Source organism: Collinsella sp. AF20-14LB, assembly GCF_003459505.1.
Taxonomy (GTDB): Bacteria; Actinomycetota; Coriobacteriia; order Coriobacteriales; family Coriobacteriaceae; genus Collinsella.
In genome coordinates this window covers 1-55,549 of record NZ_QRWD01000017.1, presented here as the reverse complement: position 1 = coordinate 55,549, position 55,549 = coordinate 1, and the positions used below count along the sequence as shown (strand labels likewise).

General features: G+C 60.0%; 50 protein-coding genes and 1 riboswitch. Of the genes, 9 read left to right on the top strand and 41 right to left on the bottom strand.

The window, feature by feature from the left end:
• Nucleotides 1-129: 129 nt before the first annotated feature.
• Nucleotides 130-1,452: a serine dehydratase subunit alpha family protein gene (locus DWX63_RS08885; RefSeq protein ID WP_117843484.1), complete on the bottom strand. Its 1,323-nt coding sequence runs from the start codon at nucleotides 1,450-1,452 to the stop codon at nucleotides 130-132.
• Between the two features lie 267 nt (nucleotides 1,453-1,719).
• Between DWX63_RS08885 and rpiB the strand changes: the two genes are divergently transcribed.
• Nucleotides 1,720-2,187: a ribose 5-phosphate isomerase B gene (rpiB, locus tag DWX63_RS08880; RefSeq protein WP_117843483.1), complete on the top strand. Its 468-nt coding sequence runs from the start codon at nucleotides 1,720-1,722 to the stop codon at nucleotides 2,185-2,187.
• 214 nt (nucleotides 2,188-2,401) lie between these two features.
• On the opposite strand, the gene ndk is transcribed toward rpiB, so the two are convergent.
• From ndk to DWX63_RS08865, 4 genes are all read right to left on the bottom strand, one after another.
• A complete protein-coding gene (gene ndk, locus DWX63_RS08875; RefSeq protein ID WP_055251725.1) occupies nucleotides 2,402-2,806 on the bottom strand; it encodes a nucleoside-diphosphate kinase in 405 nt (134 codons plus the stop codon).
• 384 nt (nucleotides 2,807-3,190) lie between these two features.
• A complete protein-coding gene (argH, locus tag DWX63_RS08870; protein WP_117843482.1) occupies nucleotides 3,191-4,621 on the bottom strand; it encodes an argininosuccinate lyase in 1,431 nt (476 codons plus the stop codon).
• Nucleotides 4,622-4,739: 118 nt separating this feature from the next.
• Nucleotides 4,740-4,910: a hypothetical protein gene (locus tag DWX63_RS11300; protein ID WP_156058436.1), complete on the bottom strand. Its 171-nt coding sequence runs from the start codon at nucleotides 4,908-4,910 to the stop codon at nucleotides 4,740-4,742.
• Between the two features lie 233 nt (nucleotides 4,911-5,143).
• Nucleotides 5,144-6,370, bottom strand: a complete 1,227-nt coding sequence (locus DWX63_RS08865) for an argininosuccinate synthase (RefSeq protein WP_035138001.1) — start codon at nucleotides 6,368-6,370, stop codon at nucleotides 5,144-5,146.
• Between the two features lie 554 nt (nucleotides 6,371-6,924).
• Between DWX63_RS08865 and DWX63_RS08860 the strand changes: the two genes are divergently transcribed.
• Entirely contained in the window at nucleotides 6,925-7,752 is an 828-nt protein-coding gene (locus DWX63_RS08860; RefSeq protein ID WP_117637539.1) for a Cof-type HAD-IIB family hydrolase, read from the top strand.
• A 277-nt stretch (nucleotides 7,753-8,029) separates the two neighbouring features.
• Here the strand turns inward: DWX63_RS08860 and polA are convergent, their stop codons facing one another.
• Nucleotides 8,030-10,780, bottom strand: coding sequence for a DNA polymerase I (gene polA / locus DWX63_RS08855; protein WP_117843481.1), 2,751 nt, complete (start codon nucleotides 10,778-10,780; stop codon nucleotides 8,030-8,032).
• A 166-nt stretch (nucleotides 10,781-10,946) separates the two neighbouring features.
• Here polA and DWX63_RS08850 point away from each other — a divergent pair, with 166 nt between their 5' ends.
• Together DWX63_RS08850 and DWX63_RS08845 are read left to right on the top strand one after the other, a co-directional pair.
• Nucleotides 10,947-12,344 (top strand): aminopeptidase, encoded by a 1,398-nt coding sequence (locus DWX63_RS08850; protein ID WP_117843480.1) that lies wholly within the window; start codon nucleotides 10,947-10,949, stop codon nucleotides 12,342-12,344.
• Nucleotides 12,345-12,447: 103 nt separating this feature from the next.
• A complete protein-coding gene (locus tag DWX63_RS08845; RefSeq protein ID WP_117843479.1) occupies nucleotides 12,448-13,257 on the top strand; it encodes a YaaA family protein in 810 nt (269 codons plus the stop codon).
• A 40-nt stretch (nucleotides 13,258-13,297) separates the two neighbouring features.
• Here the strand turns inward: DWX63_RS08845 and DWX63_RS08840 are convergent, their stop codons facing one another.
• Complete coding sequence (locus tag DWX63_RS08840) at nucleotides 13,298-13,813, bottom strand: hypothetical protein (RefSeq protein ID WP_117843478.1); 516 nt, start codon at nucleotides 13,811-13,813, stop codon at nucleotides 13,298-13,300.
• Between the two features lie 62 nt (nucleotides 13,814-13,875).
• Nucleotides 13,876-13,992, top strand: a riboswitch (TPP riboswitch).
• Between DWX63_RS08840 and thiC the strand changes: the two genes are divergently transcribed.
• Both thiC and thiD read left to right on the top strand, forming a co-directional pair.
• Entirely contained in the window at nucleotides 13,984-15,318 is a 1,335-nt protein-coding gene (gene thiC / locus DWX63_RS08835; RefSeq protein ID WP_099431544.1) for a phosphomethylpyrimidine synthase ThiC, read from the top strand. It overlaps the preceding riboswitch by 9 nt.
• A 178-nt stretch (nucleotides 15,319-15,496) precedes the next feature.
• Entirely contained in the window at nucleotides 15,497-16,327 is an 831-nt protein-coding gene (thiD, locus tag DWX63_RS08830) for a bifunctional hydroxymethylpyrimidine kinase/phosphomethylpyrimidine kinase (protein WP_117843477.1), read from the top strand.
• Nucleotides 16,328-16,472: 145 nt separating this feature from the next.
• On the opposite strand, the gene DWX63_RS08825 is transcribed toward thiD, so the two are convergent.
• The 5 genes from DWX63_RS08825 to DWX63_RS08805 all read right to left on the bottom strand — a co-directional run bounded on the left by DWX63_RS08825 (nucleotide 16,473) and on the right by DWX63_RS08805 (nucleotide 20,257).
• A complete protein-coding gene (locus DWX63_RS08825; RefSeq protein WP_233514523.1) occupies nucleotides 16,473-17,078 on the bottom strand; it encodes a pentapeptide repeat-containing protein in 606 nt (201 codons plus the stop codon).
• 85 nt (nucleotides 17,079-17,163) lie between these two features.
• Nucleotides 17,164-17,823, bottom strand: coding sequence for an SGNH/GDSL hydrolase family protein (locus DWX63_RS08820; RefSeq protein WP_117843475.1), 660 nt, complete (start codon nucleotides 17,821-17,823; stop codon nucleotides 17,164-17,166).
• 75 nt (nucleotides 17,824-17,898) lie between these two features.
• On the bottom strand, nucleotides 17,899-19,032 hold the full coding sequence (locus tag DWX63_RS08815; protein ID WP_117843474.1) for a TIGR02452 family protein: 1,134 nt from the start codon (nucleotides 19,030-19,032) through the stop codon (nucleotides 17,899-17,901).
• Between the two features lie 141 nt (nucleotides 19,033-19,173).
• Nucleotides 19,174-19,869 carry a Bax inhibitor-1 family protein gene (locus tag DWX63_RS08810; RefSeq protein WP_158559666.1) on the bottom strand — a complete coding sequence of 232 codons (696 nt, stop codon included), beginning with the start codon at nucleotides 19,867-19,869 and terminating at the stop codon, nucleotides 19,174-19,176.
• A gap of 85 nt (nucleotides 19,870-19,954) precedes the next feature.
• Nucleotides 19,955-20,257 carry a hypothetical protein gene (locus tag DWX63_RS08805; protein WP_117843472.1) on the bottom strand — a complete coding sequence of 101 codons (303 nt, stop codon included), beginning with the start codon at nucleotides 20,255-20,257 and terminating at the stop codon, nucleotides 19,955-19,957.
• Nucleotides 20,258-20,543: 286 nt separating this feature from the next.
• Here DWX63_RS08805 and DWX63_RS08800 point away from each other — a divergent pair, with 286 nt between their 5' ends.
• From DWX63_RS08800 to DWX63_RS08790, 3 genes are all read left to right on the top strand, one after another.
• The gene (locus tag DWX63_RS08800) at nucleotides 20,544-21,593 is read left to right on the top strand and encodes an inorganic phosphate transporter (protein ID WP_117640318.1); all 1,050 of its coding nucleotides are present in this window, start codon (nucleotides 20,544-20,546) and stop codon (nucleotides 21,591-21,593) included.
• A gap of 67 nt (nucleotides 21,594-21,660) precedes the next feature.
• Nucleotides 21,661-22,284 (top strand): DUF47 domain-containing protein, encoded by a 624-nt coding sequence (locus DWX63_RS08795; protein WP_117640319.1) that lies wholly within the window; start codon nucleotides 21,661-21,663, stop codon nucleotides 22,282-22,284.
• 283 nt (nucleotides 22,285-22,567) lie between these two features.
• Nucleotides 22,568-23,098, top strand: a complete 531-nt coding sequence (locus DWX63_RS08790) for a nitroreductase family protein (RefSeq protein WP_117646480.1) — start codon at nucleotides 22,568-22,570, stop codon at nucleotides 23,096-23,098.
• A 167-nt stretch (nucleotides 23,099-23,265) separates the two neighbouring features.
• Here the strand turns inward: DWX63_RS08790 and DWX63_RS08785 are convergent, their stop codons facing one another.
• The 29 genes from DWX63_RS08785 to argF form a co-directional block, all read right to left on the bottom strand.
• The gene (locus tag DWX63_RS08785) at nucleotides 23,266-23,940 is read right to left on the bottom strand and encodes a DivIVA domain-containing protein (RefSeq protein WP_006234242.1); all 675 of its coding nucleotides are present in this window, start codon (nucleotides 23,938-23,940) and stop codon (nucleotides 23,266-23,268) included.
• A 61-nt stretch (nucleotides 23,941-24,001) separates the two neighbouring features.
• Nucleotides 24,002-24,247 carry a YggT family protein gene (locus DWX63_RS08780; RefSeq protein ID WP_227790178.1) on the bottom strand — a complete coding sequence of 82 codons (246 nt, stop codon included), beginning with the start codon at nucleotides 24,245-24,247 and terminating at the stop codon, nucleotides 24,002-24,004.
• 57 nt (nucleotides 24,248-24,304) lie between these two features.
• On the bottom strand, nucleotides 24,305-25,027 hold the full coding sequence (locus DWX63_RS08775) for a cell division protein SepF (protein WP_055251691.1): 723 nt from the start codon (nucleotides 25,025-25,027) through the stop codon (nucleotides 24,305-24,307).
• Between the two features lie 60 nt (nucleotides 25,028-25,087).
• Entirely contained in the window at nucleotides 25,088-25,825 is a 738-nt protein-coding gene (locus DWX63_RS08770) for a YggS family pyridoxal phosphate-dependent enzyme (RefSeq protein ID WP_055251689.1), read from the bottom strand.
• 119 nt (nucleotides 25,826-25,944) lie between these two features.
• A complete protein-coding gene (locus tag DWX63_RS08765; RefSeq protein ID WP_117843471.1) occupies nucleotides 25,945-26,802 on the bottom strand; it encodes a PhoU domain-containing protein in 858 nt (285 codons plus the stop codon).
• A gap of 92 nt (nucleotides 26,803-26,894) precedes the next feature.
• The gene (gene pstB / locus DWX63_RS08760) at nucleotides 26,895-27,698 is read right to left on the bottom strand and encodes a phosphate ABC transporter ATP-binding protein PstB (protein ID WP_089571588.1); all 804 of its coding nucleotides are present in this window, start codon (nucleotides 27,696-27,698) and stop codon (nucleotides 26,895-26,897) included.
• Between the two features lie 12 nt (nucleotides 27,699-27,710).
• Nucleotides 27,711-28,616 (bottom strand): phosphate ABC transporter permease PstA, encoded by a 906-nt coding sequence (gene pstA, locus DWX63_RS08755; protein WP_055251684.1) that lies wholly within the window; start codon nucleotides 28,614-28,616, stop codon nucleotides 27,711-27,713.
• A 3-nt stretch (nucleotides 28,617-28,619) separates the two neighbouring features.
• Nucleotides 28,620-29,546, bottom strand: coding sequence for a phosphate ABC transporter permease subunit PstC (gene pstC / locus DWX63_RS08750; protein WP_117564650.1), 927 nt, complete (start codon nucleotides 29,544-29,546; stop codon nucleotides 28,620-28,622).
• Nucleotide 29,547: 1 nt separating this feature from the next.
• Complete coding sequence (locus DWX63_RS08745) at nucleotides 29,548-30,384, bottom strand: phosphate ABC transporter substrate-binding protein (RefSeq protein WP_117843470.1); 837 nt, start codon at nucleotides 30,382-30,384, stop codon at nucleotides 29,548-29,550.
• Complete coding sequence (locus tag DWX63_RS08740) at nucleotides 30,381-31,181, bottom strand: polyphenol oxidase family protein (RefSeq protein WP_117843469.1); 801 nt, start codon at nucleotides 31,179-31,181, stop codon at nucleotides 30,381-30,383. Before DWX63_RS08740 ends, DWX63_RS08745 begins: the two co-directional genes overlap by 4 nt.
• Before the next feature lie 210 nt (nucleotides 31,182-31,391).
• Entirely contained in the window at nucleotides 31,392-32,546 is a 1,155-nt protein-coding gene (ftsZ, locus tag DWX63_RS08735; RefSeq protein WP_055251674.1) for a cell division protein FtsZ, read from the bottom strand.
• A 199-nt stretch (nucleotides 32,547-32,745) separates the two neighbouring features.
• Nucleotides 32,746-33,894, bottom strand: coding sequence for a cell division protein FtsQ/DivIB (locus DWX63_RS08730; protein WP_233514522.1), 1,149 nt, complete (start codon nucleotides 33,892-33,894; stop codon nucleotides 32,746-32,748).
• Nucleotides 33,895-33,967: 73 nt separating this feature from the next.
• Nucleotides 33,968-34,879, bottom strand: coding sequence for a UDP-N-acetylmuramate dehydrogenase (gene murB, locus DWX63_RS08725; RefSeq protein ID WP_117843468.1), 912 nt, complete (start codon nucleotides 34,877-34,879; stop codon nucleotides 33,968-33,970).
• Nucleotides 34,880-34,884: 5 nt separating this feature from the next.
• Nucleotides 34,885-36,303, bottom strand: coding sequence for a UDP-N-acetylmuramate--L-alanine ligase (gene murC, locus DWX63_RS08720; protein WP_117843467.1), 1,419 nt, complete (start codon nucleotides 36,301-36,303; stop codon nucleotides 34,885-34,887).
• 97 nt (nucleotides 36,304-36,400) lie between these two features.
• A complete protein-coding gene (gene murG / locus DWX63_RS08715; RefSeq protein WP_117843466.1) occupies nucleotides 36,401-37,516 on the bottom strand; it encodes an undecaprenyldiphospho-muramoylpentapeptide beta-N-acetylglucosaminyltransferase in 1,116 nt (371 codons plus the stop codon).
• Entirely contained in the window at nucleotides 37,506-38,999 is a 1,494-nt protein-coding gene (gene ftsW / locus DWX63_RS08710; RefSeq protein ID WP_117843465.1) for a putative lipid II flippase FtsW, read from the bottom strand. The genes murG and ftsW overlap by 11 nt, the downstream gene beginning before the upstream one ends.
• 36 nt (nucleotides 39,000-39,035) lie before the next feature.
• Complete coding sequence (murD, locus tag DWX63_RS08705; RefSeq protein ID WP_117806418.1) at nucleotides 39,036-40,442, bottom strand: UDP-N-acetylmuramoyl-L-alanine--D-glutamate ligase; 1,407 nt, start codon at nucleotides 40,440-40,442, stop codon at nucleotides 39,036-39,038.
• Between the two features lie 9 nt (nucleotides 40,443-40,451).
• Complete coding sequence (mraY, locus tag DWX63_RS08700) at nucleotides 40,452-41,471, bottom strand: phospho-N-acetylmuramoyl-pentapeptide-transferase (protein WP_089571579.1); 1,020 nt, start codon at nucleotides 41,469-41,471, stop codon at nucleotides 40,452-40,454.
• Nucleotides 41,472-41,474: 3 nt separating this feature from the next.
• Complete coding sequence (murF, locus tag DWX63_RS08695; RefSeq protein WP_117843464.1) at nucleotides 41,475-42,899, bottom strand: UDP-N-acetylmuramoyl-tripeptide--D-alanyl-D-alanine ligase; 1,425 nt, start codon at nucleotides 42,897-42,899, stop codon at nucleotides 41,475-41,477.
• Nucleotides 42,900-43,026: 127 nt separating this feature from the next.
• The gene (locus DWX63_RS08690; protein ID WP_117564666.1) at nucleotides 43,027-44,649 is read right to left on the bottom strand and encodes a penicillin-binding protein 2; all 1,623 of its coding nucleotides are present in this window, start codon (nucleotides 44,647-44,649) and stop codon (nucleotides 43,027-43,029) included.
• A 260-nt stretch (nucleotides 44,650-44,909) separates the two neighbouring features.
• On the bottom strand, nucleotides 44,910-45,380 hold the full coding sequence (locus tag DWX63_RS08685) for a hypothetical protein (RefSeq protein ID WP_022094483.1): 471 nt from the start codon (nucleotides 45,378-45,380) through the stop codon (nucleotides 44,910-44,912).
• Nucleotides 45,381-45,470: 90 nt separating this feature from the next.
• Entirely contained in the window at nucleotides 45,471-46,436 is a 966-nt protein-coding gene (gene rsmH, locus DWX63_RS08680) for a 16S rRNA (cytosine(1402)-N(4))-methyltransferase RsmH (RefSeq protein ID WP_117843463.1), read from the bottom strand.
• Between the two features lie 20 nt (nucleotides 46,437-46,456).
• Nucleotides 46,457-46,891, bottom strand: coding sequence for a division/cell wall cluster transcriptional repressor MraZ (locus DWX63_RS08675; RefSeq protein ID WP_006234269.1), 435 nt, complete (start codon nucleotides 46,889-46,891; stop codon nucleotides 46,457-46,459).
• A 462-nt stretch (nucleotides 46,892-47,353) separates the two neighbouring features.
• Entirely contained in the window at nucleotides 47,354-48,295 is a 942-nt protein-coding gene (gene xerD, locus DWX63_RS08670) for a site-specific tyrosine recombinase XerD (RefSeq protein ID WP_199407928.1), read from the bottom strand.
• A 2-nt stretch (nucleotides 48,296-48,297) separates the two neighbouring features.
• Nucleotides 48,298-49,959 (bottom strand): CTP synthase, encoded by a 1,662-nt coding sequence (locus DWX63_RS08665; RefSeq protein WP_055286060.1) that lies wholly within the window; start codon nucleotides 49,957-49,959, stop codon nucleotides 48,298-48,300.
• A gap of 178 nt (nucleotides 49,960-50,137) precedes the next feature.
• Nucleotides 50,138-50,476, bottom strand: coding sequence for a hypothetical protein (locus DWX63_RS08660; RefSeq protein WP_040358312.1), 339 nt, complete (start codon nucleotides 50,474-50,476; stop codon nucleotides 50,138-50,140).
• A 256-nt stretch (nucleotides 50,477-50,732) separates the two neighbouring features.
• Nucleotides 50,733-52,214, bottom strand: coding sequence for a DUF1846 domain-containing protein (locus tag DWX63_RS08655; protein ID WP_006234276.1), 1,482 nt, complete (start codon nucleotides 52,212-52,214; stop codon nucleotides 50,733-50,735).
• A gap of 556 nt (nucleotides 52,215-52,770) precedes the next feature.
• Complete coding sequence (locus DWX63_RS08650) at nucleotides 52,771-54,258, bottom strand: YfcC family protein (protein WP_370445878.1); 1,488 nt, start codon at nucleotides 54,256-54,258, stop codon at nucleotides 52,771-52,773.
• A 138-nt stretch (nucleotides 54,259-54,396) separates the two neighbouring features.
• The gene (gene argF, locus DWX63_RS08645; protein ID WP_117584234.1) at nucleotides 54,397-55,392 is read right to left on the bottom strand and encodes an ornithine carbamoyltransferase; all 996 of its coding nucleotides are present in this window, start codon (nucleotides 55,390-55,392) and stop codon (nucleotides 54,397-54,399) included.
• Between the last annotated feature and the right edge of the window lie 157 nt (nucleotides 55,393-55,549).

Sequence of the window (55,549 nt, the reverse complement as noted above, 5' to 3'; positions counted from 1 at the left end):
CTCGAGCGCATCAAGCGCGAGAACGACCTGGTGACATACCGCGAGATCCTCGCTGTCCGCAATGCAGGCAGGTGCTTTACAGCCACAAGCGCGATAGTTTCAACAACAAGATGCAGTGCCCCAGAGCCCCTAGCAGTCGACGATGGTCTTGCCGATCATGATGTTGAGGATCTCGACGTCGGTATCCTTCATGCCAACGCGGCCCACATAGCCCATGCTGGCGATCGTCTCTTCCACCGTATCCTGAATCAGGCCCTCGCCGGCACGGAAGCCGCGGCCCTGCATGGCCATATCGTGGCCCAGAATCGCCGCATCAACGGCAGCGGAAATCTTAGCGGCGCAGCTTGCCTTGGCGCCATCGCACACGATGCCGCCCACGTTACCGAGCGTATTGGAGACCGTCGCGCCGATCTGCTCGCGCGTGCCACCGCACAGCCAGGTAATCGCCGCGCCGGCACCGCACGCAGCGCAAATAGCACCGCAAAACGCCGAGAGCGCACCAATATAGCTCTTGATATGCACGGCAATAAGATCAGACAGCATCACGGCGCGCACCAGGCGCTCGTGGTCGCAGCGCAGGTAGTCGGCATATTCCATAACGGGCAACGCACAGGTAATACCCTGGTTGCCCGAGCCGCACACAATGGCGACCGGTAGCGCACAGCCGTTCATACGGGCGTCAGACCCGGCGGCCGCACGCGCACGCGCACGGCAGGCGACATCGTCGGCGCGAGCGCCCAGCAGCGTACGGCCCACCTCGGCGCCCCAAGCGTTCGCCAAGCCCTCGGCGCTAATAGCGCCGTTCAGCTCAATCTGACGCTCAACGGCAGCGCGGGCGCCCTCGATGTCGCCGTCCTCGATAAAGTCAATGATAGACTCAATCGACATGGGCGTATCGGCGTTATCGGCGGCACGCTCGGCCACGACGCGCTCGGCGCAGGCGGCACACTCCCCCGCCGACTTGCCACACACCGGAATGCCATCGAGTGTATGGCACGTAACATTGGTGTGATGGTCGGTGATCTCGACGACCGCAGTATGACCTCCGGCCGTGGCAGTCACCTTAATGTAGAGGTTAGGCACACCCTCGACAAGCGACACATCGCAGTAGTCGGCATCGGAGAGCAGCTCGGTCACGCGAGCACGGTCTGCATCGCCAACACTCTCGAGCACCTCGAGCGCGCTCTTGGCGTCACCGCCCACAGCACCCAGCACGGCCGCGGCCTCAATACCGTGCATACCGCCCGAGTTGGGCACGGTCACGCTCTTTACGTTCTTGATGATGTTGCCCGAGCAGACAACATCCATATGTTCGGGTTCGCAACCAAGCGTCTGGCTCGCCAGCGCCGCCGCATAGGCAACGGCAATGGGCTCGGTGCAGCCGAGCGCACAGACAAGCTCGCGGTTCAAAACATCACAAAACGCGGTATCACGGATGGAATCGGTAGGCATAGGTATCTCCTACATGTATAACGGGTTGCTCTCGCAAGTATCAACTTCTCCATTTGATAACAAGGCACTAAAAACCGCAAGTCGAGTTCCGGCAGACGGCCGCCAGAAGCAAATTGGCGGCATTTTTCGTGATGGGCTGATGTTCGCGTCCGCTAAAGCGTTTGACCAAAAAACGCCCGAGTGTTTAGGCAAAAGACGCGCTATCATGCAGTCGAACGCGGTAAGACCTTTAGCAATTCCGCCGCACGGACCAGAGAGGAACCACTCATGAAGATCGGTATCGGCAACGACCACGCCGCCGTCGAGCTCAAGAACATCATTTCCGAGCACCTGAAGGAGCGCGGCTGCGAGGTCGTGAACTTTGGCACCGACACCTCCGAGAGCTTTGATTACCCCATCGCCGGCTACAAGGTGGGCAAAGCCGTAGCCAACGGCGGCGTCGATCTGGGCATCCTGATCTGCGGCACCGGTGTCGGGATTAGCTTGGCCGCCAACAAGGTCGAGGGCGTTCGTGCCGTCGTGTGCTCCGAGCCCTTCAGCGCCAAGCTCTCGCGCATGCACAACAACACCAACGTGCTCGCCTTTGGCGCCCGCGTCGTGGGCTCCGAGCTCGCCAAGATGATCGTCGACGAGTGGCTCGATGCCGAGTTCGAGGGCGGCCGTCACGAGCGTCGCGTCAATCTCCTCAACGAGATCGACCAGACCCGCGGCCTCAAGGTCGTCGACGAAGCTTAAAGACCTACAACGCCATACGCCAACGCAATCCGGGCGGGGGCTCTATATTAGATTTTTGGGGCATGCCTAGAAATCTACCTTTCGCAGTCCATGTGCGACAAAAGGTAGATTTCTAGCCATGTCCCAAAAATCTACTGGGATAAAAAGGGCGCCGCGGATGGAGTTCCGCGGCGCCTAAGCCACACGCTAACAGCTTTAAGGAGTCAAAGCTGGTTTAGCCAAAGAAGCGCTTGATCTCGATCTCGGCGTTCTCCAGGCAGTCGGAGCCGTGAATCACGTTGGCGTTGACATCGACAGCGAAGTCGCCGCGGATGGTGCCGGGGGCAGCATCAAGCGGGTTGGTAGCGCCCATAAGAGTGCGCATCTTGGAGACAGCAGAAAGACCGGAAACGACCATCTTGACGACCGGACCGCTCGTCATAAAGTCGCAGAGACCGCCAAAGAAAGGCTTGTCGGCCAGATGGGCGTAGTGCTCCTCGACGGTAGCGCGCTCGAGCGTGGTCATCTCCATGCGCTCGATGACAAGGCCGCTACGCTCAATACGAGCAACGATCTCGCCGATCTTGCGATCGCGCACCGCGTCGGGCTTAATCATGATGAAGGTCTTCTCGATAGCCATAAGGTAGCCTTTCAAGTAGGTTCGCGCGTGCCCAAGTCCCATTCCGGCACCCGCCTGGACTGCATCGTAACAGAGTTTTAGCTGCAGTTAAACAAAAAGCTGTTTATTGAAACGCTGCAATTTATTAAAGCGCTCCATATGTGTCACTTCTGTTTCGAAGCCCGATTAGAGTACCATCCGACCGCTCATCAACCACATGGAACAGAGCGGGCGGTCGGTTGCCACCCGCGAACGTACCCCCTTCACAACCTGCCCAAAGGTCCTACAGAAGTTCTCGACAAGCCCCTCCCCCATAGCAGCAAAATAGGGGCGCCCGCATCAGCAGACGCCCGTAAAGCTAAAACGATTTATCAATAAATGGACAATACGTCTTCAGCCAAACCTCTACTTTGCCCCGTGACCCATCTCGACAACCTTGGTTAGCGATCCAAACACGCCTTCATCGGCCACGAGCTGCGCCTCGGCACGCTGCAGCTGCACGGCAACGGCGGCAGGGGCGGTACCGCCCTCGGTCGTGCGCGCGGCGACAATCGACGGGATATCGAGCGCCTCGGTAATATCGCGCTCAAAGAGCGGGCTTGCCTCCTGGAACACCTCAAACGGCAGGTCCTCAAGATTGCAGCCGCGCTTCTCACACATCAGGACCAGGTGCCCCACCACGGCATGTGCCTCGCGGAACGGTAGACCGCGCTTTGCCAGGTAATCGGCAACATCGGTGGCGGCAAGGTGCCCCACGCCGCACTCGCGCGCCATGGCATCCTCGTTGACGGTCCAGGTCGAAATCATTCCGGCCATAACGGACAGGCACTGCATGAGCGTGTGAGCGGTATCGAGCGCGCCCTCCTTGTCCTCCTGCAAGTCCTTGTTATAAGCGAGCGGCAGGCCCTTCATGGTTACCAGCAGCTGCATCAGGTTGCCGTACACGCGACCGCTCTTACCGCGGATAAGCTCGGCAAAGTCGGGATTCTTCTTCTGCGGCATGATGGACGAGCCGGTGGAGTAGGAGTCTGAAAGCGTGATAAAGCCAAATTCGGAGCTCGACCACAGCACGATCTCCTCGGAAAGACGCGACAGGTGCATCGCCATGACGGATCCGGCGTAATGCAGATCGAGCAGGAAATCACGGTCGGAAACCGCATCGAGCGAGTTGGGAATCACGCCCGCAAAGCCAAGTTCGGCAGCCGTCATCTGGCGATCGAGCGGATAGCTCGTACCGGCAAGCGCGGCAGCACCCAGCGGGCAGTTGTCGGCGGCATCAAAGGCGGCCTTCAGGCGCGTAAAGTCGCGCGCGAACATCCAGGAATACGCCAGCAGATGATGCGAGAGCAGCACGGGCTGAGCGTGCTGCATATGCGTGTAGCCCGGAAGAATCACCTTGTCGTACTTCTTGGCCGCATCCACCAGCACATGGCGCAGCTCAAGATTGGCCTCCATGAGCTCCTTGGCCAGCGCCTTGACGCCCAGGCGCGTATCGGTCGCCACCTGGTCGTTGCGCGAACGCCCAGTATGCAAGCGCTTGCCAGCCTCGCCGATACGACGCGTCAGCTCGCTTTCGATGGACATATGAATGTCCTCGTCGTTGATATCAAAGGTGAAGTTGCCGGCATCGATATCCTGTTCGATTCCGGTCAGGCCCTCGGCAATCGCCTGCTCGTCCTCGGCGCTGATAATGCCCTGGGCCGCCAGCATCTTGGCATGTGCCTTAGATCCGGCGATATCCTGCTTATAGAGATGTTTGTCAACCGGCAACGACGCGCCAAACTCCTGCGTGACCTCGGCCACGCCTGCCTCAAAACGACCGCCCCAAAGAGCCATGGAACCGTCCCCTTTCATCAAATCCCAAAACAAGCGCCCAAAGCAATGCGCCCTGTCGCTAAAGCGATTTCTCAACCGCTAGTTTTGCATATTCCCCACCATGTGCGAGGCCATATAGCTAATTTGCAAAGAAGTGACGCGCCATGCACTTGGCGCCCAACGTCTCCCTCCGAATGTTGCCCTGCGAACCATCGATCCAGGCCTTTAGGCTCATAGGAACGTCCTCGACCTTTGCAGCATCGAACTCGGGCGCGAGGGCAAGTAAAGCATGCGCGATAGCATTGAACATAATGGATACTCCCCATATATATAGGCGCAGGGCCGTCAAATTGATAGGAGGAGCCCCGCCGGACAACCCCGGCGGGGCTCGGACTCAGCCGCAGACGCGGCATCATATATGCGGGCGGAACGTAGGGGCCACCGATGTTAAGAAGTGTCAGCAAGCATAACGAAAGGTAGGGACCCCATGCGCCCGTTATGTATCACGCGGATGGGCCGCGCGGATACCAAAGGAAGGAGGCGCTAGGCCTGGGCGGCAGCAGAGCTGGGGCCCTGGACCTTAGCCCACGTCTTGAGCGACAGCGTATCGATCTCGATAAAGCCGGCGCTGGCCTTCTCGTCAAACGTAGTGTCGCGGTCGTAGGTAGCCAGACCGTAGTCATACAGGCTAAACGGGCTCTTGCGGCCGACGACATGGCAGTTGCCCTTAAAGAACTTCAGACGGACGGTGCCGGTCACGAACTTCTGGGTGTCGGCCATAAAGGCATCGAGCGCGTTTTTGAGCGGGCTGTACCACTGGCCGTTGTACACGGCGGTGGCCCAATCCTGCTCGAGCTTAATCTTGGTCTTGAGCAGGTCACCCTCGACGCAGATGTCCTCGAGCGCCTTGTGGGCGGTGATGAGCGTCAGGGCGCCAGGAACCTCGTAGCACTCGCGACTCTTGAGGCCCACCAGACGATCCTCGACCAGGTCGAGACGGCCAAAGCCGTTGTCACCCGAAATCTTGTTGAGGGCGATGACGATCTCGGAGAGTTTCATCTTCTTGCCATCGACGGCGACGGGCTTGCCCGCCTCAAACTCAATCTCGGTGTAGGTCGGGGTGTCCGGCGTGTCCTCGGGGTTCTTGGTCATAACCCAGGCGTCGTCGAGCGGCTCGTTCCAGGGATCCTCCAGGTGACCGCACTCGATGGCGCGACCCCACAGGTTGTCGTCAATGGAATAGGGGTTGTCGTTGGCGCCCTCGGGAACCGGCACGTTGTGGGCGTGAGCATAGGCAACCTCATCGGGACGGCACTTCAGATCCCACTCGCGAACCGGGGCGATAACCTTAAGCTCGGGGTCGAGGGCCTTGACGGCAGCCTCAAAACGAACCTGGTCGTTACCCTTGCCGGTGCAGCCGTGGGCGACGTAGGTCGCGCCAAACTCGTGAGCGACCTCGACAAGCTTCTTGGCGAGCAGCGGGCGAGACAGCGCGGAGAGCAGCGGGTACTTGTTCTCGTACATGGAGTTTGCGGCGATGGCCTTAGTCAGGAACTCATCGGAGAACTCGTCGCGCAGGTCGAGCACCTGGCAATCGAGAACGCCCAGGTCAAGCGCCTTCTGCTTCTTGGCATCCAAGCCGGTCTCCTCCTGGCCCACGTTGCCGCAGACGCAAACGACATCGAGATTCTTCTCGTCCTGGAGCCACTTGACACATACGGATGTATCAAGACCACCGGAATATGCGAGAACGACTTTTTCCTTGCTCATGGCTGTTTCCTTTCGCCCTTGGTAGCTAGTTAGAACATCGGTCAGTTGCAAGTCATTTCGAGGTCAAAAAACCGTGCAATATCAGGTTAAATAGCAAAAAGCAGCACAGCATGCTCTAGAAACATGCGTTTATATCGTGCTAAAACCCAACGACCTCAAAATGACTCTGTTGAGGCAATTCGCCCCATACGGACAGAGACGATTGTTATCGTCGTCGGGAAATTGCGCGCTGGCGTCGGATGGCATTATCTGCAGTGGTGATGATCTTTACGAACTGCATCTGCCTCTCCTTTCACCTATCGCCGGGCGCAATTCTAATATCGTAAACGGTACCTTTTCTTCGGTAAGCGGTTGTATTTCCGTCTCCGTTTTCGATGGTCGCTATATTACGCTAAAGTGCCCGCAGCACAAGCGACAAATTCAAATTTCTGAAAAGTTTTTTCATTACTTTGTGAAGCGTGGTGCAAATACGCTCCGTTCCTGCGACAATACGCTCAGTTACTGGTTGATGGTTATAACGTCTGAAACAATTTCGAAACGAAAGGCGCGCTTTTATGCAAACTTACGAATCGGACACCAATATCGGAAGCATTAAGATTCTCGCCGTCGACATGGACAAGACGCTGCTCACCGACAAGCGCGTGTTGCCGCAGGGTCTTGATGAGCGCCTGGACAAGCTCGCCGACGCAGGCATTGTATTCTGCCCCGCCAGCGGACGCCCCGCCCCCAAACTCGAGGAAATGTTCGAGAGCATTAAGAACCGCCTTGCTTTTTGTCCCGACAACGGAGCCTGCGTCATCTATCGCGGCAGCTATATCTATAAGAGCAACATCGATGTGGCGCTGTATCAGCAGGTGCTCGCCCGTGCCTCGGAGGACCCGCGTGCCGTTCCCGTCTTGTGCTGCTACGACGAGTTCTATGTGCTCGCCCGTGACCATCAGTACCACGACGAGATCAGCGTGTACTACAACACGATCAACTACGTCGATAGCTTTGAGGGCCTTGATATCGAGTCCAACAAGATTTCGATCTTCTTCCCCGCCTACGATGCCGAGCCCGCGTTTCGCGAGAACTACAGCCCCGAGTTCTCGGACAAGCTCTACGTCACCAACGCCGGGCGCGAGTGGATAGACTTTATGAACCTGGGCGTCGACAAGGGGTCGGGCGTCGCGCACCTGTGCGAGCAGCTGGGCATTGATATCGCTGATGCCGCCGCCGTGGGTGATACGTACAACGACATCCCCATGCTGGAGCGCGTCGGGCATAGCTTTATCGTGGACAATGCCGAGGAGCACATGAACGCGCATGCCAAATGGCGCATTCCGAGCAACAACGACGGGGGCGTACTGACGCTCATCGACGCCATCCTGGCGGCTCGGTAACGTGGCTCGTCGGACCTGGTCGGGCGGCGCGGATTAGTTTTTCGTTCGGTCAGGTCCTGGGCTCGCCCGGAAAGCACATTAAGTGCTTTCCGGCTCGTGCGGAATCTACGAAAAACTTACCCGCCTCGCCCGGCCAGGTCCTGCGGTGACTTGCTTGCCGCCTGGATGGCGTCTTGGCGCCTAGATACTTTGGCTGAATTTAATTGAACGAAGGACGCTCCTTGTTGATGAGGGGCGTCCTTCTGTTTTTGGTTACTTTGGAACTGTGGTTGCTTTCCTATTTCGCGTCGGCCCAGGTTATGCCGGTGCTGGCTTCGGCGATTAGGGGGACGCGGAGGTCTACTACGTGTTCCATGACGTCGCGGACCATGGCGGTGAGGCGCTCGACTTCGTTGACGGGGCACTCAAAGTCCAGTTCGTCGTGCACTTGCAGGATCATGTGGGCGGCAAAGCCCTCTTCTTCCAGACGGCAACTCACGCGGGCCATCGCGATCTTGATGATGTCGGCCGCGGTGCCCTGCATGGGGTGGTTCATGGCCGTGCGCTCGCCAAAGCCGCGGAGCTGCGGATTTTTGGCCTTAAGCTCCGGGATATGGCGACGGCGGCCGTACATGGTCTCAGCGTAGCCCGTCTGCTTGGCACGTGCCACCACGTTGTCGAGGAACGTACGCACACCCGGGTAGGCCTCGTAGTAGCGGTCAATCATGTCGCGTGCCTCGGCCATCGAGATATGCAGCGACTGCGATAGGCCGTAAGCCTGCTGACCATACACGATGCCAAAGTTCACGGCCTTGGCGCGGCTGCGCAGGTCGGGCGTCACCTCGGACACCGGCACGCCAAACACGCGCGCGGCCGTCTCGGCATGGAAGTCCTCGCCCTCGTTAAAGGCGCGCACCAGATGCTCGTCACCCGAGAGATGCGCCAGCAGACGCAGCTCGATCTGCGAGTAGTCCACTGCCAAAAAGACGCTTCCCTCGCCTGCCGAAAACGCCGTCTTGACAGTACGGCCCAGCTCCGAGCGCGTCGGGATGTTCTGAAGGTTCGGGTCACTCGAGGACAGACGACCCGTCGCCGTGATGGTCTGGTTGTACGTGGTGTGCACGCGACCGTCACCACGACGCAACGGGCCCAGCGTGTCCAGATAGGTGGACTTGATCTTGGACTTCTCACGCCAGTCCAAGATCAGACGCACGATTTCGTGGTCACGGGCAAGGTCGCTCAGCACCTTGGCGTTGGTCGAATAATAGCCGCGCTTGGTCTTTTTGAGGCCCTTGGTCGGAAGGCCCATCACGTCAAAGAGCACGTGCGAGAGCTGCATGGGACTGCCGATGTTAAAGGTCTCGTCGCCGGCCAGATCGCGAATGCTCCGCTCGACCTCGGCAATCTGGGTCGCCAGACCCTCGGACAGACTATGCAGGCGGTCAGGGTCCACGAGCATGCCCGCGCGCTCCATCTTGGCAAGCACCGGCACGAGCGGCATCTCGATGCCATCGAACACGTTGGCGGCGTTCTCGCGGGCCATGCGGTCGCGCAGCGGCGCCACGAGCGCCAGCGTCAGGGCCGCAGTGCGGGCAGCAGGGGCAGGAGCGTCCTCGCCAGCACCCTCCGCGCCGCGCGCCGCAGGCAGCGTCATCTGCAGATAGGTATCGGCCAGATACGCCTCATCAAACTCGGAGCGGTCGGAATCCAACAGATAGGCGGCGACCACAGTATCGAAGATGCGCGTGGAATCGACGGCCAGTGGATCCATGAGCTCGGGCTCAGAGGAATCGATGGGCGAAAGCTCGTGCAGCAGCGCCTTCATGTCCGGGCTCGCCACGCGGCCCTCCATAAACAGGCGCGCGAGCACGCCGGCGATCACGCCGTGGACGAAGTTGAAGCCCTCAACCTCATCCGCCGCACCGCCGTCGCCCTCCTCGAGCGCAAACAGGCCCTTGGACGTCGCCAACCACAGCGTGCGCGTCAGTCCAAAGAGCGCGCCCTCTTCCTTGTCGTCGTCCACCACGGCGGCGACCCACTCGCCGGCATCAATCGCGCGGGAGACCTCATCTGCAACGGCACCAAGCGCGTCAGCATCGCCGGCGGCTGCGCGCAAAACGGCGGGCATCTCAAACGTGCTGGCAGTGGCAGCAGCGCCACCCTCGCCGCCGATCAGCGCCAAGAAACGGTTCTGCATGGCGGCGATACCAAGCGTACCCAGCGCCGCAGACACCTCGTCGGCAGAAAACGCCGGGAAAGACGTCGCCTCAAAATCGAGCTCAACGGGCGCATCGGTACGAATGGTTGCGACCTTGCGGCTCAGCAGCGCGTCGTCGATATGCGCGCGCAGGTTCTCGCCCATCTTGCCCTTGACCTCGTCGGCATGCGCGATAACCTCGTCCAAGCTGCCGTACTGCGCGATGAGCGCGCTCGCCTTTTTGGGGCCGATGCCCGGCACGCCGGGAATGTTGTCGGAAGTATCGCCCTTCAGGCCGTAAAAATCGGGCACGAGCGCCGGTGTAATGCCGTGATAGAGGTCGTCCACGCTCTCGGGCGTCATAATCGCCACGTCGGACAGGCCTTTGCGGGTCGAGACCACGTTGACGTGCTCGGTCACGAGCTGATACATGTCGCGGTCGCCGGTCACCAGCAGCATGTCGCAGCCGGCTTCCTCGCCCAGGCGCGCCATGGTGCCCAGGATATCGTCACCTTCCCAGCCCTCGGACTGCAAAATCGGCACGTTGAGCGCAGCGAGCAGCTCCTTAATCATGGGAAACTGCGCGTGCAGGTCGGGGTCCATGGGCGGGCGCTGCGCCTTATACTGCGGCAGCATCTCCATGCGCACGCGCGGCTTGCCCTTATCAAACGCCACGACCACACCGTCGGGGTTAAAGGCGTCGATCATCTTGAGAAACATGTTTAAAAAGCCAAAGATCGCGTTGGTGGGGCGACCGTCCGGCGCGTTCATGGTGGGCGGCACGGCGTGGAAGGCGCGGTGCATGAGCGAGTTGCCGTCGATGACGGCAAAGGTACGGCGCTTGTCAGACATATTGAATACCTCGCTTTGGGCTGGGCACGGTTTGCTCACACCAGTTTACACGCTCCCCGCCCCGCGGCCACCGCACATCAGGCTTCCCTGCCGCCGCGGGCCCGCGCGTGATACGATGGCTCACGGTACATCAACCAGCACGATCGATCCGAAAGGAGCCTGCGTCATGGAGCGTCCCTGCGCATGGAAAAAGTACACGCCACAGCAGATCGAGGAGCTCGAGGAGCTTTGCCGCGGCTATAAGCAGTTTTTGAGTGAGAACAAGACCGAGCGCCTGTGCGTCAAGACCGGTATCAAGATGGCCGAGGAGGCGGGCTACGTCAATCTGGAGACCGTGATCGCCGAGGGCCGCGCGCTCAAGGCCGGCGACAAGGTGTACGCCGCCAATCACGGCAAGGACCTCATGCTCGTCAACCTGGGCACCGCCCCGCTCGAGCAGGGCTTTAACATCCTGGGCGCCCACGTGGACTCGCCGCGCCTGGACCTCAAGCAGAACCCCGCCTTCGAGGCCGGCGACATGGCCTACCTCGACACGCACTACTACGGCGGCGTCAAGAGCTACCACTGGGTGGCCTCCCCGCTCGCGCTTGTGGGCGTCATCTGCAAAAAGGACGGCACCACCGTCGACATCAACATCGGTGACAAGGCCGACGACCCGGTCTTTACCATCTCCGACCTGCTGATCCACCTCTCGAGCGAGCAGATGGCCAAGCCCGCCAAGGACGCCGTTGACGCCGAGATCCTCGACGTGATCGTGGGCGGCCGCCCCGTCAAGTTCGATGAGGACGACAAGGACGCTCCCAAGGAGCCCGTCAAGCAGATGTTCCTGGACATCCTCAAGGAGCAGTACGACGTCGAGGAGGAGGACTTCCTCTCCGCCGAGATCGAGGTCGTGCCCGCCGGCCCCGCCCGCGACATGGGCCTCGACCGCTCCATGATCTTGGGCTATGGCCACGACGACCGCGTCTGTGCCTACCCCTCCATGCTCGCCCAGATCGACGTCGCCAACGTGGAGCGCACGAGCATCACACTCATCGTCGACAAGGAGGAGATCGGTTCCGTGGGTGCCACCGGCATGACGAGCCGCTTCTTCGAGAACACCGTCGCCGAGATCATGACGCTCGCCGGCGAGGATAGCCCGCTGGCCCTGCGCCGTGCACTCGCCCACAGCCGCATGCTCTCCTCCGACGTGTCCGCCGGCTTCGACCCGGGCTATGCCGGCAAGTTCGAGACCAAGAACGCAGCTTTCATGGGTCGTGGCCTGTGCTTTAACAAGTACACGGGCAGCCGCGGCAAGGGCGGCTCTAACGACGCCGACGCCGAGTATGTGGCCCTCATCCGCGACATCATGGACGAGGCGGGCGTTGACTTCCAGACCTGCGAGCTCGGCCGCGTCAACGCAGGTGGCGGCGGCACCATCGCCTACATCATGGCCAAGTACGGCATGAACGTCATCGACTCTGGCGTTGCCGTCCTGTCCATGCATGCCCTGTGGGAGGTCGCTAACAAGGCCGATATCTACGAGGCCTATCGCGGCTACAAGGCCTTCATCGAGCGCGCGTAACCAACCCTTCATCAGTTGCGGTGAAATACGGACTAAACTGGCCCCTAAACGGCCAAAACAGACCGTATTCCACCGCAACTTCTTTTTTGGCAGAGGAGAGTCCATGCTGCAGGTCATCATTTCGCCCGCCAAGCAGATGCGTGCGGCCCAAGATGCTTTTGAAGTCCTGGGCATTCCACCTTTTGCGCGCGAGACGACTCGCCTCCACCGCGCACTGCTAGATATCGAACGAAATGAAGGCAGCGGCGGCCTGCAGGCGCTATGGAACGTGAGTGACAAACTGCTGGGGCCTTGCCTCAACACCCTGCATGAATTTGGGCCCATCCTGAAAAACGGCGATCTCGACAATCCCGCACTCGCCCGTCACCTCTCCCCTGCCGTCATGTCCTACCACGGCATTCAATACCAGAGCATGGCGCCCGAGGTGATGGATTCCGCGCAGCTCGCATGGCTGCAAAGCCACCTGTGGATCCTCTCTGGCCTCTACGGGTGCGTTCGTCCCTTTCATGCCGTCGAACCGTATCGGCTGGAGATGGGCGCGAAGCTTGCCGTCGACGATGCCCCAGACCTCTATGCGTTTTGGGGCGACAAGCTCGCACGGGCCATCGCTCCGGCGGGCTCCAACGCTACGATCGTCAACCTCGCGAGCGCGGAATACGCCAAAGCCGTTCTGCCCCGCCTCACCACCGATGCCACGGTCGTCACGTGCCTCTTTGGCGAAGGCATCCGCAACGGCAAGCCCATCCAGCGCTCGACCGCCAGCAAAAAGGCACGCGGCTCCATGGTGCGCTGGATGGCAGAAAACAAGCTCGAGGATGTAAGCGGGCTCACCGCGTTCGACGTTGGTTATCGCCACTTTCCCGAGCTTTCAAATAAGAGCACTTTGGTCTTCCTGAACGAACAGCCCTTGTAGGACCACCGCTACTTTTGAATGTGCTGCCTAGGCACAGCGCCTATTCCGCCAAGCCGTCGGCTTTGGCAACTTCGTTTGTCGAGCCGTCCTGATAGGTAATCTTGACATGCTCCACCTCGGACACCGCGACACCCGTCGGGGGCTCCAGGCGCCATTCCGTCAGGGCGATATCCATGGTCGTGGGGACATCTCCTTGATCTTTGAGCTTCACCGTGAGCGTTTTGAGCGCCGCGTCAAACGTCACGCGTTCGATTTCTTCACCTGGAATGGACCCACCGCTCAGCTGCAGCTGGACAAATCCATCGCACGGATACCAATAGTCGCCGGGAGCTGCCACCGTGTTGCCGCCAGAGACCTTCACCGTCATGATCGGCAGGGCATCATCGGCCTCAAACTCCCAGGCAGCGCCGCCGCGACCGCCAAACGTCCAGATACAAAAGGCAATCACCAGCACGGCAAGCACCGCAAAGCCAATCGCGACAAGGCCATGGTGCGCACGGCTTTCCTCGGCCGATACATCCCATTGCGTCTCTCGATATAGATGCTTGTCTTCCATGTTCGCCTCCCCACAGGCACGCTCGTTGGCCCAATCGTACCCATTCAGGCTATACTTGAGCCCATGACATAACGGGGAGCTTGCAGGACAAGACGGCAGGCTGAGATTGGGCGCGCCCGCCCTGACCCGCAAACCTGATATGGGTAATGCCAACGAAGGGAGCCGTGCCAATGAGCACACAGACCGAGCCCAAGCTCGTCACGCAAATCGACTTCGCCCGCGCCGGGCAGATCACACCGCAGATGAAGGAGGTTGCCGAGCGCGAGCATCGCGACCCCGAGTACATCCGCGAGCGTGTGGCCGACGGCCGCATCGCCATTCCCGCCAACATCGTGCATATCAAAAAGGGCATGCGCGCCTTTGGTGTCGGCGAGGGCCTGTCCACTAAGGTCAACGTCAACCTGGGCATCTCGGGCGACAAGGCCGATGCCGCCGAGGAGTGGAAGAAGGTCAAGATCGCCGAGGACTTTGGCGCCGACGCCATCATGGACCTCTCCAACTCGGGCAAGACGCGCCAGTTCCGCCAGCAGCTCATCGACGAAACGCCGCTCATGGTGGGCACCGTCCCCATGTACGACGCCATCGGCTACATGGAAAAGCCGCTGGTCAAGCTGACCAAGGACGACCTGTTCGAGGTCGTGCGCGCGCATGCCGAGGACGGCGTGGACTTTATGACCATCCACTGCGGCATCAACAAGTCGGTCACCAAGACCTTTAAGGAGACCGGCCGCCTGATGAACATCGTCAGCCGCGGCGGTTCGCTGCTGTTTGGCTGGATGGAGGTCACCGGCAACGAAAACCCCTTCTACGAGTACTTTGACGAGCTGCTCGAGATTTGCCACGAGTACGACGTGACGATTTCGCTCGGCGACTCCTGCCGCCCGGGCTGCCTCTACGACTCCAACGATGCCACCGAGACCGCCGAGATGATCGAGCTGGGCAAGCTGTGCAAGCGCGCATGGGCCGCCGGCGTCCAGGTCATGGTCGAGGGTCCGGGCCACATGGCGCTCGACGAAATCGCCGCCAATATGAAACTGCAGAAGCGCCTGTGCCACAACGCCCCGTTCTATGTGCTCGGGCCGCTGGTGACCGATATCGGTGTGGGATACGACCACATCACCGCCGCCATCGGCGGCGCCATCTCCGCCAGCTCCGGCGCCGACTTCCTGTGCTACGTGACGCCGGCCGAGCACTTGTGCCTGCCCAACGCCCAGGACGTGCTCGATGGCCTCATGGCTACCAAGATCGCCGCACACGCCGCCGATATCGCCAAGAAGGTGCCGCACGCCCGCGACATGGACGACAAGATGGGCCAGGCACGCCGCAAGCTCGACTGGGACGCCATGTGGAAGTGCGCGCTCGACCCAGTTACGGGCAAGAAGCGCTACGAGGAGTCTCCCGCCGCCACCGAGGGCACTTGCACCATGTGTGGCAAGATGTGCGCCGTCCGTACCGTTAACAAGGTGTTCGAAGGCACAACGATCGACCTCGGCATGGAGGATTAACGCGTCACCGGAGCCACAATCGGTAACATGGTGTTCGTCAATTGTTGACGTGTGAACATTTGCTTACATTTGCGTAAAGATTGCATCGCCCGCCCGGGTTCGGAATACAGCCGGCCCGGGCATCTTTATAATGCAGACTTAAAGACCCATTTGAATCCGACCGGACAAGGGAGTGAGCATGGATCGCAGTAAGGTACCCGCCGTTCTGTCCATCGCGGGATCCGATTCCAGCGGCGGTGCCGGCATTCAGGCCGACATCAAGACCATCACGGCGCACCGCCTGTATGCCGAGACGGTCATCACCGCCATCACGGCGCAAAACACACTGGGCGTCACCGCCGTGCAGGATATCTCGCCAGATATCGTAGCCGCGCAAATTGACGCCGTCTTTGACGATATCCGCCCGAGCGCCGTCAAGATCGGCATGGTTTCTTCTGTCGAGATTATCGAAGTCATCGCCGACCGCTTGAGCGCCTGGAACGCAACGAACGTGGTCGTCGACCCCGTCATGGTCGCCACCTCGGGCGCGCGCTTGATTGCCGAGGATGCCTCCGAGGCACTCACCCGCCGCCTGTTCCCGTTGGCAACGGTCATCACCCCCAACATTCCCGAGGCTATGGCGCTGCTCGACTACGAGGTCGATTCCGAGCGCACACAACAAAATGCCGCTATGCTCCTCACCCGCCGCTTTGGCTGCGCAGCCTTGGTTAAGGGCGGTCATTTTGTCAACGAGGCCAACGACGTACTGGCCGAGCCTGCGCCCCTCGATGACGAGGGCAACCACCTGGGCGATCCGCTCACCACGTGGTTTCGCCACAAGCGTATCGACACCAATAACACGCACGGCACTGGCTGCACGCTCTCGTCCGCCATCGCCTGCGCGCTGGCCCAGGGCATGGAACTTGCCGACGCCATCAACGCCGGCAAGGCCTACCTAACCGGCGCTCTCGCCGCCGGCTTTGACATGGGCAAAGGCTCCGGTCCCGTCAACCATATGTGGCAGTACTAAATAGCCAGCAACCTGCCAAAAAGAGACAGGCTACCTTGCACCAAAAACCGTCGCAACATTCGATGAAAATCGCGCAAACGCGAAAAAACATCGAATGTTGCGACGGTTTAATTTTAGATAGCGGTCGAGCAAAGGACCGGGGCGCCTATTCGTCGGCGAGCTGGATGCCGAGCAGGCCCGAGAGTGCCAACGCCTGCTCGGCATTTACCGTCAGGCCACGCAGCTCATGGTAGTCGCCCGAGACGACAGGAGCCGCGAACGTACAACACGATACATCCACGCCGGAAAGCGGCGTCTTGAACACATCGATTCGCGTCAGGTCGCAGCCGTCCAAGCGCAATTGCCCCAGCTTTGCCCCCTGGAGTGCGGCCTCGGTCAAACGCGTGTCACGCGCAGCCATGGGGCCAATGCTTCCCTCCGAAAGGTTCGCATAGCTCAAATCGCACAATGTAAACGACACACTCGACAGACGCGCCCTGAGCAAGTTGAGCCCCGGCGCCGAGCAATCGACAAAGTCGCAGCGGTTGAGCCAGCAGCCTTCCATATTGCAGCGGATAAAGCGGCAACCGCGAAACACGACGTCGCGAAACGTCGAACCGCTCCAGTCAACGCCATCGAACACGCAGGACCGGAACACGACGCCGTCAAAGGTCGCGCCGTTCGCCACGTCATAGACAAGTTCCAGGTCCTCAAAAGCAGTATTGGAGACGAGCTCATCGCCCTCGGCAAACAGGTCGAGGAGCTCGTCCATGCCCATATGACAGCCAAGTCGTTCGTTTACCCGGGCAAAACCACCACAAAGGTGCCTGTCCCCTTTGTGGTGGTTTGGGGTCGCGCTACTCACCGAGCATCTCTTGGAGCTTGGCTGCCACGGCATGTCCCAGGCTCTCGTGACTTTCGGGCATCATGTGCAGATAATCGATATCGCCCGGCTCGGCAAAATCGGCAGCATTCAAAAAGTCGCAGCCAAACTGCTCGGCGACATGTGCATAGTACTCGCCAAAATGCTCCGAGGCTTCTACGGAATGCTCGTCAAAGTCGGTCATATACACATCGGCGATCTGCGGCTTAATCTTGATAGGAGCCATCAGCAGAATGCGCGGACAAGGTGCAGCGTCGGTCCAGGGAAACGCGCGGACGGCGCGAATCAGCGCCATGGCGCCACGGGCGATATCGGAAGCTGTCACGTTAAAGACCGTCTTACAGTCGTTGGTGCCCAGCATGATCACAATGGCGTCCAGCGGCTTATGGGCCTCGAGCAGCATCGGAAGCGCGCGAATGCCGTTGAGGTTGGTGTCCAGATGGCACATATCGTCGCGCACCGTCGTGCGGCCGTTGAGCCCCTCCTCAATCACATGCCAGCCCTCGCCCAGGTCACGCTGCGCCACGCCGCACCAGCGCACATCCTGCGCATAGCGCACCGCGGTGCCATCGCGCATACCAGCCGGATCATAGCCATAGGTGTTGCTGTCACCAAAGCACAGAACGTTTTTCATCGTAAGCTCCCCACTCAATAAAAAGCCGACGGTAGCAGCCCCCGTCGGCTCGGCATGTCACATCACGCACACCGATTACAGGTACTTGCGCCAGTCGTCGTCATCCTCGTCGTCCTCGGCAGCGGCCTGAGCCTGCTCGGCGGCACGGGCGGCCGCGGCGCGAGCGGCAACCTGAGCATAGGACTCCTCGTTACGCTCGGGGAAGCTTGCCAATACGTGCTCGAACTTGGCAAAGTCCTCATCCCAGCGCGTAGAAGGCACGGCAAAGAACACCTGCTTGACCTTAAAGTCGCCCGACGCGAGCTCCTTACGGAAGAGCTCGGCTACGACCTCGGCATCAAAGCCGTTATTGTCGCAGCCCCAAGCACCCAGCACGAGCTTCTCGCGACCCAGCTCATCGCAGATGGCAAGGACAAAGCGGATACGGTCGCGCAGGGCATCCAACAGGGCGTCTTCGCTCACGCGGTACTCCTGGCGGGCACGCTTGACGTTGGGCGCAGCGGCGACGATTACGTCGGCATAGGCGTGCACATGGTTGCGGTCGAAGCGCACCGCGGGCACCACCAGCGCACGGTTGCGGTACAGCTCACAGTTGATGTTGCGGCGACGGTTCTCGCCGTACCATTTACGCTGCTTATCGAGGACGTTGTACAGATACGAATCAGCGCACAGCGTGGCCTCCTGGCCCTGGTAGCCCTGGATATAGCCGCCACCCGGATTGGTAAACGAGGCAAAGGCAAGCACGGCCATATCGCAGAACTGCGCATAGCCGCGACCGTTATCGAGGATTGCCTGCGTGGCGGAGGCATCAAGCACAGTGACCTCAGGCAGGACCGGAGCAGCCTCCTCCGCGGGCGCGGACTCGGCTTCGTCAGCCGACTCGAAGGACTCGGGTGCCACCTCGGACTCGACCGTAGTCTCCACCTCGGCAGCCTCAACCACGGCAGCGTCGGCCTCCACAACCTCGGCAACCGGCTCCTCGGCAGCCGCAGCCGCCTGGGCCTTGGCCTTCATCGCCGCGACAAAGCCGGCAGGCATACCGTCGAATTCGCGAACGCCGACAAGCGAGCGCTCGATATCCTTGGCGCAGGCCTCGGACACAGCCGCCACATGGCGCTCGGCGGCCTTGGCACGCGCCTCACGCTTGGGGTTGGGCTGTCCCGCGCGGTTGGGCCTGCGGTTACGGTTCCTGTTGTCGACGTCTGCCATAAGTGGTCACCTTTCCTGTCGCTGCCGGTGTCGGCTTTTTCCCATCCATGATACCCCGCCGTGCACAAAAAAGACGGCCCCGCAGGACCGCCTTTCACATCGTTTTACCGCGTCCGGCAGGAAGCATCGCAATGCCGCGCTTTAATCGCGGCGGCCGAGGATGTTCAGAATGCGCAGGAACACGTTGATGATGTCCACGAACAGGTTGGATGCCATGAGCACCGCATTGGGAAGCGTGGGCGGCACCGTCGTGGCAACATAGGTGTCGTAGCCAATAAAGCCGGCGAACACCACGATCACGATCAGGTCGGTGATGGACTGCGAAACGCCCATGAACATCAGCGCGATCTCGACCAGAATCGTGGCAAGCAGGATGCCAAAACCAATGCCATACACACGCTGGAAAAACTTGGGGAAGGTCACGCCCAGCGCACCAAAGACAAAGGTGATGGCGGCCGTGGCGATAAAGGCGGTGTTAATGGTAGGCAGGTCGTAGTTGGCGAGACCAAACGACGCGGTCAGGCCAAAGGTACTCGCAAAGATTACGTAGCCCACAAGGGACAGGCCCACGGACTGCTTGCCCGCAGCAGCCGACATCATGACCATGCCGACGATGGTCAAAATAAACGAGCCAAAGACCAGCGGTAGGGCGGCGCCGCTCATCATCATGCGCGCAAACGACATGGTGCTCGTAAAGTAGGCGCCGGCGCCCATGGCGCAAAAGCCCAAGAAGATCAGGGCAGACATGGCGAGATTGTACGCGCGCGGCGACATCTCCTTGGCGCGGCTTGCGCCGGTCTCGACGGGGCCGTTCTGATAGCCCTGGATATCGTTCATATACTTCGTCCTTTCAAAAAGCGCCACAAATAACGGCGCCGTAGGCGACAATATCCCTGCCATTGTACCCGAATGCCGTGCGCTCTTACCTGCGGCGCTCGCCCTCAAGCGTACGGTCAAACGCCCATACCCACCAACGCATCACGTGCGCCTGCGAGCCATCCGCCCGCTCGCGCGCCTGGTCCTCCAGATACAACTCGGTCGCATGTCCGCCAAAACGTACCTTATAGGTTGCCGTACGAACGCCGTGAACCGTCAGGCCAAACCCAGTGGTCGAGACAATCTCGTCAATCGTAAAGCAACGACCGTCGACCCAGCAGACGGTGACCGGCACAACCTGTCCGCCCGCGAGGATGCGAGCCACGACGTCCACATACTGCTTGTGCACGCGTCGAGTTTTGCCATCTGTCTGTCGATATTCCATGCCCCCTATTATCGAACGCATGTTTGCATGTTGTAAAGCGAACAGACTGTGGTTTTTGGAGTGTCGTAGCAATCGCGCGTGTCCGCATGGCGTGATAGCAAAAAGAACACCCACGGTCAACAGGGCTAATATTCAATTTTAGTGCCAAAAAATTACTTCTCCCATCAGAACTCGGCAAAGAAACCCGCAGGAGGTGATACGATTTATCATGTTTTTGTAACGTGTCTGCAAACTTCGAGAAAGCCCATATATGGACGTAACGTTCTCAACCTTCCTCGGCCAAATTGTGTCGAACCCAGTCCTTGCCGTCACCGTGATCCTCGCGTTGGGCGCCATCTTCGTCAACGGATGGACCGACGCGCCCAACGCCATCGCGACCTGCGTCACTACGCGTTGCATGCCCGCCCGCGCCGCCATTCTCATGAGCGCCGCATTCAACTTCCTCGGCGTGCTCATCATGACGCACTTTAACGCGAGCGTCGCCAACACCATCTCGCATATCGTTGACTTTGGCGGAAACAGCACCATGGCGCTCGCCTGCCTGTGCGCGGCGCTCTTCTCCATCGTCGTCTACGGCGCCACGGCATCGCGTTTTGGCATCCCCACCTCGCAAAGCCACAGCCTTATCGCCGGCCTGACCGGTGCCGCTATCGCCCTCGGCGGCGCGAGCAGCGTCAACGTCCACGAGTGGATGAAGGTCATCTACGGCCTGGCGCTCTCCATCGGCCTGGGCTTTGTCATGGGCTGGGTCCTGTGCAAGCTCGTCTCGATTCTTTTCGCCGCCGCCAACAGGCGACGTGCCAACGTCTTCTTTAAATACGCTCAGATCGCGAGTGCCGCGGCCATGAGCTTCATGCACGGCGCGCAGGATGGACAGAAGTTCATCGGCGTGCTCTTTTTAGGCGTGGCCTTTGCCAGCGGCCAGACGAGCGTCGGCGATGCCGGCATCCCCATCTGGATTATGCTGCTATGCTCGGCCACCATGGGCATCGGCACCAGCGTGGGCGGCGAGCGCATCATCAAGTCCGTTGGCCAGAGCATGGTCAAGCTCGAAAAGTACCAGGGCTTCTCCGCCGACCTGGCGGGCGCCGCGAACCTGCTGCTTGCCACCCTTACCGGCATCCCCGTGTCCTCCACGCACATCAAGACCTGCGCCATCATGGGCGTCGGTGCCGTCAAACGCCTCTCGGCCATCAACTTCGGCGTCGTCAAGGACATGATGTTCACCTGGTTCTTCACCTTCCCCGCCTGCGGACTCATCAGCTTTGTCATGGCCAAGCTGTTCATGATGTTCATCTAGTCAAACCGAACGTCCATCCGGACCGTAACACCTCGCCCACCCGTCTTCGCCTCGAAAGGACCCACTCATGGCAAAGAAACCCGATTCGTTCTACTTTGACAACTACGTCGCCTGCGCCGACCTCGCCGTCCAGGCCGCCGAGCTGCTTACCAAGATTTTCGAGAACTTCGATCCCGCAAAGATTCACGATATGCTCGACAAGATGCATGCGATCGAGCATGCGGCCGACAAGAAGCACCATGAGCTTGAGGACGCCCTGCTCACCGCCTTTATCACCCCGCTTGAGCGCGAGGATCTGGACCTGATGAGCTGCTCGCTCGACACCGTGCTCGACCGCATCGAGGGCGTCGTGCAGCGCGTCTACTTCACCAACATCCAGAGCATCCATCCCGATGCCATCGTGATCGCCCACAAGGTGACCGACGCCTGCTGCGCCATGAAGGACCTTATGGTCGAGCTTCCCAACTACCGCAAGTCCAAGACTCTGCGCGAACTCGTCATCCAGATCAACACCATCGAGTCCGAGGCTGACGAGCTCTATATCAACGCCATGCGTAACCTGCACGTTAACGGCAAGGACCCGCTCGAGGTCATCGCCTGGCGTGACGTGTACGCCTTCCTGGAGTACTGCGCCGACTGCTGCGAGAATGTGGCCGATGTCGTGGATTCGATTGTCATGAAGAACAGTTAATTGGGGGTACGTGTCCCGGCGGCGAAGGGCCGGCCACGGTTTGCTTTCTCACTCCGGCTGCTTTGCAGAGTCGTTCGAAAGTAAACCGTGGCCGGCCCTTCGCCTTACGTACCACCATTGGGAACTTTGGCTGATAGATTTAGCGCGATGGGGGTTTGGCTGAAGGGACCTTTGGTATCCGTTCGGACACTTTGGCCCTTGATGAGCGTTTGGCTGATTGCTGCTTTGGGTACTCTTTGGGTTACTTTTGGTTTGTTTGATTTTTAATTTTAGGAGGGCTTGTATGTCTTATTTGGATCTGGCTCGTGGTCGGTATTCTTGTCGTTCTTTTGAGGACCGTTCTGTTGAGCAGGCTGTGGTGGATGCCATTGTTGAGGCTGGGCGTATTGCTCCTTCTGCTTGTAATAATCATCCAGCCCGTGTGATGGTGCTGGATACGCCTGAGCTGTTGGAGAAGGCTGCTGCTTGTCAGCCTCGGTTTGCTCGTGATGGGTCTATCTTTGGAGCTCCGCTTGTCTTCCTTATTTGCAGCGTTACCGATGATGCTTGGGTGCGCCCGTATGACCAGATGAATTCCAGTGAAATCGATACGTCCATCGTGTGCGACCAGATGATGATGGAGGCCACCGAGCAGGGCCTGGGAACGTGCTGGGTATGCCATTTTAAGCCTGAGGTGGCACAGGAGCAGTTCAATCTGCCCAAGGGCGTCTATCCCTATCACATGCTCGTCTGTGGCTATCCCGCCGACCACATCGCAGACCCCGAGCATCGCGAGGCCCGCACCATTCCCCTCTCCGACTTCCTCCTCAAGTAGATTTTTGGGACATGCCTTAAAACCTACCCTTGACCGCTCACCCGTTCGCCGAGTTCTGCGCCACTATGTGCAGGGCTCGGTTTTTTATGTTACGCACCCCGGCACAGTCATAAAAAAGGACCCGCAAGCTGCGGGTCCTTTCTAGGCACTAAATTGTAGGCCGAATGTTAGTCCAGGTCGTCGGCAGCAAAGTTGTCGATCGGGGCAAAGGGATCGGCCACGGGGACAACCGGGTCAGCGACGGGCAGCGGCTCGGCGGGAACAGTCACCGCAGGAGAAGCGGCAGAACCGACCGGCGTGGAGGCCATGAGGTCGGCCGGGAAGGAGTTCTGGGCATCGTCCATGAAGTGCTGGATGAGCTTGAGATACTCGGCCTTGAACTCCTCACGGGAAGCCTTGAGACGGTCGATTTCCTCGAGCTCGGCCTGCTTTTCGGTCAGAGCCTGGCGGATGACCTCGCGGGCCTTGGCGTCAGCCTCGTTGCGGATACGCTCAGCATTCTCGTTGGCATCGTTGACGATGGTCTCAGCGGTCTGCTGGGCAGCGATCAGGGCAGCGGAAATCTGGCGCTCCTGAGCGGAGAAGTCAGGGGCGGGAGCAGCCACGGGGGCGGCAGGAACGGCTTGGGCGGTGGCATCCTGAGCCTGGGCAAGCTGAGCCTGCGCATCGGCAAGCTGCTGCTCGGTAGCAGTCAGACGACCCTTAAGGTCGACGATCTTAGCGAGCATAGCGTCAACCTCGGAGGACAGTGTCTCCAAGAAGACGTCGACCTCGGCAGGATCGTAGCCACGCTTGGCCTCAGAGAAAGTCTGAGCCTGGATGTCTGCAGGGGTAATAGCCATAACAAGTCTCCTTTTTCATCGCCTCGGCGCTACACGCCCGACGTAAGTTACTAAGTCAGTTCTACACGAGTATACCTATAAGAAGCTGCAGAACCAGCCTCTGCACCAACTGCAACGCAATAATCGCAACGACCGGCGAAAAATCGATACCGCCCATCGGCGGGATGAAACGACGGAACAGGTTGAGCCACGGACCGCACACGCTATCGAGCACCGCAGCAATATCCTGAAGCAAACCACCCTGCTTCATGGGAATCCACGTCATAAAGCAGTAGACGACAATGAGCGTGGAATAGAAGTTGAACAGCGTGTTGACCAGCTGGACGATAGTGTAGATGTTGATGGGAATCTCCTCGTCTTGTCTTTACTTAAGGTAGCCGTCGGCACGAAGCTTCTTGAGATCGGAATCTTTGACCTCGCAGCCGGCGGGCAGCACCATGAACACGCGGTCGCCCACCTCCTTGACCGTGGCACCCAGACCGCAGGCAAAGCCGTAAGAGAAGTCCAAGACGCGCTTGGCAACTTCGGTGCGTACGCCCACAAAAATCAGTGCGACAGGCTGCTTGGTGCGAACGCGGCGCACTACGGTCTCCACGTCGTCATAGCTCTCGGGGCGCAGGACATAGGCCGGCAGCTGCGGCGTGGCGTTGATGATATTGCTCGCATAGGCCGAGGCATCGCTCGGTGCAGGCGCGGGCGCAGCGGCGGCACGGGCGCGGGTGTTCTCGGCGTAGCTCGACGGCGTGTCATAGGCACCAGGACGATAACCGCTCGCAACGCTGTCCTGCGAGCGCGAAGGCGGGTTATACGTCGTGGCATGACGGGAGTCATCGCCGACAAGCTGACCGGAGCGCGTATACACGGCAACCGACTCAGCTTCACCGCGGCGCGTCTGGCCAAGCAGGCCGTTGCTCGGCTCGTCTTGGGTGTAGAAGCCCTCGCCCGAAGCACCGCTGTAGCCGTTGCCCTGATAACTATCGTCATAGCCGTCATCGTAGCCGTAGTCGTCGTCCTGGCCATAACCCTGGTCGTAACCCTGCTGGCCGCCCAGGTGCATCTTATTTTTAATCTCGTCAAGGAAGCCCATGGTTGTGTCCTCTCGCGGTTTAGTGCAGGCACCCCGATAATCAGTGCGCACTTCAGAGCCTTATTTTACTGCAAACTCCGGGCTAAATACTACCCTGCCCAGGCGAACGAGCGTAGAGCCCTCCTCAAGGGCAGGCTCAAAGTCCTCGCTCATGCCGCAGGAAAGCTCAGGCAGGTTCAAATCGGGATGCGCCGCCTCCAGCTCATCCCTCAGCTCACGAAGCCCCGCAAAGGTGCGGCGTGCCACATCCTTATTCCCCCGGGGCGCCATAGTCATAAGCCCCTGTACGCAAATTCCCTCAAGTTCCGCAAGCTCACCCGCGGCGGCGCGAATCTCATCGGGCGAAAAGCCTCCCTTCGACTCCTCACCACTCACATTGACCTCGATGAGCACACACTGGGGGCCGGCGAGCTCGCCTGCCTCAATCTTGCGGACAGCACGGCTCGAGATCGCCTGCGCCAGATGCAGCGAACCCACCGAGTGAATCAGCTCGGCTGAGCCCAGCACCGCATTGATCTTATTGGTCTGCAGGTTGCCGATCATATCGAAGCGCACCTCGGGCAGCTCCGGATGCTCCGCCAGACCCGTGAGCTTGCGAACCAGCTCCTGCGGGCGGTTCTCGGCAAAATTGCGATACCCCGTCTGGATGGCGGCAACGGTCTCATCGACACCAACGGTCTTGGACACGGCAATGAGGCGCGCGGCGTCGTGGGGGCGGCCCGCGCGATCGAGCGCCGCATAAAAACGTTCCAGAATCTGCTCGCGGCGAGCGCGCATCAAGTCCAAATAGTTATCCATTGCTAATCGCCTCCGCTGACAGCCAAACAAGTAGTCCCATGCTAACGCAAGAGCGCGGCCCCGCATGTGCAAGGCCGCGCTCACTTAGGTATTTACAATCTTTCGACGAACGGGGTCACTTACTCCTCGTCGTCATCGCCATCGTCCTCGTCCTCAAGATGATCGAGCAGGTAGCGAAGACCCTCGCTGACCTCGTTAGCGGGCACCTTGGCAACGTAGCGAGCGTCGACGGCGGGCCTCATGATAACACCCTCGCCCGAAGGCACGCGCATGCTCTCGAGCTCATCCTCGTCCACACGGGCGATATCGCCGGCGTTCATACGCTGACCAGTCAACAGGAAGGTCAGACGGCAAGCGGCATCGATGGAAATCGAAGCGATGCGATCGAGGTAGCGCGAAACCATGATAGCGCGGCGCAGGTCGTCATAGTTGCTGTCGTCGTCCATAAAGTCGCCCGTATCCATACGGTTAAAGGTGCGGAAGAACTTCTCGTAGGCGGCGTGCACCGGCTCGTCCTCGACGGCCAAGTTGCAGATGATGGACATGTCATTGGTGACGAGCGCAGAAAGCGAAGAGCCCAGCACCTGGTAAACAGCTTCGGCCTCGGCCTCAACCGTACCGACGAGCTCCTGGGGCAGCGAGATGTCGGCCTTGACCATGTGACGCGTGGCGCGGCAGATCTGGCGAACCTTATCGGTCATGCGCTGCAGGTTAAAGTCGACGTAGATAATCGTCTGCAGCAAGCGGAAGTCGGAGGCGACCGGCGACTGCGTGGCGATCAGGTTGTAGCACACGGCCTCCAAGTTGGCGCAGCGCGCGTCAATCGAAAGCGTGCGCTTCTTGGTCTTGGTGGCGAGCTTGCGGTCGTCGGTCACATAGGCCTTAACGGCATCGTGGAGGGCCAGATCGACGGCCTCGTAGATGCTCAGCATCTCGTGGCGGGCCTCGATGAGCTGACGGGAAAACAGTTTACGCATGGTTCACTCCAATCAGTTGGGTGCGGTCATGCCGCCCGCACAGTGAATACGCACCGGACCAGGTCCGATCGGCTTGGGACTAGTCGCACCGATCAGCCAAAGCGGCCGGTGATATAGTCTTCCGTCCGCGAGTCCACCGGGCTGGTGAAGATCGCGTCGGTTTGACCATACTCGATGAGCGTGGCAGGCTCACCGGCAACTTCCTGCAAGAAGAATGCGGTGTAGTCGCTGATACGAGCTGCCTGCTGCATTGAATGCGTGACGATGATGATCGTCATCTCGGGCGCCAGCTCGGCCATCAAATCCTCGACCTTAGAGACGGACGTGGGGTCGATGGCGGAGCAGGGCTCGTCCATCAGGAGGACATCGGGTTGCACCGCAAGCACGCGCGCGATGCACAGACGCTGCTGCTGACCGCCCGAGAGCGCCAAACCATCCTTGTTGAGCTGATTGGATACCTCTTTCCAGAGGTTGGCGCGCTTGAGCGATTCTTCCACAATGTCATCGAGGTCGCTTTTGCTAGTCACGCCCTGCAGACGAGGGCCAAAGGCGACATTCTCGTAGATGGATTTGGGAAACGGGTTGGGCTGCTGAAAAATCATGCCCACGCGGCGACGGAGGTCGACCGGGTCGACGCCCTCGGCATAGATATCGTTGCCGTCGAGCGTCATGGTGCCCTCGACGCGCGTACCCTCGATCAGGTCATTCATGCGGTTGATGCAGCGCAAAAACGTCGACTTGCCGCAGCCCGAAGGGCCAATGAAGGAGGTGATGGCGTTTTTGGCGATGTTGAGGTCGAGCCCCGTCAGCGCATGAAAGTCACCGTACCAAAAGTTGAAATCCTTGGCCGTAATGGCCGCTTGCTCCAGCGTGGGAGCGGACTGATAAACGGACATGGGACTCCTTAACTAGCGACGCTTGCGCGACAGGAAGCGCGCAAACAGGTTGAAGGCCAGAATGATCACCATCAGCAAGAGCGCGGTGCCGTAGGCTGCGTTCATGTTGATGCCGTCGTTGGCAAGCAGGTACAGGTGAACGGTCATGGGGCGGCCGGAATCGAGCGGCGAGATAGGTAGATTGATGGCCTGGCCCATGGTGTAGAGCACCACGGCGGTCTCGCCAATGGCACGGCCGATGGCAAGGACAATGCCCGTGGCAATACGGCCAAAGGCAGAAGGAAGCACAATCTTGGAGACAACCTGCCACTTGGTGGCGCCCAGGCCGTACGCGCCCCAACGGATATAGCGCGGGACGGCGCGAATGGCCTCTTCGGTGGTGCGCATGACGATGGGAAGCATCAAGAGCGCGAGCGCCAGAGCGGCCGAGACCATCGAAAGGCCCAGGCCCATGGCCTCGACAAACAAGGCGTAGCCAAACAGGCCCATAACGATGGAGGGCACCGAGGCCAAAGCGTCAGCAGCGTAGCGAATGAGCTCGACGATCTTGCCCTGCTTGGCGTACTCGGCCAGATAGACGGCTGCCAGCACAGCGATCGGCGTGCAGATAAGCATGGCGAGCGCCGTCACATAGACGGTCGAGACGATCGTGGGCCAAATACCGCCCTCGGCGTTGACGCCCTGGGGCCAACCGAAGATAAAGTCGAGCGAGATGTGTGGCAGGCCGTTGATGACCACGTAGGCGATGATAGCGACCAGCACCAGCGTGGTGATGTATGCCGCGGCACGGAACACGCCAAGCATGATCTTGTTGGACAGGTCCTTGTTGATGCGGCCCTTCTTGCCGTGGGAAAGGGCACGCTTGATGCGCTCGCGCGACGAGGTCGTATCGACCGTCGTGTCAACGGAATCGGACATAGCCTACCCCCTCTTCTTCTTGGAAACCAGGCGGACGATGCCCACCAGCGTGGCGGAAATGATAAACAGGACCACGCCCATGCCGAACAGCGCCGAGCGATGCAGACCCGAGGAATAGCTCATGTCGAGCGCAATCTGGCTCGTGAGCGTCGAGATGGGGCTCGCAATGCTGTCGGGAATAACCGGGGCGTTACCCACGACCATGAGCACGGCCATGGTCTCGCCGATGGCACGGCCCATACCCAGCACGATGGCGTCCACGATACCCAGCTTGGCTGCGGGCAGCACGACCTTATAGATGGTCTGCCATTTGGTGGCACCCATGGCATAGGATGCCTCGCGGATGCCCATGGGGATGGAGTTAAGGGCATCGATGGTGAGTGTCGTGATCGTGGGGACAATCATGATGGCAAGCACGAACCACGCCGTCAGGGCACCAAACCCAAGGCCACCGGTCAGCTGCGCAATAAACGGGCGGATGATGATCATGCCAAAGAAGCCATAGATGATAGAAGGGATGCCGGCCAACAGGTCAACGGCAGGGCTGATGAGCTTGCGCACGCGCTTGCTGGCGATCTCGACCAGATACACGGCCGTGCCCACGCCTAGGGGCACACCCATGGCGAGCGCGCCGACGGTCACCAGACCCGAGCCGGCAAGCAGCGACACGATGCCGTAGTGACCCTCAGAGGGCGCCCACGTAAAGCTAAAGAAGTCCGCCAGACCGATGTCGGTAAAGACGGGCAGCGCCGAGTACGTGGTAAAGACAAAAATCAGGATGACGGTAACAACCGCCAAGAACGCGCAGGCAAAGAAGATCCACTGCAGCGCCTTCTCCTTGATATAGGTGCTGCGCGATACGAGCGCCAGCTCGCGCTTCTTGGGCGCCTGACCATTCTGCTCAGTCTGGGAGTTTTCCTGTGCTTCCATGCTATTCACTCCCCTTCTCGTCGTTGGTGACGGGGATAAAGCCCGCCTCGCGAATCTGCTTGTCCATCTTTTCGGACGTCACATAGTCGATGTAATCCTGCGCCTGCTGCGAAGGCGCACCCTTCACAAAGAAGTAAAGGTCGCGTGAGATGGGATAGCCGCCGCTCGCGACCGTCTTCTCGGACGCCTCAACATGATTGACCGAGACGGCCTTGACCGAAGTCTTGGCGTTGAGGCTCTCGACAAAACCCAGCGAGATGTAGCCAATAGCACCGCGAGAGCGAGACACGACATCGCGCACTTGGCCCGTACCCGAAAGAACAGCCGAGCGGCGATCGAACGGCGCGCCGTCCATCACGATGGTGCGGAAAGCCTCACGCGTACCGGAAGCCTCATCGCGGTTAATAACCTGAATCTTCAAGTCCTCGCCACCAACCTCTTTCCAGTTGGTGATCTTGCCCGCATAGATATCGCGGAGCTGTTCAGTCGAGAGGTTATCGACCGGGTTGTCGTCGTTCACGATGACCGCGATGCCGTCGTGTGCGATAACGATAGGCGTCAGGCCCAGGTCTTGCTCATCGGCGTTGAGGCCACGAGAGGAGCTGGCGATATCGGCGGTGCCGGCGCTAACGGCTTCGATGCCAGCAGATGAGCCCAGGCCAGAAACCAGCACGTCGGTGCCGGTCTCCTCCTTAAAGCCCTCGGCCGCGATCTCGGCAATGGGAAGGCAGGTGGTCGAGCCGGCCACGGTGATAGAAGACGTGGAAGAGCCCGAGGAGCAGGCACACAGCGTGAGCGTGAGCACCGCGGCGCTCAGGACCGATACAATCTTTCTCATAGCATCACGCCGATCGCAGCATGGCGCCCGCAGGTGCCGCCCTCGTTGCGGTAGGAATAAAAGCGGTCGTTCTGACGCACGGTCGAAAGCTGGGTATCCACAATCCCATCCGCATCGACACCGACATCTACCAGCGCCTCACGAATGGCGGCAGATAGATCGAGCATGCGAGAAGCGCCCGCATCGACGCACGAGAACTCGGCAGCAAAGCGGTCCATGAGCTCCTGGGAAACCTCGTACTCGTCACCCAGGATATGGGGACCGATATAGGCAGAAACATCGCTCGCATTGCAACCAGCCGCCTCGCAGAGCGCCTGGCACGCCTTGGCGGAAATGCGCGCAATCGTGCCCTTCCAACCGGAGTGCACCACGGCAAATCCGCCAGGGGCCACCAGCACCACGGGAGCGCAGTCGGCAAAGCTGAGCAGCACGGGCACGTCATGGGCCGTACAGACGATGGCATCGCAGCCCTCGGCAATCTGCTCGCGAACAGCCTCAAGATCGTCGGCGCCGTTCGAAGTCACCGTAACGATATGGTCACCATGTACCTGATTGGGCACGAGCAGATTATGCTCGCACTCAGTGGCGCCCATAGCTTCGAGCGCTCGACGACGATTTTCTTGAACAGCAAAGGGGTCATCGCCTACATGCGAGCCCAGGTTGAGCGAGGAGTACGCATCTTCAGAAACGCCACCGGTGCGCTCGGTAAAGGCAAAGCGGACATCGGATGTCGCGCCCTCCACCAACGTAACTCCATCATGGTCGACACGCGAAACGTTGTCCGCACGTGCTGCCATACTAAAGCCTCCTAATAACACAAGTACCGCGGCGTCGCCGCGCAGTCCGCGTTTATACGGCTGTCATACTTCCTTAAAAGGATACCCGCAGCGGTAGGGACCAAACGTAAAGGGAACGTAAGGAGATTGGAGGCTTTCGTTTACAAACGAGAAACAAAACGGGGTGCATCCAAATGGACACACCCCGTGCAGGTCGTTGAGAAAAACGAACTAGAAGCTACCGCGCTTCAGGAAGTCGGGAAGCTCGAACTGGTCGTTGCCAAAGTTGGGCAGCTCGGTACCACCGACGTTGCGGGTCGGAGCGGCCTGAGCCGGGCTGGCAGCCGGAGCGGTGCGCTGCGGCTCAGCGGAGGCAGCGGCCTTGCTCTGAGACTGCTGAGCAGCAAAGAGCTCATCCTGACGGTTGACGTTGGAGTCGGAGAAGCCCGTAGCGATGACGGTGATACGCACCTGATCGCCCAGGGACTCGTCGACAACGGTACCGAAGATGATGTTGGCCTCGGGGTCGACGGCGTTGGCGACAACGTCGGCGGCGTCGCTGATCTCCTGGATGCCCAGGTCCTTGGAACCGGCGATGGAGAGCAGCACGCGCGTGGCACCATCGATGGAGCTCTCGAGCAGCGGGCTGGAGATGGCCTGCTGGGCAGCGTCGACGGCACGAGTATCCCCAGAAGAGGTACCGATACCCATCATGGCGGTACCGGCCTGCTTCATGATGGTCTTAACATCGGCGAAGTCCAGGTTGATGATACCGGGGACGGTGATGAGGTCGGTGATGCCCTGGGTGCCCTGGGAAAGGACGCCATCGGCAATCGCGAAGGCCTCGAGCATGGTGGTCTTCTTCTCGGCGATGTCGAGCAGCTTATCGTTAGGAATGACGATCATGGTGTCGACGCAATCGGAGAGGGTCTTGATGCCCTCCTCGGCGCTCTTCTTACGCTTGCGGCCCTCGAAGGTGAAGGGCTTGGTCACGACGGCGACGGTCAGTGCGCCGACCTCGTTCATCGCGATATCCGCAACAATGGGAGCAGCGCCGGTACCGGTGCCGCCGCCCTCGCCGCAGGTGATAAACACCATGTCGGCGCCAGCGAGCGCCTCGGCGATGTCGTCGCGGGACTCATCGGCAGCCTTGCGGCCAACCTCGGGATTGGCGCCGGCGCCCAGGCCGCGGGTAAGGTCGGTGCCGATGTGCACCTTGATATCGGCATCAGAGATCGCGAGTGCCTGAGCATCGGTGTTGATGGCAACAAACTCGACGCCGCGGATGCCCTCTTCGATCATTCGATTGACCGCGTTGGTACCGCCGCCGCCGACGCCGACCACCTTAATGACGGCAAGGTAGTTGTTGATCTCTGTCTCGTGCATGTCGGTCCTCCGAACAAAGGTTATAGCCATAGCATGGGTCGACCCCTGCGCACATTAACCTTCAGGTTGAAAGTAAATGCAAAGGTAAACCGTATTATGTTTGCACATTATGAACGTATCAGTCAAATAATTGACCGTGAAAACCAAACAAACCAGATAAACGGCGTGGTATGGCCCCTCAACAAAGCATCAACCAGCGCTACGAGGTCGGAGCATTCCTAAATGTGTAGTTGCCCGGAGAGCGCACATTGATATACGTTACGCCCTCTACCTGCGAAAGCAACTTGGTGACTACGCGTTCCTTCTTGGCGATATCGCCCGAATCGCCCAGCGACACCTCGACGCCGTTGTCGAAATTTGCCGAGATAGCCTCAACGGAAGGCGTGGAAATATCCTTCACCTGGTCCAGGAACTCGCTCGAAAAACCGCGTGCGTAATCCAGGCCGGCCTTGACGGCCTTGGAGCTCACCGCCTGACCCGAAACCGGTGCGACATCGGCCGAGACATCAGTCAACAGCACGGCGCCGTAGTGCTTGGCAAGCGTCAGGGCCGCATCGATGCCGGTCAGGGTGTTGGCGCCCTCCCCCGATGTAATGACGTTCCCCTGGTCGTCCACCTCGACAGACGTAGACAGCGGAGCGATCCAGGTGTCATCGTCTCCGATAGCCCAGGCAAGGTCGTCGGAGCTGATATACGCAATGGCGATAACTTTACGCTCCGTCGGCGTGATGATAAGCGTATGGGGAAACTGGCGCTGGACATCCACGCCCGAGACCCACGGGTTTTGCTTGAGGCCCTCGGTGATCTGATCGGGATCCACGTTAAAAAGCGACGTGTTCTCGGGAAGATTGATGAGCTGCATGGCATCGTGCTTGGTCACATGCTCGCTGCCATGAATCTGAATATCGGTGGCGGCGAACAGGCCAGAGTTGATGACGACGATGGCAATAATGGCAAGTACGGCCACGGCAGCCAGGATGCCGCCCGCGATCTTGCCCTTACCCTTAATGGCAGAAGCAGCGTCGGACGTCTTACTTGCCATGGCACCCAGCGATGACAGAGGATTGATGCCCTTTTTTGCCGAAGACGCCTTGGCGGCGGGCACCGATGTCAGTGAACGCGGCTTAGCGCCAGCCAACGCACGGCCGGCATGCGGCGCACGGGCTCCCAGCGAAGGCTTGGGCGTCGCCATGGGCCGAGAGGTCTTGGTGCCCATCGCCGGTTTGGGTGTCACCGAAGGACGCGGAGCCGGACGACTCGTCTTTTTAGAGGCGGGGCGTCCTCCCAGCTGCGAGCCGACGACCGGGCGCTTGGCAGGACGAACGGGCCCAACAGATTTGGAAGGCATGGCGGGCTTATGTTGAGGCTGGGCAGGTGCGCCGGAACGCCCTCCGGCGCGGCGGAAGGTTGGTTTCGATGCTCTAGAAGCCGAGGAATTTAACTTCCGGTCTGAGCTCGATGCCATACGCCTCCCTCACCTTTCCGTGCACATGCCTGATAACCGCGGCCACGTCATCGGCCGAGGCGGTTCCGTTATTAACGATAAAATTAGCGTGTACGGGCGAAACTTCCGCACCGCCAACCGAAAAACCCTTTAATCCACAATCCTCAATCAACTTGCCCACGCTTGCGTCGGGCGGGTTGCGAAAGACCGATCCGCAGGATGCACGGCCCATGGGCTGCGTGCGCTTGCGGCGCGTCAGGTACCGCTCCATGCGCTCGCGAATGTCTGCCTTGGGCGCGGGCTTGAGTTTAAGCACGCACTCGAGAATGATCTCGTTACGCGGCAGGCTGCACTCGCGATACCCCCAAGCGATCTCGGACCCTGCATAGTGCTTAATACCGGACGCCGGATCAAACGTGACCACGTCCTCGATAAGGGAGCCGATCCACTCGGTCCGCGTACCTGCGTTCATGGACACGGCGCCGCCGACCGAACCGGGAATACCGACCGCGAACTCAAGGCCCGAAAGCCCGCGCGACAAGGCGTCGTTGACCAAACGCGCGAACATCACGCCCGCACCAACGGTCAGCGTACAGCCGTCCTCGGCAACAACCGTGCGCTGAAACTCACGTCCCAGCGAAATAACGGCGCCGCGATAGCCGGCATCGGCAACCAACAGGTTGGACCCCTTGCCGATAATCACCCACGGCACCTGCTCGCGGTCAAGCACCGCCACGGCGCGACGCAGGGCATGGTAACTATGGCACGTCACAAAGAGGTCGGCCTTGCCGCCGATTCGATAGCTTGTATGGCGCGCAAGACGTTCGTCCTCGACCACGTCCGTGTCGATCATGCCCGAAAGCGCCATGACGGCGTTAAACAGACCCATGGGGGTTAAGCGTCTTTCTTGGCAGTCAGATACTCGATGAACTCGGGGCCGACGGTCGTAACGTCGCCGGCACCCATGGTGAGCAGCAGGTCGCCCTCGCCCACGAGCTTCTCAAGCTCCTGGTTGAGCTCAAGACGGCTGGAGCAGTACACGACCTCTTTGCCGGGGTGCTTGGCGCGAACGGTATCTGCGAGCATCTTGGAGGTAACGCCCGGAATCGGCATCTCGCCGGCGGAGAACACATCGATCAGCAGCAGCTTGTCGGCGTTGGCAAAGGCATCGGCAAAGTCATCGCACAGGGCCTGCAGGCGCGAATAGCGGTGCGGCTGGAACACGACGTCGACATGCTTGTAGCCCAGCGAAGAGGCAGCAGCGAGCGTCGCCTTGATCTCGGTGGGATGATGGCCGTAATCGTCAACCACCGTGATGCCGTCGATATCGCCCACGTGGGTAAAGCGGCGGCGGACGCCCTCAAAACTCGAAAGTGCCTTAGCGGCGGCGTCGATATCGAGGCCCAGGACATGGGCGACGGTCAAGACGGCAGTGGCGTTGAGCATGTTGTGACGACCGGGGTTGCTCTTAATCTCGACAGCGTGCTCGGTGCCGTCCTCAAAGCGAACGATAAAGTCGCTCTGGATGCCCTTGACATCCGGATGTACGCAGACGATGTCGTTGTTCTCGGCAAAGCCATAGGAAAGCACATGACGGCCCGTCGACTTGGCAAGCTCGACCAGATGCGGGTCCTCGCCGCAAACGATGACGGTGCCCTCCTCGCCCACCAGGCTCATGAATTTGGCGAAAGTTGCCTCGATCTCCTCGATACCCGAGTAGTGATCGAGGTGGTCGGCCTCGACGTTGGTCACAATGACTACGTTGGGGTTCAGGAACAGGAAGGAGCTGTCGGACTCGTCAGCCTCGGCGACAAAGTAGTCGCCCGAGCCGTTCTTGCCGTTCGTGTCATAGCCCTCGACGATGCCACCGATCAGGAAGCTCGGATCCAGACCCATGCGGTCGAGCATGGTGGCGCACATCGAAGACGTGGTGGTCTTGCCATGCGTGCCGGCAACAGCGACGGTGGTGTAGCCGTGGCCCAAAGCAGAGAGCATCTTGGCACGGGGCCACACGGGAATACCAAGCTCGCGAGCGCGCACGAGTTCAGGGTTGGACTCCGGAATAGCGGTAGAGACAACAACCACGTCGGGCTTGACCTCGTCGATCGTGGCTGCCTCATGGCCCACATGCACCTTCACACCAGCGCGGGTAAGCTGGCGGATATAACGTGACGTCTTAAGGTCGGAGCCGGTAACGGCATAACCGCGCTCGTGCAGAACGAGGGCGATGCCGCTCATGCCGGCGCCGCCGATACCGATAAAGTGGGCGCTCTTAAACTCGGGCGCGGAGGTTGCAGTCTGGGAATCAGCCATGTGCTCGTGTACTCCTTGCGTAAACACTGCCTGTAACCCGTTAACTGTACCGCACCTACCGCATCAGCGCGAGGGCGACCGACGATATCCCGTCTAACTAACGCAAACCCTCTACCGCATCGGCCAGAAGAGCGGCGGCCCTATCCTGAGCCAGACCGCGCGCCGCCTGACGCATGACGTCGCGCTCTGCCGCGTCATCGACCAGGTGCAGCAGCTCATCGGCAAAGGCAGAACCGTCGATATCGGCATCGGCGCAGAGCACACCGGCCCCGGCGTCGACCAGATAACGGGCATTGGTGGTTTGGTGGTCGGCCGTCGCATGCGGATACGGCACGAGCACCGAGGGTACGGCGAGCGCAGCGATCTCGGCCACGCTCGATGCGCCCGAACGCGAGAGCACCAAATCGGCAGCAGCCAGCATATCGCCCATGTTGTCGATGTAAGGCAGGACGCGGTAACGCTTCGCCTCCTCGGGCGTCAGCGCCAAAGCGCGCTCGGTCTCCTCAAAGCCGTCGGCACCCGTCGAATGCAACACATAGAGGTTCTTGCGCGAAAGCAGCTCGTTTTTGAGCGAAACCACGCGCTCGTTGAGGTGCTGGGCGCCAAGTGAACCGCCAAAGACGAGCAGCAGCGTCGCGTCCTCGGGAACGCCAAGTGCCTTGCGGCCGCGAGCGCGATCGCCCTCGATCACCGAGCGACGTACAGGGTTGCCGGTCATGAGCACGTGGTCAGGGTCACCTTCGCGCTCAAAGACCGAGCGCGCTGCCGGCACCGAGATGCACACGCGGGCGGCGTGGGAGTTCATCATCTTGTTGGCCAGGCCCGGAACAGAGTTCTGCTCGTGCAGCAGATACGGAACGCCTGCGCCCTTGCACCACCCCAGCAGCGGAACCTCGACATAGGCACCAAAACCGATGGCGGCATCGGGCTTGCCGACCTTTGAGAAATGACTGGCGAGCGCACGCTTGGCCTTGTTGACACGCCACAGCGAGGTCAGCGCCGTCCAAGGACGGGAGCGGTCGAAGCCCGTGACCGTAATGGGCACAAAATCAAACCCAGCCTCGGGGACCAGACGACCCTCGAGCTTGCGCGACTGGCCCACGAACACAACGTGGTGGCCACGATCACGCAGCTCTTCGGCCAAGGCGAGCGCGGGGTTGATGTGTCCTGCCGTGCCGCCGGCTGCAATAGCAACGGTCATCTTATCGGTCATGGTAGTCCCTTCGTACACGCGGTCCCTGGTCGTCGGTGCGCAGACGCGCCGACGGGTCCGAGTTCAAATCGATTCGATTATATCCGCCGCCCTCGTTGCGAGGGCTGGGGCGCTGAGGACGACCTTGCGGCGCCGTTCGCTGACGCGGGCGGGCTGCCGGCTCGGTCGCAGAGCCATCCAGGACGGTAAAACCGTTACGCGAAGATCGCTCACCGCGCACGTGGGGCACGCCGGCGGTACTCTCATCCATAACGGCAAAGCTCTCGCGGCGACGGTCGTACTCATCGCGACGGGCGCTCTCGTACGAAACGCGCAGGACCAACCCGGCAAGCATAAGCGACACAATAATCGACGAACCGCCGTAGCTAATAAACGGCAACGGTTTGCCCGTCATGGGAAACACGTTGAGGATGCCCAACGCGTTAATCAAAAACTGCACAGCGAGAATGACCGCGGAGCCAGACGCCATAAGCGCGCCCCGACGATCGGTCGCCTGCTCGGCAATGCGAAACGCCGAGTAGATCAGCATCGCAAACACCAAGAAGAACAGCACGGTTCCGACAAAACCGACTTCCTCGCCAATGATGGCCAGGATGTAGTCATTGTGCGCCTCGGGCAGATACGAGTACTTCATGGTTGAGTTGCCGATGCCACGGCCGAACAGACCGCCCGAGGCAAAGGCCATGATGGCAAGCGTGGCCTGATAGCCGTCACCATACTCGTCGGCCCAAGGGTTCAAGGCAACCTGAATACGCACCATACGGTACGGCTCTGCGACAAGCGCAATCACGATCACGAGAATGCCGAAGATTAGCACGCCGATGATAAATCTGGGGTCGAGACCCGCAAACAACGCCATGCACATAAGGGTCAACAGGATGATCAGGACAGTACCGAAATCGGGCTGGATAAAGATCAGAAAGAGCGAAATACCCAGGTAGATGCCCATCTTGCGAAGGAATTCGTTGATGTTGCCACCGGGCGAAAAGAAGCGATCAAGCATGATGGCCGAATACGCAATGGCAAATGGCTTTAAAAACTCGGAAGGCTGGAACTGAATACCGGCGATGTTGAGCCAGCGCGTGGCGCCACGGCTGCCGCTGCCCACCAAGAACACCAGAAGCAGTAGCCCTATCATGCCGATAAGGAAGATCCTGAGCACATCCTCCCCAAACCAGCTGTCCGGCAAAACGCGCACGATGGCAATCAGCGCCAGAACACCGACCACGGCAAACGCGGCCTGTCGACCCAGAAAAAACGTCGCCGAGCCATTCTCGTGCAGCGCCTCGACCGAAGACGCCGAGTACACCATCAGCAGGCCAAAGCACACCAAGGTAAACAGGCAGGCCATGAATATCAGACGGGGGCGCATGATACGGGCGGGAACGCCGGCAATATAGCGTTCGCTAAACGTCTGCCCGCCGCGACCGGAACGCGGTGTGCTGCGCCGCGAGGAAGCACGGTCCGAGTCGGGCCTCCTCATACCTTGTCGGGGGCTCTCCTCTCTCACCGGCAACCCCTATTCCATTTGCGATTTCGCCGCAGCGGCAAGCTGCGCCACATAGTCCTTAAACACGCGGCCGCGCTCCTCATAGCCCGAGAACTCATCGAACGAAGAGCAGGCAGGAGAAAGTAAGATCACGTCGCCACGGCTCGACAGCGAACGGGCGACGTCCACGGCGTCGCGTAGGTCATCCGCCTGGGCGATATCCACATCGCCATCGACATCGGCCTCGTCCATAGCGGCGGTGAAGCGCTCGCGTGCATCGCCAAAGCAGACGACCGAGCGTACGTTATCCATAACGACGCGCGCGAAGTCCGTGAGCGGCGTGCCCTTATCGTGGCCGCCGAGCAGCAAGATCACATCGTCATCGGGAAATGCCGTCAGCGCCTTCTCGACCGCATCGGTGTTGGTCGCCTTGGAATCGTTGACGTAGCGCACGCCGTCAATCTCGCCACACGGCTCCACGCGGTGCTCGAGCGGCTGGAACGAGGCCAGACCGCGGCAGACGCCATCGACATCGGCACCGACTGCCAGGGCAGCCGTGGCAGCGCACAGGGCATTGATAACATTGTGATGGCCCGAGATCTTGAGCTCGGATGCAGCGATGAGCGGGGTCTCGACGCCCTTCAGGCGCACGACCATCTTGCCGTCGCGCACAAAGGCGGCATCCTCGCCCTCGGGCTCGTCAAAAGCGACCCTGCAGATGCGACGACCCGGCGTGTAGATGTACTCATCGAACTCGTGAATGCCGGCGTCTTCGACGTCGACAACCGCCAGATCGTCATCGACCATATTGTCAAACAGTTTGACCTTGGCAAGCGCGTAGTTCTTATGGCTCTTATGCCAGCCCAAGTGGTCGGGAGTGATGTTGAGCAGCACCGCCACGCGGGGGTGGAGCTCGGTGGTCGTAGCAATCTGATAGCTCGAGAGCTCAGCCACAAACCACTCGTTGCGGGCTCGCCCGTCAATCTCGTTGACCGGCGGCTCGCCGATGTTGCCGACAGCTACGCTGGCCTCGCCGGCAGCCTTGAGCAGATAATCAGTCAGCGACGTGGTGGTCGTCTTGCCGTTGGTGCCCGTGATGGCAATCCAGTTATCGGGCGACAGGCGATAGGCAAACTCGGGCTCACCCATAATCTGGGCGGCATGCTCGCGCCCGGCCTTAAAGAAGCCCGAGAACTCCGAGATGCCCGGGCACGTCACGCATACGTCATAGGCACCCTCGACCTGTTCGGTGCCATAGACAAACGACGCACCAGCAGCCTCGAGCGCTCGCGTGGCGTCATTGGGCTCAGAGGTGCCGCCGCCATACACGGTAACGGCACTTACGCGCTCGGGATGTGCCAGCGCCCAGCGGGCGACATCGAGACCGGATTTGCCCTGACCCAAAACGAGCAGGCTAAAGACATCAGCAAGAGGCATGAAAGACCACTATCCCAACTGGAAGAACAAAGCAAGGCCAACGGCACCAAAGGCCGCAGCGATAATCCAAAAACGGATGACGACCTTGGTCTCGGCCCAACCCTTCTTTTCGAAATGATGATGGATGGGCGCCATAAGGAAGACGCGCTTGTGCGTAAAGTGGAAGTAGACGACCTGGATCATGACCGACAGAGTCTCGACGATAAACAGACCGCCGATGATGAGGGAAACGACTTCGGTGTTGGTCATGATGGAGGTGCAGGCAAACGCGGCGCCCAGGGCAAGCGAGCCGGTATCGCCCATAAAGATGCTCGCCGGATAGCAGTTGAACCACAGAAAGCCCAAGCAGGCACCGGCACACGCGGTGCAGAAGATGGACAGGTTCACGTCTCCGTGCAAAAACGCCATGGCAGCCATGGCGAGCATGGCGATCATGGAGGTGCCACCAGCAAGACCGTCAAGGCCATCGGTCAGGTTCACGGCATTAGAAAGACCGGCAATCATCAGCCAGCAAAAGACAATATAGAGCCACGGGAACGAATAGCCGCAGATGGTAGTCGAAAGCACGCCAAGGTCGATCGTCAACCCACCGGGAAAACGAATCTCGGGGGCGACGCCGCACCAGTTGACGGCAAGTACCGTAAAGGTGACACAGATAATGGTGAGGCCGATCATCTTGGCATGAGGCGTCAGACCGAGCGAGCGCCCATGCGTAACGGAGGTCAGGTCGTCGATCAGGCCCAGCACGCCGGTCGCCAGCGTGGCGAGGAGCACGAGCACGAGCTCGGTGGTGAGCTTGCCCATCAGCAGGCAGGTCAGCGAGATCGCGACGAGGATGACAACACCACCCATGGTGGGCGTTCCCTGCTTAACCAAATGACGCTTGGGGCCGTCGGCACGAACCTGCTGGCCGATACCCTCGACCTTGAGTAGCTTGATCCACCACGGCATGAGCAGCAGCGCAATGGCAGCGGCGATGCCAAGCCCCAAAAAAGCCTGATACGTTGGATACGAGGGATTGCCGAACATGGGCTAGCACACACCTTCCACAAAGCGGTCGAGCTCAACAAAGCGGGAACCCTTGACCAGTACAACATCATGTTTTTCAAGCGCGCCGCCCATGCGGTCGAGCACCTGCTGATAATCGGAGAACACCTGGATGCGGTCCTCGTCCATGCCCATCATGCGCGCGGCATCGGCCATAAGCTGGGCCAGCTCGCCGCCGACGCACGCCAGCATGTCGAGCTTCTTGGCGGCGGCATAGGCACCCACGAGTTCATGCATGCGAGGAGCCTCATCGCCCATCTCGCCCATCTCGCCCAAGATCGCCATGCGAGACCCCGTGCACGAAAGCGAGCACAGCAGGTCGAGACCGGCTGCCATCGATTCGGCGCTGGCGTTATAGGAGTCATCGATGATGCGTGCACCGCTCTTGGCGCGTTTGATCTCCTGGCGGTGACCGGTGATCGTGAGGCCCCTAAAGGCAGCATCGATCTGCTCGGGCGTCACGCCCAGGCGATAGGCAACCGCGGCGGCCTTAACGGCATTCGGAACGGACTGCACGCCGGGGATGGCAAGCATGGTATCGATTGTCTCGCCCTGACCAAAATCGAGCGTAAAGACCGGACGGCCCTCGTCATCAGCTCGAACGTCGCGGGCACGGACCTCATCATCGTCCGAGACGCCGGCCAGCATCACATCGATACCAGCAGGCTGGGCGAACGTATCGCGAATGAACGGCGTAAAGTCGTCCTCACCGCCCAAAACCAGCAGCGGCAAGAAGTCGCCGGCGGCGCACATACCCTGGACAATCTCGGCCTTAGCGCGGGCGATGTTCTCGCGGCTGCCCAAAATGCCGATGTGAGAGGTGCCGATCTTGCTCACGATGGCAAGGTTGGGATTGGCGGACTGGGACAGGCGCTCAATCTCGTGGAAATGGTTCATGCCCATCTCGAGCACCAGGACCTCGGTATCGGCCGGAGCGGAAAGCACCGTGAGCGGCATGCCGATCAGGTTATTGAAATTGCCCTTGGTGGCCCAGACGCGATAGCGCTTGGCGAGCACAGCGGCGAGCACGTCCTTGGTCGTCGTCTTGCCGATGGAACCGGTAATGCCAACGACCAGGCAGCCAAGCTCCAGGCGATACGCATGCGCCAAACGCAGCAGAAACTCCTCGGGATCATCGGTCAGCAAGATGGCACAGCCCTTGTCCTGCGCCAGCGAGACCAGCTCGGCCTCGGGCTCACGCGTCATCACGACGGCGCCGGCACCCGACTGGACGGCACGGGAAGCAAAATCATTGCCGTCGACGTTTTCACCGGGAAAGGCGACGAAAATCGTCCCTTCCTCGACCTGGCGCGAGTCGATAACGCACCCGCGGCATACCCGATCGGCTTCTCCCGTCACGGTTCGGGCCCCTGTTGCGGCCGCGAGGTTGTTGACGGCGATCTCTATCATTGCAGCTCCCCTGTAAACCTAATAATGCTATCGGCGTATTGTATCCCAGCGCCGCGTATGCGTGGTGCAGGGCATGTGAACACCCCTCATATGGGACAACAAACCACGCCCCAAAGATTGTAACCCCCTACTTCGTGTGCGGGATACCCAGCACGTCGAGCGCGTTGGCCATAATGAACTGGAACGGAACCGCAGCGGCATCTGAGCCGCTCGGCGTTCCGTCGAGCGTGATATAGCACAGCACCTTGGGCGATTGTGCCGGTGCAAAGCCCATAAAGGACGACATGTAGTTCTCCTTGAGGTAGCCGCCGTTCTCGTCGGCACGTTCGGCCGTACCGGTCTTACCCGCCACGTCATAGCCGTCAACCGCGCCGCCAACGCCCGTTCCCTCCGACACGACCGTCTGCATGCACGATGTCACCTGGGATGCGGCATCCTCCGAAATCGCGCGCTCGCCTTCGCCCCAGTCCTTCTCGTCACCTTTGCTGGACTTATAGAAGTGCGGGGTCATCATCACGCCGCCGTTGGCGATGCCGCCCACGGCACGTGCGATCTCAATCGGCGAGACAGACAGCGCCTGTCCAAAGCTCATCGAGCCCAGCGTGGCGCCGTCATACTGGTCACGCTCCTTGACGATGCCCAGGCTCTCGCCCGGAAAATCGACACCAGAGCTGTGACCGATGCCCCACTTGTCCACATAGGCGGCAAAGTCATCGGCACCGATCTTGCGCCCCACCAGGACAAAGCCTACGTTGGACGAACGGCGCATCATCTCGCGCACATCCATGGTCATGGCATAGTCGCGCTTGTCGGCATCGGTGACGGTATCGTCGCCCACCTTGATGCTCGCCGGCACCTCAAACGACGTACTCGACCGCACGACACCCAAGTCGAAGCCGGCGCCCGCCACGAGCGTCTTAAAGACCGAGCCGGGCTCGTAGGCGTCGGTGACCAGGCGCAGGTTCATATCCTCGGTCTTGGCGTTTTCCAAATTGGTCTGGTCGTAGGTCGGATACGAGCAGGCTGCCAAGATCTCGCCTGTCGTAGGATCGGTGACCAGCGCCGAGCCGTTCTTGGCCTTTGTCTTCTCGACAGCCTCTGCCAGGGCATCCTCGGCCGCACGCTGGATATTGACGTCGAGCGTCGTCACGATATCAACGCCGTCGACCGCAGCCACCTTTTTATAGGCACCGCCCGCGATATAGCTGCCGTCCCTCGCGCGCTCGCGTACGAGAGAACCGTTCGTGCCGGTCAGAAGCTTGTTGTATTGCTTTTCGAGACCCGTCAAGCCGTCGTTGTCTACATTCACTACACCCAGCACCTGCGATGCCAGATTGCCGTATGGATATACGCGCTTCATGGCCTGCTCAAAAAGCACGCCGGGCAGGTTCTTCTTCTCCAGCGCCGCAGCGTCGTCTTCGTCCACCTGGCGCTTGATATACACCCAGGTTCCATCGGACTCAACGAGCTTGCGGCAGGTCTTTTTATCGATTCCAGTTGCCTTGACCAGCGCCGACACCGTCTTGTCAACATCCTCGACAAGCTGGGGGTTCACGGCGATGTTGCGACATTCGACCGACGACGCCAGCACGTTACCGTTGCGGTCGTAGATGGTGCCACGTTTGGCATAGAGGGTCTGCGCAAGCAGGCGGCGCGCATCGGCACGCTCGCGCAGTTTATCGGCTTCGACAATTTGATAGTCGGCAAGGCGAAAGACGCCCAAGCCCAAGCCAAGCCCAATGAAGCCCATGACGGCTTTGCGGCGAGGCAGAGGCGTGCCTGTGAGCCATTCGGTCGACGAACTCTTGCGCGACCTGGTGTTATGCACTTGAGGGCCGCCCGGGCCGCGAAGTCGCGACGCCGGGTCGTTGCCACGGGACTGCCCGGCGTTGTAAGATTGCCGACCCGTTCCTTGATAACCAGAACGTCCCCGCGACGAGGGACGTCCAGAACCGCGGCCCCCATCGGAACCGCGGCGATAGTCATTTGTCATACTCAGCTACCGTCTTGCTACTGAGCGGTCGCGGTCGCGTTGGCGCCCGCGGCTGCATCCTGCGAAAAGTCAAGTGTAACGCTCTCGCTGGGCTCCACCATGCCATAAGCGCCCGCAAGGTCGCGAATACGCGTGTCGGCGCCATAGACCGAATGCATGACCTCCAGGTCGGAGCTCTCATCGGTCGCCTTTTCGAGCGTGTTGGTAAGCTCGGCGTTGCTGTTGAGCACCTGGGCCGTAACGCCGGCGAGCGCCACGCGGGCGACGCCGATCGTCATGAAGATGGCCGCAATGATGCAAAACGTTTTAAGAACGCTCATGAAAACCGGGCTTACCGCCTGGTTTGCCTGACGGCCCGCGCCCGTGTAGACATCAAAGCGCGGCGTGCGCTGCTCACGGGGAGCAACGGGGGCCTGCGGCGTCTCACGATAGGCGGGCATGGCGTTCATATCATAGGCGAGTGCTGCGCTTGAAGTGTTGTAGCCCATGATATGCCGCCTCCCATCCCGAGTACGTTGGTAGTGTGTTTAAGCTTCGTTTATGGTGCGAGCGGGAGGTCCAATATCGCGCGGTCGCGCCTACAGACGCTGCGCCACGCGGATTTTGGCTGATCTCGCCCGAGGGTTGCGCTCAACCTCATCAGGCTGGGCAACCAAGGGTTTGCGAGTGATGACCTTGAGTATCGGCACGTTGCCGCACACGCACACCGGAATCTCCGGCGGACACGTGCACCCCTGGCTCATCTCCTTAAAGTGATTCTTTACGATACGGTCCTCGAGCGAGTGATACGAGATGACGCAGATACGTCCGCCCGGGTTGAGCCACCTGGTGGCGGTATCAAGCCCTCGTTCGAGCACATCGAGCTCGTGATTGACCTCGATGCGAATGGCCTGGAAACTTTTCTTGGCCGGGTGTCCGCCATGCCGACGAGCGGCCGCCGGGATACCCGCCTTGATGATCTCGACAAATTGGCCGGTGGTTTCGATCGGTTCTTGCTCGCGGCGGCGCACGATCTCGCGCGCGATCTGCGCGGCGAACTTCTCTTCGCCGTAGACGCGTAGAATCCGGGCGAGGTCGTGTTCGTTATAGGTGTTGATGACCTCAGCTGCGTTTAAGGTGTTATTACCCGGATCCATCCGCATGTCCAATGGGGCGTCCTCGTTATACGAAAAGCCCCTGCCAGGGATATCGAGTTGCGGTGACGAAACGCCCAAATCGAACAGGAAGCCATCGACCCCGGGCACCTCGGCCGAGCAAAGCAGCTCGTCCAAGTCGCCGAAGTTGCCCTTCAGCAGCTGGTGCGGAACGCCGGGAACCTCGCGGTCCAGACGGGCGCCAGCGGCCTCGAGGGCCATGTCGTCCTGATCGACGCCGAGCAAAAGGCCCGTCTCCCCCACCTGCGCGGCCATCTTTACCGAATGGCCGGCACCGCCAAGGGTGCAATCGCAGACAACGGAGCCGCTCTTTAGCTGCAGCGACTCAAGCACTTCGCCGAGCATGACAGGTTCATGCCGATATTCTTGTGTCAAGATCCCACGCTCCATCCGTTACCCGTGCCTTGCCCTTACGAGAAGAAGAGGTCCAGCAGGGCCTCATCGTCATCGTCCTCATCGGCCGCGGCGCGATCCCAAACCTCAAGGTGGTCGTAGTTGCCCACAACCGTGACCTCGCGGTCGAGGTTCGCCTGCTTGCGGAGAGACTCGGAAAGACCGATACGACCGGCGCTGTCCACATCCATCGACGTGGTGCGCTTGTTGATCGCCCTCATGAGCTTCTGGTCGTTAATGTCACGCGGGTTAAAACCCTCGTGGCCCTCACGACCCGCGAAGAGTCCTTCGACCCACTTATCGAAGGCCTCGGCAGAGAACACGTACAGAGCATCGACATCCAGGGCTTTGAACACGCGAACGTGCTCTCCAAGCTCCTCGCGAAGGGGTGCAGGCAGGGACAGACGACCTTTTGCATCGAGATTGCGCTCGTATGCACCAGTCATTCCCATGTGCGCCCTCCCCTCGGTTACTCAGATGGCACGTACGCGGGGAACCACCCCGCCTGTCGACGTCATCAATAATATGGGGAACCGCCCCATTTTTCAACACCTTTCCCCACCCCTTCCCCCACCCCTCCCCACCATTCCACCCCCAATATGTTGTAAAACACCCCCGAGCATATGTTCGAAAACACAATATGTTGTGTTTGCAGCAAAGGCGGGATGCCACCTGTAGAACCACGCCCGCGAACCTCAACCTTCAAGTTGACCTTGAGGCGATTTTTACGTCCCTTTACACGCCGTTCACATCGCCCCCAAACTCCCCCACCCACGGTACACACGGCCCACCGCCGCGTCGGTGTCTAGCGAAAAATGGGACGGGCCCCAGATTGCCCATGCGCGCAAAAGTGCGTCTCGGCAATCTGGAGCCCATCCCCTTTAGTATTTATAAATATGCAGGTCAGCGAGGTGCTAGCGATGTGCTAGCGGATGCGCCGCCAGATAGACCTCGGTCAGTTGCGTTCGGTCGACATGCGTGTAGACCTGCGTGGTCGAAATATCGGCATGGCCCAAAATCTCCTGCAGCACACGCAGGTCGGCACCGCCCGCGAGCATGTGGGTGGCAAAGGAGTGGCGCAAGGTATGGGGATGGAGCCCCACCAGCCCCACCTGACGCCCATACCGCTCGCATATCGCATGCACGGCCTGGCGCGACAGGCGACGTCCGTTCTTATTTAAAAAGACCGCCGAGGTCTCGGTTCCGCGGGCATGGGCCGCCAAGCGAGAACGTCCCTCAGTTACATAGAGCGTCAGAGCTCGCGCCGCGCTTCCCACCAGTGGGGACAGGCGTTCCTTTGAGCCCTTACCGCGAACGAGTACAAAGCCATCGTCAATATGGATATCGCCCACATCGAGCCCAACCAGCTCACTCACACGCAAACCGCATCCGTAGAGCACTTCCAAGATGGCATGGTCGCGCAGTCCCATCTCGCCCTCGGGAAAGTCTTGATCGAGCAGCGCCGAGACATCCTCCACCGATAGATACTCCGGCAAACGCTCAGCCTTTTTAGGCAGGCGCAACGCCGCCGTCGGGTTTTGGGCCACGGCCCCATCGCGCACCAAAAAGGCATGCAGGCCCTTCACGGCAGCAAGCGCGCGCTCCACCGAGGCGTCGGAATAGCCTCCGCCGCGGCGATCGGCGACAAAGCCCTCCACGACCTGACGGGTCACCTCTTCAAAAGACACAATACCCGCCCGCTCCAGATAGGCGCAGTACGTCGTCAGGTCACGACGATAGGCCACAATCGTGTTGCGCGCCAAGCCCCGCTCGACCGCGAGGTAATCGAGATACTCCCCCGCCGCCACGGCGAGCGACGAGGGAGTAGCTTCGGTATGTTCCTTATTCGCCGGCACCCTTAGTCCGTAGCGAGGTTCATGGGCGTCACCTGCAGACGGTCGACACCCTCGTGCTGGCCGATCGAAGCGCGCACGAACTCTCGGAACAGCGGCTGCGGATTAGTCGGACGGCTCTTGAACTCGGGGTGAGCCTGGGTTGCCACATACCACGGATGCACGTCGCGCGGCAGCTCGACCATCTCGACCAGGCGCTCGTCGGGCGAGAGGCCAGAGATAACCAAGCCGGCATCCTCGAGCTGGTCGCGGAAGGCGTTGTTGAACTCAAAGCGGTGACGGTGACGCTCGTAGACGAGTTCCTCGCCATATGCCTCGCGAGCAAGGGTATCGGCGGCGAGCTTGCACGGATAGGCGCCCAGGCGCATGGTGCCGCCCTTCTCGGTCACGTCCTCCTGCGAGCTCATCAGATCGATGACGCTAAACGGGCCGTCCGGATCGAACTCAGAGGAGCTGGCGCCGGCAAGGCCGACGACGTTGCGGGCGAACTCGCACACGGCGACCTGCATACCCAGGCAAATGCCCAGATACGGAATCTTGTGCTCACGGGCAAACTCGGCCGCGAGGATCTTGCCCTCCAGGGCGCGCTTGCCAAAGCCGCCGGGGACCAGGATGCCCGAGGCGTCGCCCAGAACCTCGGAGACATTCTGCTCGTCGAGGCTCTCGCCGTCGACCAGCTGGACGTCCACATGGCGATCGTAGAAGACGCCCGCATGGTGCAGGGCCTCGATAACCGACAGGTACGCATCGGGCAGCTGCGTGTACTTACCCACGACGGCAATCTTAACCTTATCGGCGTGATGGTTGGCATGGTTCTGCTTACGCAGGAACTCATTCCACTCGCTCATGTCGCGCTCACGCGGGTCCAGGCCCAGGCGCTCGCAAATACGCAGGTCAAAGTCCTGCTCGGCAAGCAGCTGCGGCACGTCGTAGATGCTCGCGCAGTCCTCATTGGTAAAGACGCAATCGGTGTCGACGTCGCAGAAGCTTGCGATCTTTCCGCGGATAGCGTCATCGATATGGTGGTCGGAGCGCAGCACGATGATATCGGGCTGGATGCCAAAGCTGCGGAGCTCCTTGACGGAATGCTGCGTGGGCTTGGTCTTGACCTCGTGGGCGGCGGCAATATAGGGAACGAGCGACACGTGGATGTAGCAGACGTTCTCGGGGCCGGCCTCCTTGCGGTACTGACGGATGGCCTCGACAAACGGTTGGGACTCGATGTCGCCGATCGTGCCGCCCAGCTCGGTGATGACTACATCGGAGCCGGTCTGCTCCTCGATGCGGCGAAACTTGTCCTTAATGGCATTGGTGACGTGAGGAATCACCTGCACGGTACCGCCCAAAAAGTCGCCGCGACGCTCGCGGGCGATTAGGCTTTTGTAGATGGCACCGGTCGTAAAGTTGGAATCGCGGGTCAGGTTCTCATCAATAAAACGCTCGTAATGACCCAGGTCCAGGTCGGACTCGTAACCATCCTCGGTTACAAAGACCTCACCATGCTGGAAGGGGCTCATGGTACCGGGGTCGACGTTCAGATACGGGTCGGCCTTCTGCATCGTTACTTTGTAGCCACGCGACTTGAGCAGACGGCCCAGCGAGGCCGCGGTAATACCCTTGCCCAGGGACGAAACCACGCCACCGGTTACGAACACATGCTTGGTCATATTGAGTTACCTGCGCTTCCCGTAGAAGTTGTTTATCCACATCTTACGGGTCTTCATTGTAATACTCGTGCCGCGGACCGTTCGCAATTTTTCTCGCGTGCGATTGCATTTCTCAATCTTGAAACAAAACGCCGCCCGGTTTCCCGGACGGCGTCGCTATGGCAAGGGTTACATGCTGCTATCGATCAGCAACCTCGTCCTCGAGCATTTCCTGAACGAGCATGCCGGTCCGGACGCCCTCAAGATACCACTCGCCACGTTCGGTGAGGCAAATACCATTTGCAAGCTGACCGCCATCGTCGCTATAACGCGAGACGACATCAATCATGCCTTCGGAATCCAAGCGATCGATTGCGGCGCGGGCACGATACGGCGAAACCCCCACGCGCTCGGCAAGCGTTTTGCGCGAGAAACCATACGGCCCGCCATTGTCTTCGGTTTGCTGGTCGATCTCCATCAACACCAGCACCTCGACACGCTTCATATCGTTGACACTCGCACGACCCTTGCCCGCCATAGCAGCCTCCTCAAACCGAGCACGAGCATCTAACGCGCCGTGCGCGACCGACACACCTCACGATGGCAGGTAATATCCATCATGCGGCATCCCGCTAAGGATGAAACAGTTACGATTATTGTATACCGCTCAAATTGTTTCTAGGCAGGTAAACGGCTATTTTTCGCGGAAATAGGCGCTTTATTGATCAAAAAGCCGTACCGGGCGCTAACCCGATACGGCCAAAATGCAATGCAATTACCGCGGCGCTTCAAACTTAGCGATGGAAGAAACCACGGCGTTCAAACTTGGGCTCGCAGCACACGTTGATGCCCAGTTTGCGCAGTACCGTCTCGTCCGTCGGCGAGATAATCACGCTAAAGAAGGCATCGCAACCGCGCAGCTGCTCCAGGCCCGAAAGGACACGGGCGGCCGTCTCACTCGTGGCCGAGGTGATCGACAGCGCCATAAGCGTCTCGTCGGTGTGGAGGCGCGGGTTTTTGCTGCCCAGGAAATGCGTCTTGAGCTTGCTGATGGGCTCGATCGCCTCATCGCTAATGACCTCGAGCTCAAGGTCGACGCCCGAGACATGCTTGAGGGCGTTCATAATGAGCGAACTTGCGGCGCCCAGGCGCGTGGAGGTCTTACCGGTCACCACGGAGCCATCGGGCATGACCATGGCACCCACGGGACCACCCGTCAGCTGCTCCCTGGTGAGGGCCGCCGAGCGTGCCGGTGAGTAGTTCTTATCGATGCCGGCTTTCTTCATAATAATCTTGAGACGGTCGACTTGCTCATCGCCCACGCCGGTACGGCGCACATTTTCGACCGCGGTAAAGTAGCGGCGGACGATCTCCATCTTGGAAGCGTCGCGGCAGGCATCGTCATCGGTGATGGCAAAGCCGACCATATTGACGCCCATGTCCGTAGGGCTCTGGTAGGGGCTCTTGCCCAGGATCTTTTCCATCAGGGCACGGACTACCGGGAAGGCCTCGACGTCGCGGTTGTAGTTGACCGTGGTCTTGTTGTAGGCCTCAAGGTGGAACGAATCGATGATATTGGCGTCGTCGAGGTCAGCCGTGGCGGCCTCGTAGGCAATATTGACCGGATGCGTCAGAGGAAGATTCCAGACCGGGAAGGTCTCAAACTTGGCATAGCCGGCGGCGGTACCGTGCTTATGCTCGTGATACAGCTGCGAGAGGCAAGTGGCGAGCTTGCCCGAGCCGGGGCCGGGCGCCGTCACGACGACGAGCGGACGAGTGGTCTCGACAAACTCGTTCTTGCCGTAGCCATCGTCGGACACGATCAGATCGACATCGTGCGGATACCCCTCGATGGGATAGTGCAGCTTAGCGGGAATACCGAGCGCGTTCAGGCGGTTGCGGAACACATCGGCAGCAGGCTGGCCGGCGTACTGGGTGATGACCACAGCCGCGACGGCAAAGCCGTTGCCGCGGAACAGGTCAACCAGGCGCAGCACATCCTCGTCATAGGTAATGCCAAGGTCACCACGAGCCTTGTTTTTCTCGATGTGGTTCGCGTTGATCGCGATGATAACCTCAACATCGTCGGCGATGCTCTTGAGCATGCGGAACTTGCTGTCCGGTTCAAAACCCGGCAGCACGCGGCTCGCATGATAGTCATCGAACAGCTTACCGCCAAACTCCAAATAGAGCTTGCCACCAAACTGCGAGATGCGCTCCTTAATGTGAGCAGCCTGCAGCTCGATATACTTCGCGTTGTCGAAACCCTGGCGCATGTATGGCTCCCGTCCCGTTTCCATTTAACGTTCTAGGCGATTATAACGGAGCCCGCCCCTCGCAAGGGCCTGGCCACCAACAGGCACCAACCAAACACGCCACCGCAACCACCGGGGACCCGGGATAGCTAATTTGAAGCAGGAACCAAGTCACTCCGCACCAACAATGGAAACGTCACAGGCAGAGCCAAAGTCAACGAACGGGCACCAGAGCGGGCAAGCTGTTCCCCTGCACCAACAATAACAGCGTCGCAGGTTGAGCATAAGTCAGCGAGCGCCGTCCAGAACGTACAAGTTGGCATGAAAAAGGCAAGGCATAGACCTTTTGGTCATGCCTTGCCTTTTGAATGACAAATTGTAGTTCTGGGCGGCGCACAGCGTCGAGTGGTTCCGCGGTTTGGTAAAACCGCGGAACATAAGTGCGCCCCCTCCCGCGCACGGAACGGGAGGGGGCTAAAGGTAGGAGTCTACCGGTGGGTTTACCCCACCGGAAAGACGATGACCAGGTGATCCGTTATAGGATCGTCAAGGTTTCCGTGGGGTACCCAAGGGGTACTTAGAGCATCACGCAGGCGACGGTCAGAATGATGGCGCAGACGACGGAGAGAGCGACGATGAGCTTAAGGGCAAACTTGAGCCAGGTCGTCCACTCGATCTTAGCCAGAGCGAGACCGCCCATGATGGCACCAGAGGTCGGGGTGAACAGGTTCACGACGCCGATGGCGGCGGAGAAGATCATGACCATGACCTCGGGCGAGAAGCCGAGCTTAACAGCCAGCGGTCCCATGATGGGCATGGAGACAGTAGCCATACCGGAGGTCGAGGGGATCAGGAAGGACAGGCCGAAGTAGACCAGGAAGCTCATGGGAGCGAAGATCACGCCGGACAGGCCAGCCAGAGCATTGGCGGCAGCGTCGAGGACGTAGACGTCGAGGCCGGTGCTAGCCATGAGGACGGAGATACCACGGGCGAGAGCGATGACGAGGACAACGGACATCATGTCGGCAGCGCCGGTGATGAAGGTGTTGACGATCTGCTTCTCGGACAGGCCACCGATGATACCGATCAGGACAGCCATGAGGAAGAACCAGGTGGAAGCCTCATCGAAGTACCACTGGCCAATGGGCAGGCCGGTGATCAGGGCAGACCAGCCCTGAACGATGGCGTTACCGTCGGCGTCATAGACGGCGCCAGCATCGAAGAAGTTGGCGACGCCCTCGTTGAGATCGGCCAGCGGGATGAAGCCGACGATCATGACGACGAAGGTGAAGGCAAAGGCGATCAGAACACCCTTCTGACGACCGGTGAGCTTGACCTCCTTGTTAACCTCGGAAGCAGCCTTGCCGTGAGCCTCTTCGGCGTCCTTGAGCTCCTGCATCGAAAGAATGGTGGAACCCTTGTCAGCCTTGACCTTCTTGGCATAGCTCATGACGAAGAAGATGGACATAGCGGTGGTAACAATCCACAGGACGGCACCGAGGCCGATGATGATGGACTGGTTGACCTCAATGCCAACGCCAGTCAGAGCGTCAACGGCAGCACCGACGGCAAACGGGTTAACCGTGGAGCCGAGGCAGCCGCAGCCAGCGCCGAGCAGGACGGTAGCAGCGCCGACCATGGGGTCGAAGCCAGCAGCCATCATGGTGGCGGCGAGCAGGGCGTAGAAGGGAACGGTCTCCTCGCACATACCATAGGTGGTACCACCGAGGGAGAAGATGAGCATCAGCACGGGAATGAGCATGATCTCATTGCCCTTAAGCTTCTGCACCAGAACGGCAATGCCGTTGTCCAGGGCGCCGGTCTCGGTCATCATGCCGAGGAAGCCACCGAGGATCATAACGAAGAGGCAGACGGGCAGAGCGTCAGCGAAGCCCTTGACCGGGGCGGTGCAGAAATCGCTCAAGCGGGCAGCGGTAACCGCGCCACCGGACGTACCGGAGACGATAACGGTAACAACCGCGACGATTGCCAGCAGAGCAAGAAGAATGGTGAACGATGAAGGCATACCGCGCTTTTTCTTAGCGGTCTCAGTCATAGTTCTCATCCCCCCTTCATAAATCAATTACTGATCTCGCCCGAAGCGGCTCTTCCGTGCCGTGCATGTCGCTCGATGCGAGATTTTTACCAGACAAAAGCGCTCGGGGTGCGCAGCAATGCACCCCGAGCGAGATGCTAGATGCTCTTACTTGAGCGTAGCGTACATGACAGCCTTGATGGTGTGCATGCGGTTCTCGGCCTCGTCGAAGACCTTGGAAGCGGGGCTCTCGAAGACCTCGTCGGTGACCTCCTGCTCGGTGATGCCGAACTGCTCGCACTTCTCGGCGCCAATCGTGGTGTTGGTGTCGTGGAAGCTGGGCAGGCAGTGCAGGAAGATGGCACCCGGGTTGGCCATAGCCATGACCTCGGAGGTAACGCGATACGGGGTGAGCTGAGCGATGCGCTCGGCCCAGACCTCGTCGGGCTCGCCCATGGAGACCCACACGTCGGTGTAGAGAACGTCGGCACCGGTGACGCCGTCCTTGACGTCGGTGGTCAGCTTGATGGTGCAGCCGTTGGCCTCAGCGATAGGCTTGCAGGCCTCGATGACGTCGTCAGCGGGCATGCACTCCTCGGGGCCGCAGGCCACGAAGTTCATGCCGAGCTTGGAGCAGACGACCATGAGGGAGCGAGCGACGTTGTTCTTGCAGTCGCCCATGAAGACGAGGGTCTTGCCCTTGATGTCGTAGTTGAAGTTCTCCTGGACGGTCAGGATGTCGGCGAGCATCTGGGTGGGGTGCCACTCGGTGGTCAGACCGTTCCACACGGGCACGCCGGACTTAGCGGCAAGCTCCTCGACGTCGTCCTGGGCAAAGCCACGGAACTCGATGCCGTCATACATGCGGCCGAGAACGCGGGCGGTGTCCTCGATGGACTCCTTCTTGCCCATCTGCGACGAACCCGGATCGAGGTAGGTGACGCCCATGCCCAGATCCATGCCGCCGACCTCGAAGGCGCAGCGGGTACGAGTGGAGGTCTTCTGGAAGAGCAGAACGATGTTCTTGCCCTCGAGATAACGGTGCGGAACGCCAGCGCGCTTCATGTCCTTGAAGTTCTTGGAGAGCTTGAGCAGGTACTCGATCTCCTCGGTGGTGAGGTCGAGGAGCTTGAGGAAGCTACGGCCGGAGAGGTTAACACCCATGGTTCGTTTCCTTTCGAAGAAATGAATTACGTAAGTATTAGTGTTGCCCGTTTGACGGGCGAAACCGGTGCGGTTGTAGGGGGACCGCACCGGAAACGGAAAGACTTAGAGGTCCTCGCGCCAGAAGGGCATGCTCATGCAGCGCGGGCCGCCACGG

Excerpts from the sequence above, each read along its gene's own strand:
- DWX63_RS08885 (WP_117843484.1), bottom strand. The coding sequence starts at position 1,452 with ATGCCTACCGATTCCATCCGTGATACCGCGTTTTGTGATGTTTTGAAC.
- rpiB (WP_117843483.1), top strand. The coding sequence starts at position 1,720 with ATGAAGATCGGTATCGGCAACGACCACGCCGCCGTCGAGCTCAAGAAC.
- ndk (WP_055251725.1), bottom strand. The coding sequence starts at position 2,806 with ATGGCTATCGAGAAGACCTTCATCATGATTAAGCCCGACGCGGTGCGC.
- argH (WP_117843482.1), bottom strand. The coding sequence starts at position 4,621 with ATGGCTCTTTGGGGCGGTCGTTTTGAGGCAGGCGTGGCCGAGGTCACG.
- DWX63_RS11300 (WP_156058436.1), bottom strand. The coding sequence starts at position 4,910 with ATGTTCAATGCTATCGCGCATGCTTTACTTGCCCTCGCGCCCGAGTTC.
- DWX63_RS08865 (WP_035138001.1), bottom strand. The coding sequence starts at position 6,370 with ATGAGCAAGGAAAAAGTCGTTCTCGCATATTCCGGTGGTCTTGATACA.
- DWX63_RS08860 (WP_117637539.1), top strand. The coding sequence starts at position 6,925 with ATGCAAACTTACGAATCGGACACCAATATCGGAAGCATTAAGATTCTC.
- polA (WP_117843481.1), bottom strand. The coding sequence starts at position 10,780 with ATGTCTGACAAGCGCCGTACCTTTGCCGTCATCGACGGCAACTCGCTC.
- DWX63_RS08850 (WP_117843480.1), top strand. The coding sequence starts at position 10,947 with ATGGAGCGTCCCTGCGCATGGAAAAAGTACACGCCACAGCAGATCGAG.
- DWX63_RS08845 (WP_117843479.1), top strand. The coding sequence starts at position 12,448 with ATGCTGCAGGTCATCATTTCGCCCGCCAAGCAGATGCGTGCGGCCCAA.
- DWX63_RS08840 (WP_117843478.1), bottom strand. The coding sequence starts at position 13,813 with ATGGAAGACAAGCATCTATATCGAGAGACGCAATGGGATGTATCGGCC.
- thiC (WP_099431544.1), top strand. The coding sequence starts at position 13,984 with ATGAGCACACAGACCGAGCCCAAGCTCGTCACGCAAATCGACTTCGCC.
- thiD (WP_117843477.1), top strand. The coding sequence starts at position 15,497 with ATGGATCGCAGTAAGGTACCCGCCGTTCTGTCCATCGCGGGATCCGAT.
- DWX63_RS08825 (WP_233514523.1), bottom strand. The coding sequence starts at position 17,078 with ATGGACGAGCTCCTCGACCTGTTTGCCGAGGGCGATGAGCTCGTCTCC.
- DWX63_RS08820 (WP_117843475.1), bottom strand. The coding sequence starts at position 17,823 with ATGAAAAACGTTCTGTGCTTTGGTGACAGCAACACCTATGGCTATGAT.
- DWX63_RS08815 (WP_117843474.1), bottom strand. The coding sequence starts at position 19,032 with ATGGCAGACGTCGACAACAGGAACCGTAACCGCAGGCCCAACCGCGCG.
- DWX63_RS08810 (WP_158559666.1), bottom strand. The coding sequence starts at position 19,869 with ATGAACGATATCCAGGGCTATCAGAACGGCCCCGTCGAGACCGGCGCA.
- DWX63_RS08800 (WP_117640318.1), top strand. The coding sequence starts at position 20,544 with ATGGACGTAACGTTCTCAACCTTCCTCGGCCAAATTGTGTCGAACCCA.
- DWX63_RS08795 (WP_117640319.1), top strand. The coding sequence starts at position 21,661 with ATGGCAAAGAAACCCGATTCGTTCTACTTTGACAACTACGTCGCCTGC.
- DWX63_RS08790 (WP_117646480.1), top strand. The coding sequence starts at position 22,568 with ATGTCTTATTTGGATCTGGCTCGTGGTCGGTATTCTTGTCGTTCTTTT.
- DWX63_RS08785 (WP_006234242.1), bottom strand. The coding sequence starts at position 23,940 with ATGGCTATTACCCCTGCAGACATCCAGGCTCAGACTTTCTCTGAGGCC.
- DWX63_RS08775 (WP_055251691.1), bottom strand. The coding sequence starts at position 25,027 with ATGGGCTTCCTTGACGAGATTAAAAATAAGATGCACCTGGGCGGCCAG.
- DWX63_RS08770 (WP_055251689.1), bottom strand. The coding sequence starts at position 25,825 with ATGGATAACTATTTGGACTTGATGCGCGCTCGCCGCGAGCAGATTCTG.
- DWX63_RS08765 (WP_117843471.1), bottom strand. The coding sequence starts at position 26,802 with ATGCGTAAACTGTTTTCCCGTCAGCTCATCGAGGCCCGCCACGAGATG.
- pstB (WP_089571588.1), bottom strand. The coding sequence starts at position 27,698 with ATGTCCGTTTATCAGTCCGCTCCCACGCTGGAGCAAGCGGCCATTACG.
- pstA (WP_055251684.1), bottom strand. The coding sequence starts at position 28,616 with ATGTCCGATTCCGTTGACACGACGGTCGATACGACCTCGTCGCGCGAG.
- pstC (WP_117564650.1), bottom strand. The coding sequence starts at position 29,546 with ATGGAAGCACAGGAAAACTCCCAGACTGAGCAGAATGGTCAGGCGCCC.
- DWX63_RS08745 (WP_117843470.1), bottom strand. The coding sequence starts at position 30,384 with ATGAGAAAGATTGTATCGGTCCTGAGCGCCGCGGTGCTCACGCTCACG.
- DWX63_RS08740 (WP_117843469.1), bottom strand. The coding sequence starts at position 31,181 with ATGGCAGCACGTGCGGACAACGTTTCGCGTGTCGACCATGATGGAGTT.
- ftsZ (WP_055251674.1), bottom strand. The coding sequence starts at position 32,546 with ATGCACGAGACAGAGATCAACAACTACCTTGCCGTCATTAAGGTGGTC.
- DWX63_RS08730 (WP_233514522.1), bottom strand. The coding sequence starts at position 33,894 with ATGCCTTCCAAATCTGTTGGGCCCGTTCGTCCTGCCAAGCGCCCGGTC.
- murB (WP_117843468.1), bottom strand. The coding sequence starts at position 34,879 with ATGGGTCTGTTTAACGCCGTCATGGCGCTTTCGGGCATGATCGACACG.
- murC (WP_117843467.1), bottom strand. The coding sequence starts at position 36,303 with ATGGCTGATTCCCAGACTGCAACCTCCGCGCCCGAGTTTAAGAGCGCC.
- murG (WP_117843466.1), bottom strand. The coding sequence starts at position 37,516 with ATGACCGATAAGATGACCGTTGCTATTGCAGCCGGCGGCACGGCAGGA.
- ftsW (WP_117843465.1), bottom strand. The coding sequence starts at position 38,999 with ATGAGGAGGCCCGACTCGGACCGTGCTTCCTCGCGGCGCAGCACACCG.
- murD (WP_117806418.1), bottom strand. The coding sequence starts at position 40,442 with ATGCCTCTTGCTGATGTCTTTAGCCTGCTCGTTTTGGGTCAGGGCAAA.
- mraY (WP_089571579.1), bottom strand. The coding sequence starts at position 41,471 with ATGTTCGGCAATCCCTCGTATCCAACGTATCAGGCTTTTTTGGGGCTT.
- murF (WP_117843464.1), bottom strand. The coding sequence starts at position 42,899 with ATGATAGAGATCGCCGTCAACAACCTCGCGGCCGCAACAGGGGCCCGA.
- DWX63_RS08690 (WP_117564666.1), bottom strand. The coding sequence starts at position 44,649 with ATGGGCTTCATTGGGCTTGGCTTGGGCTTGGGCGTCTTTCGCCTTGCC.
- DWX63_RS08685 (WP_022094483.1), bottom strand. The coding sequence starts at position 45,380 with ATGGGCTACAACACTTCAAGCGCAGCACTCGCCTATGATATGAACGCC.
- rsmH (WP_117843463.1), bottom strand. The coding sequence starts at position 46,436 with ATGGAGCGTGGGATCTTGACACAAGAATATCGGCATGAACCTGTCATG.
- DWX63_RS08675 (WP_006234269.1), bottom strand. The coding sequence starts at position 46,891 with ATGGGAATGACTGGTGCATACGAGCGCAATCTCGATGCAAAAGGTCGT.
- DWX63_RS08665 (WP_055286060.1), bottom strand. The coding sequence starts at position 49,959 with ATGACCAAGCATGTGTTCGTAACCGGTGGCGTGGTTTCGTCCCTGGGC.
- DWX63_RS08660 (WP_040358312.1), bottom strand. The coding sequence starts at position 50,476 with ATGGCGGGCAAGGGTCGTGCGAGTGTCAACGATATGAAGCGTGTCGAG.
- DWX63_RS08655 (WP_006234276.1), bottom strand. The coding sequence starts at position 52,214 with ATGCGCCAGGGTTTCGACAACGCGAAGTATATCGAGCTGCAGGCTGCT.
- DWX63_RS08650 (WP_370445878.1), bottom strand. The coding sequence starts at position 54,258 with ATGAGAACTATGACTGAGACCGCTAAGAAAAAGCGCGGTATGCCTTCA.
- argF (WP_117584234.1), bottom strand. The coding sequence starts at position 55,392 with ATGGGTGTTAACCTCTCCGGCCGTAGCTTCCTCAAGCTCCTCGACCTC.